The sequence below is a fragment of the Acetobacterium sp. KB-1 genome (assembly GCF_003260995.1).
Taxonomy (GTDB): Bacteria; Bacillota; Clostridia; order Eubacteriales; family Eubacteriaceae; genus Acetobacterium; species Acetobacterium carbinolicum.
The window spans coordinates 3,912,262-3,963,838 of sequence record NZ_CP030040.1 but is presented as its reverse complement, the minus strand read 5'-3'; the positions used below and the strand labels follow the sequence as shown (position 1 = coordinate 3,963,838).

At 41.4% G+C, this 51,577-nt stretch carries 43 protein-coding genes and 3 pseudogenes (1 of these 46 cut by a window edge); 6 read left to right on the top strand and 40 right to left on the bottom strand.

Features of this window, described 5'->3' with window-relative positions:
• Positions 1-29: 29 nt before the first annotated feature.
• A complete protein-coding gene (locus DOZ58_RS18325) occupies positions 30-398 on the bottom strand; it encodes a PIN domain-containing protein (RefSeq protein WP_111889623.1) in 369 nt (122 codons plus the stop codon).
• A 124-nt stretch (positions 399-522) separates the two neighbouring features.
• Here DOZ58_RS18325 and DOZ58_RS18320 point away from each other — a divergent pair, with 124 nt between their 5' ends.
• Positions 523-1,290 carry a hypothetical protein gene (locus DOZ58_RS18320; protein WP_111889622.1) on the top strand — a complete coding sequence of 256 codons (768 nt, stop codon included), beginning with the start codon at positions 523-525 and terminating at the stop codon, positions 1,288-1,290.
• A gap of 47 nt (positions 1,291-1,337) precedes the next feature.
• Complete coding sequence (locus DOZ58_RS18315) at positions 1,338-2,102, top strand: ATP-binding protein (RefSeq protein ID WP_111889621.1); 765 nt, start codon at positions 1,338-1,340, stop codon at positions 2,100-2,102.
• A 368-nt stretch (positions 2,103-2,470) separates the two neighbouring features.
• Here DOZ58_RS18315 and DOZ58_RS18610 read toward each other — a convergent pair whose 3' ends face one another.
• Together DOZ58_RS18610 and DOZ58_RS18305 are read right to left on the bottom strand one after the other, a co-directional pair.
• The gene (locus tag DOZ58_RS18610; RefSeq protein ID WP_162624577.1) at positions 2,471-2,785 is read right to left on the bottom strand and encodes a hypothetical protein; all 315 of its coding nucleotides are present in this window, start codon (positions 2,783-2,785) and stop codon (positions 2,471-2,473) included.
• A 369-nt stretch (positions 2,786-3,154) separates the two neighbouring features.
• Positions 3,155-3,982 carry an ATP-binding protein gene (locus tag DOZ58_RS18305; RefSeq protein WP_242988546.1) on the bottom strand — a complete coding sequence of 276 codons (828 nt, stop codon included), beginning with the start codon at positions 3,980-3,982 and terminating at the stop codon, positions 3,155-3,157.
• Positions 3,983-4,122: 140 nt separating this feature from the next.
• Here DOZ58_RS18305 and istA (DOZ58_RS18300) point away from each other — a divergent pair, with 140 nt between their 5' ends.
• Both istA (DOZ58_RS18300) and istB read left to right on the top strand, forming a co-directional pair.
• A complete protein-coding gene (gene istA / locus DOZ58_RS18300) occupies positions 4,123-5,367 on the top strand; it encodes an IS21 family transposase (protein WP_111889619.1) in 1,245 nt (414 codons plus the stop codon).
• A complete protein-coding gene (gene istB / locus DOZ58_RS18295) occupies positions 5,361-6,149 on the top strand; it encodes an IS21-like element helper ATPase IstB (RefSeq protein ID WP_111887536.1) in 789 nt (262 codons plus the stop codon). Before istA (DOZ58_RS18300) ends, istB begins: the two co-directional genes overlap by 7 nt.
• Before the next feature lie 3 nt (positions 6,150-6,152).
• Here the strand turns inward: istB and istA (DOZ58_RS18290) are convergent, their stop codons facing one another.
• The 4 genes from istA (DOZ58_RS18290) to DOZ58_RS18280 all read right to left on the bottom strand — a co-directional run bounded on the left by istA (DOZ58_RS18290) (position 6,153) and on the right by DOZ58_RS18280 (position 9,284).
• Positions 6,153-7,622 (bottom strand): IS21 family transposase, encoded by a 1,470-nt coding sequence (gene istA / locus DOZ58_RS18290; protein ID WP_111886994.1) that lies wholly within the window; start codon positions 7,620-7,622, stop codon positions 6,153-6,155.
• A gap of 165 nt (positions 7,623-7,787) precedes the next feature.
• Positions 7,788-8,495, bottom strand: a complete 708-nt coding sequence (locus DOZ58_RS18285) for a hypothetical protein (protein WP_111889618.1) — start codon at positions 8,493-8,495, stop codon at positions 7,788-7,790.
• Positions 8,496-8,578: 83 nt separating this feature from the next.
• The gene (locus tag DOZ58_RS19370) at positions 8,579-8,641 is read right to left on the bottom strand and encodes an IS3 family transposase (protein WP_371414220.1); all 63 of its coding nucleotides are present in this window, start codon (positions 8,639-8,641) and stop codon (positions 8,579-8,581) included.
• Between the two features lie 10 nt (positions 8,642-8,651).
• Complete coding sequence (locus DOZ58_RS18280) at positions 8,652-9,284, bottom strand: restriction endonuclease (RefSeq protein WP_256372229.1); 633 nt, start codon at positions 9,282-9,284, stop codon at positions 8,652-8,654.
• Between the two features lie 124 nt (positions 9,285-9,408).
• Here DOZ58_RS18280 and DOZ58_RS18275 point away from each other — a divergent pair.
• A protein-coding gene (locus tag DOZ58_RS18275; protein ID WP_111889616.1) for an IS3 family transposase occupies positions 9,409-10,535 on the top strand; the annotation gives its coding sequence in 2 pieces (ribosomal slippage) (positions 9,409-9,658 and positions 9,658-10,535; 1,128 coding nt in all).
• A 96-nt stretch (positions 10,536-10,631) separates the two neighbouring features.
• On the opposite strand, the gene DOZ58_RS18270 is transcribed toward DOZ58_RS18275, so the two are convergent.
• Both DOZ58_RS18270 and DOZ58_RS19040 read right to left on the bottom strand, forming a co-directional pair.
• Positions 10,632-11,261 carry a hypothetical protein gene (locus DOZ58_RS18270; protein WP_111889615.1) on the bottom strand — a complete coding sequence of 210 codons (630 nt, stop codon included), beginning with the start codon at positions 11,259-11,261 and terminating at the stop codon, positions 10,632-10,634.
• A 222-nt stretch (positions 11,262-11,483) separates the two neighbouring features.
• Positions 11,484-11,784, bottom strand: a pseudogene (locus DOZ58_RS19040) (hypothetical protein); the annotation flags it as partial.
• A 424-nt stretch (positions 11,785-12,208) separates the two neighbouring features.
• On the opposite strand from DOZ58_RS19040, the gene DOZ58_RS18260 reads away from it, so the two are divergent.
• Positions 12,209-12,574, top strand: coding sequence for a hypothetical protein (locus DOZ58_RS18260; protein WP_111889614.1), 366 nt, complete (start codon positions 12,209-12,211; stop codon positions 12,572-12,574).
• 181 nt (positions 12,575-12,755) lie between these two features.
• Here DOZ58_RS18260 and cptIN read toward each other — a convergent pair whose 3' ends face one another.
• The 31 genes and pseudogenes from cptIN to DOZ58_RS18110 form a co-directional block, all read right to left on the bottom strand.
• Positions 12,756-13,250, bottom strand: coding sequence for a type III toxin-antitoxin system CptIN family toxin (gene cptIN, locus DOZ58_RS18255; protein WP_111889613.1), 495 nt, complete (start codon positions 13,248-13,250; stop codon positions 12,756-12,758).
• A 284-nt stretch (positions 13,251-13,534) separates the two neighbouring features.
• Positions 13,535-14,896, bottom strand: coding sequence for a hypothetical protein (locus tag DOZ58_RS18250; RefSeq protein ID WP_111889612.1), 1,362 nt, complete (start codon positions 14,894-14,896; stop codon positions 13,535-13,537).
• A 79-nt stretch (positions 14,897-14,975) separates the two neighbouring features.
• A complete protein-coding gene (locus tag DOZ58_RS18245; protein WP_111889611.1) occupies positions 14,976-15,218 on the bottom strand; it encodes a hypothetical protein in 243 nt (80 codons plus the stop codon).
• Positions 15,219-15,230: 12 nt separating this feature from the next.
• Entirely contained in the window at positions 15,231-16,484 is a 1,254-nt protein-coding gene (gene dinB, locus DOZ58_RS18240; RefSeq protein ID WP_111889610.1) for a DNA polymerase IV, read from the bottom strand.
• A 315-nt stretch (positions 16,485-16,799) separates the two neighbouring features.
• Positions 16,800-17,573, bottom strand: a complete 774-nt coding sequence (locus DOZ58_RS18235) for a hypothetical protein (RefSeq protein WP_111889609.1) — start codon at positions 17,571-17,573, stop codon at positions 16,800-16,802.
• An 885-nt stretch (positions 17,574-18,458) separates the two neighbouring features.
• A pseudogene (locus DOZ58_RS19365) lies at positions 18,459-23,315 on the bottom strand (DEAD/DEAH box helicase family protein); the annotation flags it as partial.
• Positions 23,316-24,898: 1,583 nt separating this feature from the next.
• Positions 24,899-25,243, bottom strand: coding sequence for a TnpV protein (locus tag DOZ58_RS19360; protein WP_371414219.1), 345 nt, complete (start codon positions 25,241-25,243; stop codon positions 24,899-24,901).
• Between the two features lie 1,058 nt (positions 25,244-26,301).
• Positions 26,302-27,087 (bottom strand): Fic family protein, encoded by a 786-nt coding sequence (locus tag DOZ58_RS18215; RefSeq protein ID WP_242988543.1) that lies wholly within the window; start codon positions 27,085-27,087, stop codon positions 26,302-26,304.
• A gap of 260 nt (positions 27,088-27,347) precedes the next feature.
• The gene (locus DOZ58_RS18210) at positions 27,348-27,932 is read right to left on the bottom strand and encodes a hypothetical protein (protein ID WP_162624576.1); all 585 of its coding nucleotides are present in this window, start codon (positions 27,930-27,932) and stop codon (positions 27,348-27,350) included.
• A gap of 133 nt (positions 27,933-28,065) precedes the next feature.
• A complete protein-coding gene (locus tag DOZ58_RS18205) occupies positions 28,066-29,079 on the bottom strand; it encodes an ArdC-like ssDNA-binding domain-containing protein (protein ID WP_111889605.1) in 1,014 nt (337 codons plus the stop codon).
• On the bottom strand, positions 29,080-29,289 hold the full coding sequence (locus tag DOZ58_RS18200) for a hypothetical protein (protein WP_162624575.1): 210 nt from the start codon (positions 29,287-29,289) through the stop codon (positions 29,080-29,082).
• A 74-nt stretch (positions 29,290-29,363) separates the two neighbouring features.
• Positions 29,364-30,206 carry a leucine-rich repeat protein gene (locus DOZ58_RS18195; protein WP_162624574.1) on the bottom strand — a complete coding sequence of 281 codons (843 nt, stop codon included), beginning with the start codon at positions 30,204-30,206 and terminating at the stop codon, positions 29,364-29,366.
• A gap of 105 nt (positions 30,207-30,311) precedes the next feature.
• Positions 30,312-30,776, bottom strand: coding sequence for a DUF6710 family protein (locus DOZ58_RS18190; protein WP_111889602.1), 465 nt, complete (start codon positions 30,774-30,776; stop codon positions 30,312-30,314).
• Between the two features lie 4 nt (positions 30,777-30,780).
• Positions 30,781-31,104, bottom strand: a complete 324-nt coding sequence (locus DOZ58_RS18185) for a hypothetical protein (RefSeq protein WP_111889601.1) — start codon at positions 31,102-31,104, stop codon at positions 30,781-30,783.
• 108 nt (positions 31,105-31,212) lie between these two features.
• On the bottom strand, positions 31,213-31,665 hold the full coding sequence (locus tag DOZ58_RS18180; RefSeq protein WP_111889600.1) for a hypothetical protein: 453 nt from the start codon (positions 31,663-31,665) through the stop codon (positions 31,213-31,215).
• Positions 31,665-32,783 (bottom strand): hypothetical protein, encoded by a 1,119-nt coding sequence (locus DOZ58_RS18175; RefSeq protein WP_111889599.1) that lies wholly within the window; start codon positions 32,781-32,783, stop codon positions 31,665-31,667. The genes DOZ58_RS18180 and DOZ58_RS18175 overlap by 1 nt, the downstream gene beginning before the upstream one ends.
• A gap of 13 nt (positions 32,784-32,796) precedes the next feature.
• Positions 32,797-33,729, bottom strand: a complete 933-nt coding sequence (locus DOZ58_RS18170; RefSeq protein WP_111889598.1) for a hypothetical protein — start codon at positions 33,727-33,729, stop codon at positions 32,797-32,799.
• Between the two features lie 39 nt (positions 33,730-33,768).
• Positions 33,769-34,827 (bottom strand): peptidoglycan DD-metalloendopeptidase family protein, encoded by a 1,059-nt coding sequence (locus DOZ58_RS18165; protein ID WP_111889597.1) that lies wholly within the window; start codon positions 34,825-34,827, stop codon positions 33,769-33,771.
• Positions 34,828-34,829: 2 nt separating this feature from the next.
• On the bottom strand, positions 34,830-36,845 hold the full coding sequence (locus DOZ58_RS18160) for a VirB4 family type IV secretion system protein (protein ID WP_242988542.1): 2,016 nt from the start codon (positions 36,843-36,845) through the stop codon (positions 34,830-34,832).
• Entirely contained in the window at positions 36,838-37,587 is a 750-nt protein-coding gene (locus tag DOZ58_RS18155) for a hypothetical protein (RefSeq protein WP_111889596.1), read from the bottom strand. Before DOZ58_RS18155 ends, DOZ58_RS18160 begins: the two co-directional genes overlap by 8 nt.
• 111 nt (positions 37,588-37,698) lie before the next feature.
• A complete protein-coding gene (locus tag DOZ58_RS18150) occupies positions 37,699-39,435 on the bottom strand; it encodes a hypothetical protein (RefSeq protein ID WP_111889595.1) in 1,737 nt (578 codons plus the stop codon).
• A 2-nt stretch (positions 39,436-39,437) separates the two neighbouring features.
• Entirely contained in the window at positions 39,438-39,599 is a 162-nt protein-coding gene (locus tag DOZ58_RS18765) for a hypothetical protein (protein WP_204355438.1), read from the bottom strand.
• Between the two features lie 42 nt (positions 39,600-39,641).
• Positions 39,642-40,727, bottom strand: a complete 1,086-nt coding sequence (locus DOZ58_RS18145) for an IS3 family transposase (RefSeq protein WP_111887543.1) — start codon at positions 40,725-40,727, stop codon at positions 39,642-39,644.
• Positions 40,724-41,221, bottom strand: coding sequence for a transposase (locus DOZ58_RS18140; protein WP_111887542.1), 498 nt, complete (start codon positions 41,219-41,221; stop codon positions 40,724-40,726). Before DOZ58_RS18140 ends, DOZ58_RS18145 begins: the two co-directional genes overlap by 4 nt.
• A gap of 163 nt (positions 41,222-41,384) precedes the next feature.
• Entirely contained in the window at positions 41,385-41,693 is a 309-nt protein-coding gene (locus DOZ58_RS18135; RefSeq protein WP_111889594.1) for a hypothetical protein, read from the bottom strand.
• A gap of 39 nt (positions 41,694-41,732) precedes the next feature.
• Positions 41,733-42,113, bottom strand: a complete 381-nt coding sequence (locus tag DOZ58_RS18130) for an ASCH domain-containing protein (protein WP_204355437.1) — start codon at positions 42,111-42,113, stop codon at positions 41,733-41,735.
• A 10-nt stretch (positions 42,114-42,123) separates the two neighbouring features.
• Positions 42,124-43,101: a GBS Bsp-like repeat-containing protein gene (locus DOZ58_RS18125; protein ID WP_162624573.1), complete on the bottom strand. Its 978-nt coding sequence runs from the start codon at positions 43,099-43,101 to the stop codon at positions 42,124-42,126.
• 29 nt (positions 43,102-43,130) lie between these two features.
• Positions 43,131-45,257 (bottom strand): InlB B-repeat-containing protein, encoded by a 2,127-nt coding sequence (locus tag DOZ58_RS18120; protein ID WP_111889591.1) that lies wholly within the window; start codon positions 45,255-45,257, stop codon positions 43,131-43,133.
• A 171-nt stretch (positions 45,258-45,428) separates the two neighbouring features.
• Positions 45,429-45,638, bottom strand: a pseudogene (locus DOZ58_RS19355) (hypothetical protein); the annotation flags it as partial.
• Positions 45,639-45,667: 29 nt separating this feature from the next.
• Positions 45,668-47,737: a hypothetical protein gene (locus DOZ58_RS18115; RefSeq protein WP_162624572.1), complete on the bottom strand. Its 2,070-nt coding sequence runs from the start codon at positions 47,735-47,737 to the stop codon at positions 45,668-45,670.
• A 73-nt stretch (positions 47,738-47,810) separates the two neighbouring features.
• A protein-coding gene (locus DOZ58_RS18110) for an InlB B-repeat-containing protein (protein ID WP_111889589.1) crosses the window boundary here: on the bottom strand, positions 47,811-51,577 show its 3' portion. It continues 1,105 nt past the right edge of the window; only the last 3,767 of its 4,872 coding nucleotides appear in the window; its start codon lies beyond the right edge, outside the window; it ends in the stop codon at positions 47,811-47,813.

Genomic DNA, 51,577 nt, shown 5'->3' with positions numbered 1-51,577 from the left:
ATTGTATCCTGAACCTCCTGTAAGTTCTTTTAGGTTAGTCTACAATAATTCGACCTATTTTGCACTACGCCATCTTTTGAATCGCTTACGAATGTTTTTAACATCTCTTTATGATCAATATATTCGCTTTTTATTTCAAAGATATCAGGATGCATACATATGATATCTACTGCCCGAAGCGCCTTCTCTTGTTTATCTTGTTTTTTAGAATTAATATGTCTCATCAACTCAATCCATACAGCCTTGGGCACCACTATTTTTTTACTAAATTCCAAAAGTAAAAATTCAATTCTATTAACTAATTGATGTAATTGTTCAAAATCCATAACCGCTGATGTATCAATAATAATAATCTCATTCTCTAAAAGTAATTTTCTCGTATAGTCTGCGTTGTTCATGGTGCGGACTCCTTTCATAAATTATCACTTGTAATGTTTATTTAATATGATATCATAATAGCATAAATAATGACCGCATAATAGCTGATAAATTAGTTATATTGTCCGCATAAAGGAGTATTGTATGCCTAAGAATAAGATATATAAAAAAATAATCGATAAAAAAATATTTAGAGATGTACTTAAGTATAAGAAAAGTAGCATTAGAAAACTGGGGGAAGTTCACGAAATAGATTGTACTGAGCGTACAATTAGGCGCTCTCTCAACGAAGGAAAAATGACACCTAAATTTTTGGAACAGATAGCAAAATATTTGGATATTGATCCAAAGTTTTTGTCTGGTCAGCTTCACAGAGAACGAAGAGAAATGATAGAAACTCTGAAAAACAAAACTCTAGGAGAAAATTTTTTTTATAATCTTCATCCTGCTGAATACCCATACTTTCGAAAAGAGCAAGATGATTTGCTAAAGGAATCTATTACTGTCTTTTTGAAAAAGCTCTTCTCTCTCTTTGATATATCTTACGCACAATTCGAAGAAATGGATTTTAAAAAACAATATGAAGTACAGCATGATCTTTTCGAGGCTATCAAGACTGTCATTTCAAAACACTTTGAGCAAGATGGCTATGGTAATAAGTATATGTTTAATCTTGATAAAATTACAAGTGATCTTGAAAATTATTATGAAAATTACTATATACAAAAGAATGCAGATGAACAACTTCGCGAAAAATTTTTATCTAATCCGCCAAAAGGTTATACAAAGAACAAAATTCTAACTATGACTCCAGAAGAGCTAATCGATTTGGATATGTGGAAAGACTATAAACCAAGCGAAGACAAACTAATGTTTGATAAAAAATACGAGGAATATGAAATATTAAACTAATAACAAAATGGTAGTGTCAACAATTTTTCGCAAAAATAAAAACAGCCATGGGAAATAAAAATCACCCAACAAATGATACCTTGAAAAAGCTAAAAACCATGCGTTTGCCCTTTTTTGCCCAATCCTACCAGAATCAGCTTGAAGATGAAATGACCTATCTTTCGATGTCATTTCAGGAACGTCTGGCTCTGATGGTCGATGCGGAGTATGATTCCCGACACAACAACACTATCAAACGACTCATCAAGGAGGCTAAATTTAATAATTCAGCTGCTTTTCTGGGAAATATCGAATATCTGCCGGATCGACATTTGAATCGGGAACTGCTGGAAAGTCTGGCCAGCAACGAATACATTTGCCAGGGGCAAAACGTCATTCTAGTTGGCGCCACCGGTTGCGGTAAAACCTATATTTCCAATGCACTGGGGGTAAATGCCTGCCAATCCGGTTATAAAGCACGCTATATCCGCTTACCGGATCTCTTTTGTGCATTCGAAGCCGCGCGGATTCAAGGCAAATATCATCATCTGCTTAATCAATTCAGAAAATGTTCCCTGATGATCCTGGATGAGTTTCTGCTTGTTCCCACTACAGATACACAACAGCGTGATCTGCTGGAGCTGATGGAAATCCGTTGTGGCCAGACGTCCACAATTTTCTGTTCTCAATTTACTGCCGAAGGTTGGCATGAACGCCTGGGCAGCGGCGCCCTGGCGGATTCAATCCTGTTTTTTGCAAAAAGTTCTTGCAAAAAACAATCTAAAAGAGAACTGAGTTCCGAATATGAAAACTGGTATTGTTATTTCATATAAGTATGGAAACAAAATATCGAAAAGACGTTTTTAAAATCATCAAAGGATAAATCGGATTTTAGTTGTCGCTTGAAACCGCTTTTTGTAGCATCGTGTTTAAAAAACATAGTCTCAAAAGCATTTGAATAGAAAATGTATAATTTATCAGGTATTTGTGCATAGCTATCGAAGGTTAACAACATAATATTTAGCAATAATGGGTTTGATGCAAATGATTCGTTTTTTTCCTATAAATTTGATCTGAGTTGTTCAATAAAATTAGTCTTACAAGTGAGATCATAGTCTATTTTTTTTGAGACTACTAGACCATCATTTGGTGGAATTGAAATATCTAGTTTAATATCACTCATAAACTATTGTTAACCCTTCTATGTTAGCTTATGTCTAATATGTTCCTCAGTAAGTGGTTCGTCATAATTTACACATATCAGTCTGATACCTGCTTCGTCACATAGTCTCATCTTTCGGTCATCATGTTCTTGCTGCACTTTTAATTGCTTCATACCACCCCAATGATTAATAGCTTTAAAGTGCTGAATGCCCTGATATTCCAATCCTAGTTTTATGTCAGGCAAAAATATATCAAGTTCCAATCCCTCAAGCCAATCCGGTCTATGATGACGAATCACTTTCTCGTGAGGAAACAGCGATTTGACGATTTGATAAAGCATCGTTTCACTCACCCAGGCATCACCGATCTTTTTAAAACCTAACTGTTCTCTTACCGAATTTTCTATTGCCCTACTTAGATCGTCTCTCAGTGATCCAGCTTCATCACACGAACTTTCCCTCCTTATTGATTCCGAAATTCTCCTGACACTATCATATAGTTCAGGTGTGCATTCATCCGGCAAGATATTAAATTCGTAAAACTGACCTTCGTCTATACCCAGTTTAAAATACTCCTGAATGATATACCAGCCATAATGCTGTTGATTATTTCACGCTAAGAGTACCGCCAGTACACGCTAATGATACTGGCAGTACTTGAGATGATACCATTGGTTCACAAAATGATACCGGTAATACCGGCATTCCCTAAAATGGGTTCATTAAAGGTTTAATACAAAATCACGCATATTTATACTGCCTGAGCTGACAATGTGAGCACCATGTATAATGCGATCCATAATAGAATCAGCCAGAACACCACCACCGAGACGAGCATGCCACTCCTCGATCTTATACTGCGTGCAGAAAATGGTAGCACCGTTGTCATAACGGCGTTCGACCAGTTCAAAAAGAAAATGGAGTTCATCATCAGAAAGATCAGTAATTAGCCATTCATCAAGGATCAATAAGGGATAGTTCGTATATTTTTTGAGTTCCCTGCTTTGCCCATTCGGCTGGTTCTTTGCTTCGCCGTATTCCATCAGAAGGTCGGGCAAGCGAATATACCGGGTGCGAATGCCCTGTTTACAGGCTTCTTTTCCAATGGAACAAGCCAGATACGACTTTCCCGAGCCAGTGAACCCGCAAATGATGATATTCTGATTGTTGCTGATAAAAGTACCGGTAGCAATTTCCAGAATCAGATCTTTATCAAGATGTCGTTCAGCAAAGAAAACATCCTGAATGGCGGCATTCGGAATTCTGAATCGAGCCCGTTTTATAAGGCTTGCAACACGCTTGTTGTGCTTTTCCTGATAAACATAATCAACAATCATTTTCATGCGTTCGTCAAAAGAGAGGGTGGCATAAATCGTATCTTTGGCCTGTCTGTCAATCACCTGAATCATTTCCTCAAGCTGAATTTCGCGGAGTTTGCGTCGGGTTTCGTCATTAATCATTGTCGTAACCGCCGTAGTAAGATGCCCCACGGATAAAACCGGTGGTACTCGCTGTTTCAGCTTGATGAGCGGCATCCCGGTCTTTGGCATAAAGGATATCTTCGCCAGCGGCTAATATCGGTTCGAGATGTTTGTATTGTCAAAATCGGTGTTAAAATACCCATAATAAACGGTTGAAAATTCCCCAAAAACACGGTATGTTTCTTCTTAAAGATAAGGAGGACAACCGAATGATTACAATTGAGGAGTATTACATGATCAAATGTTTAAAGAACAAGGGAATGTCAATCATGCAGATTTCCAGAGAAATGGGTGTTGATCGAAAAACGGTCAGCAACTGGCTTAAGCACAACGAACCGCCAGCATATCGGAAACGTCAGTTTCGGCAAGGAAAGCTTGATCCGTTTAAAGATTATATCCTGGAACGAATGAATGAAGGCTGTGTCAATGCCGCTGTGATTTTTGATGAAATTGCAGCCGACGGGTACCAGGGGAAAATGACGATTCTTCGGGAATTCATGAAACCATATCGCGAAAAAGTGTTAGCCAAAGCATCAATCCGCTATGAAACGCCCCCTGGCAAACAGGCTCAGGTTGACTGGGGAGAATTCGTTGTCACGATGCCCGATGGAAAGCTCAAAAAATTGTATGCATTCATCATGGTTTTGGGCCATTCCAGAAATTATTATCTTGAGTTCACCGAGAATTCAAAATTTGACACATTAATCGGCTGCCATGAACGGGCATTTGCCTATTTGGGCGGTGTAACTGAAAGTATTCTGTATGACAACATGAAAACGGTCGTTGCCCACAGTCACAAAACCGGCAACGATAAATGGAATCAGCGGTTTTTGCGATTTGCCGAGCATCACCATTTTATTCCGGTTCGGCATCGGCCTTATCTGCCCCGTTCCAAGGGCAAGGTGGAACGCGGGGTCCGATATGTACGCGGCAACTTCTGGCCCAGAGTCAAAAGCTTTTCCGATCTAACTGACCTCAATGAACAGGCTCGACTCTGGCTGGATACGAAATGTAACGTCAGGCTTCATCAGACAATTCACAAAATTCCCCGTGATAGACTGAAGGAAGAACAGCTGAAACCCGTTAATACCGAACCGTTTCTTTCTGTGGATCTGGTCAGCAGGAAGGTCATGAATGATTGTATGATCAGTTATCAGTCCAATTATTTTTCCGTTCCCTTCCGCTTTGTTGGTCACCGTGTCGGTGTGCGGGATCTGAGAAATGGAACGATTGAAATCTATGATGAAACTGGTGCTTTGATTGAAGGTTACCGGAAACCGGCTCAAAAACATCAGGTTCAAAAAATGAAAAAGCACTTTGAAGGATTGAACAGTCAAAACCATAAAGCCAAAGCCCGCAAAGCACCGCTTATGATTCCAGATCAATCGCCCAAAGTGCATCAAAGACCGCTCGCAGTCTATGATTCTTTAGTCAGTGAGGTGACCATATGGTAACCCATCACCTGAAGGAAGCTTTTGATCGTCTGAATCTCACGCATATGGCCGCCGTTTATGACCACCATGCTGAAGAAGCTTCCAAGGATAGTATATCCTATTTGGAGTTTCTGGACAAGCTGCTTTGGGCAGAAATTGATGCAAAAAGAGAACGGACAACTACGACGAACTTGAAACTTGCAAAATTTCCCTATATCAAGGCCATCGATTCATTTGACTTTGATTTCCAGCCCAGTGCCAATCAGCGTAAGGTAAATGAACTGAAAACGCTCGCCTTTGTGGAACGTTCCGAAAATGTCGTGTTTTTGGGCCCGCCCGGCGTTGGCAAAACTCATCTGGCCGTAGGTCTGGCGGTTTGTGCGATCAAAAGTGGCTATACTGCTTATTTTCTCAGTGCACATGAACTGATTTCAATGATTCAGGAAAATATTGTTTCCGGGCGCATTCATCGCAAACTTAAAACACTGAATAAACCCAATATCCTGATTATTGATGAAGTTGGCTATGCGGCCATGGATGATGAAGTGGCTCATTACTTTTTTCAGATTGTTTCCAATCGCTATGAAAAAGGCTCAATCATTCTGACTTCCAACAAGTCCTACGGTAGTTGGGGTGATGTGTTCGGAAATAATGTCGTTGCAACGGCGATCCTGGATCGACTGCTGCATCATTCCACAACGATCAATATCAAAGGTGACAGCTATCGGATTAGGGAAAAGAAAAAGGCTGGCTTTTATGATGTCAGCCTATATGAAAACGAATCGAACGATGCTAATGGGTAATTTTTACCGTTTATTTTGGGAAGTTTTAAAACGGTATTGACAGTATCTCGGCGAACGAAGCGTTTTGAGGGCCATTTCGCAGGCATTTTCAAGCCGTACCGCCGAATATTTTTTAGCCAGTTTCAGTACCGACTTTGACGGATTAAAAGCTCTTTCCGGGAGCCGGGTATTTTCGAAAATCAGCTGAATCACCGCCAAAGTTGAAGCACCGATGCTCTGTGCTTCTTTCATAAAACGTTCCTGATTCCATTCCGCCTGTTTAAAACTTTCAGGCAAATCTTCATCATGAGTCGACCAACCATCAATGGTATAGTATGGGAAACGATGATGACTGGCAATCCGCTCATTGTGGCAATAAATCTCAATAAATGAATCACCGACACGTAAATCGGCTTTTTTACCCGCAAACTGATAAGGACAGGAATAATGATTCTTTTCAAAAACGATATGACAATCCGAATAGATTTTATTGTTGTAAAACCAGGTAACTGGCTCATAGGGATGCACCGGTAATGGTCTCAAACAGGTGCGCTCAATGGTGTCGTGGATTTCAGTACGACTGCCTTGCCGTTTCTGGAAAGGCCGGTCATTAAACACTTTGAGAGCCGCCAGGACATCGACTCTCAAGTCGGCAAGGGTGTAGTAGACATTATTTCGAAGTTTGGCAATCACCGCCGTGGCGAGTTTACCAACGCTGCCTTCAACCGAAGCCTTTGCTTTTGGTTTTCGCACCGGGGCGGGCATAATAGCCGTGCAATAGTGATCACCCAAAGCTTCATAAGCTTCAGTGAGAATGATGTCACCTTCCCTGGGATGCGTAACAACACCCGTCTTGAGATTATCACAAACCGTGCGAACCGTTGAACCACCAAAGTATTCATACATGTGCACATGACAATTGAGCCAGGTATTTTGTTTCATATCTAAACATGGTTCAACATAGGTATACTGGCTGTAAGGCAAGGTGCCAACAAAGAGATAAACTTTTATCTCATCACCGGTCACCTGGTCAATCAGCTTTTGGGTTTTGCCACTCCAGTCAACTTCGGCGATCACACCCGGCTTATGGGTCAGATGATTGGTTAGCTTTTTACGCGCCACTTCATCGCGATAACCATTACAGAATTTCGTATAACCAACGTTGAGATGTGACGTGGCAGTGCATTGATCCCGATACTCTTGCCAGAGAATTTTGAGGGTGACGCCCACTTTGGTCAACTCATTATGAACATAGTCATAATCCGGCAGCGCATAAACGGTTTCTTCAGCATGTTTATGCGGAAAGAACAGATGATAGACTTCGTCTGAAGACCGGTCTTTGATCTCATCATAAGAAAGATGCTGTTCTTCAGCAATACGGAAAACTTCATTAACAGAAGTTTTTGACATGTGTCGGCTGCGTGCGATTGATGATTGCGAAAGCCCATTAGCACGCAATTCCATAATGAGCTTCACGGCAATTTTTCTGGACATATTTATGTCCTCCTTTATAATGTATTAAGGAATATTGGATATTTATTCCCTGATATACATTATAAGGCAGCAGTATCATTCCATGAATAGCCAGTATTGATTTGTGAATCGTCCACGGTATCAATGTGTGTGCTACCGGTATCCAATTGAATATCGTTGGTATCATTACCGTGAAATATTCAGCTGTTGAAACTTTCCTCCATACATCGGATGACAATAAGTTTTTTTAGGGACTTTTTTATTGCATCGAAAACACAAGTTTTCCTTATATTTAATATGCGTGTGTATATCACCTTGCCATTTTTTAGAAACCTCAGCAACCATAGGTGGAAATGCATCAGCGCCAAGTGAATATGTCCATGGATCACTGGTGCTACGATTTTGAAGTGGTTTCTGAATTCTTAATTTAATGTAATTCTCAATTGCTTTTCTTTCACATTCACAAAAATAAAAATCTTCTCCGACATCATCAGAAAAGGCAAAAAAAGCACCACAATGAGATGGATATAAGACCACTGGCATAGGCAATTTTTCGATTGTCACATCCCCCATTGATACATCACTTCCGCTATTCACTAGAACACTATACTTACCAGCATGTTTTTTTAATTCAGTAATAAATTCACAAAAATCAAGATAACATTTATATTCTTTCCCATAAAGCAGCACAGATGAACCTTTCCAATTGCGAACAATTTCAATAATCTTGTTTATCTCATCTTGATTCATAAAATATTCATCTACTGTATCGATAAAAAAAGAATGGAGCTTGTTTTTTTCACAATAATGAGGAATTTCTTTAGCGAGCTGAACTGTTTTTTTATATTGTTTTGAACGTGATTGTCCAAATGTGACTTGAATAATTTTATCCATCAAAGCATTCCTAAATTTAAGCATTTTTCTCCGCTTTTCTTTTTAACTCAAACTATCGCACATTAAAAACACTAAATCGATGGTCAAATAACCAATTTTGAATGAATTCTTACATTGTTATACCAATTGACATAATTTTGCTTCATAGAATTTTTTTTATTCATTATCCATATACGCTTTCATTGTTGATATATAACGATCGGGTTTATTGGGTTTCACACTCAATTTTTCAAGTATTTCTAATGCATCAGAAAGTTTTTGATACAATTTATTTAAATATTCTTCAATATCAGAATAAATAGAATTAATTGGAGTTCCCTCAATATAAAAATTATCATTCATTAATTTAGACTTCGTTACAAAACATGATTGACTCGTAACTTTCCTCATATTATTACAAATATGTCGATAGATTATAGACTCTTGAATCGTTAACTTTTCACATTCATAATCGTAAACATCATCAAAACTCATAACACGCGCTGCCATTTTTTTGACCGTCCATAACCGATTGTCAATCCATCTATGCATAATAATATTCAGAAAGCTTTCCCAAGTTTCAAGTCGAATATTTGAATATTTTGCTGCATCAATAGCTCCAGATTGATACCCATTTTTAGATATCATAATGCCTAATTCCGCTCCAGAGTCATAAACAACAGTTCTAAAAGCATGTACCTTTTCTTTTGTCACAGGTGTGTTCCAATATTTGCATTCGCACAATATTTGTTTTACTAATTCATTTGGGGTTTCAATATAAACATCAACTTCAACAGTACCTCTTGCTATTTCTAGTATGTAAGGTGTCGTTGCTTGATATCCTGCTATTTTTAAATATTGGATAGGCTATACTTAACTGGACAGATTTACTAAGGTCATATAAACTAAATCCATAAAATGAAGGAGAACCAATATGACCAGAAGAGAACGCCGAATTTTTACAGATGAATTTAAAAATCAGGTCGTCCAATTATATTTAAACGGAAAACCCAGACATGAAATTATTAAGGAGTATGAATTGTCAGCTTCAGCCTTTGATCGTTGGGTGAAACAGCATCAAAACTCCGGATCATTTAAAGAAAAAGACAACCGCAGTGATGAAGAAAACGAGTTAATCAAATTGCGCAAAGAAGTCCAACAATTAAAAATGGAAAACGACATCCTAAAGCAAGCAGCGCTGATCATAGGACGAAAGTAGAAGTCATCCAAGCGAATCAAGACAGATACTCGGTATCAGCAATGTGTAAAGTCCTAAAAATAACACAAAGCACCTATTATTATGAGTCTAAAACCCGAAAATCAGAAGATGAAAAAAAACTGAAACAGGATATTACCGACATTTTCAAGGCTAGCAGGCGTAATTATGGCACGCGTAAAATCAAAAAAGAACTGGAAAAGAAAAAACAGATTGTATCACGCCGACGGATTGGCCGAATAATGAAAGAACTGGGCCTGGTATCGACCTATACAATCGCTCAATTCAAAGTTCATAAAACACCGGTAAACAATGATAAAATCCAAAACGAAGTTAATCGCCAGTTTGATGACAGAGAGCAGCTGGAAGTAGTTGTCAGTGATCTTACCTATGTTCGTGTTGCCGGAAAATGGAATTATGTATGTATTCTTCTGGATTTATACAATCGCGAAATTATTGGTTACAGCGCAGGCGCGCAAAAAGATGCCATGCTTGTTTATCAGGCTTTTGCAACGGTCAAATACAGACTGGATAAGATATCAATCTTCCATACGGATCGTGGAAATGAATTTAAAAACAATATTATTGATGGGATCATCGATACGTTTAATATCAGACGTTCATTGAGTCAAAAAGGTTGTCCGTATGACAATGCCGTTGCTGAAGCTACCTTTAAAGTTTTTAAAACTGAATTTGTGTATCCGAATACGTTTGACTCCCTGGAACAGCTAAAACTGGAATTGTTTGATTATATTCATTGGTATAATCACATCCGAATTCATTCGTCTCTTGATTATATGACGCCGATTGAATTCAAAACAGCAGACCTTAAAAAAGTTGTCTGAAAAAGTGTTGACAATCCATATTCCGCTGTCAGTTCTTGGAGTTCCTGCCATGTTTGAGGTGTTCGATGTGTAAATATCATACCCTATTCTCCAGTTCTAATTTTCATAATCTCCTACAATTCGGCACATCTCAATGACACTATCATAGACATCATTTCCTTCAAAATATTTATCATAGAATTCAAACCACTTTTTTATTTTCATTTCATTCTTAATATCATTTTTAATTTCAACCCAATTCGCACCCATACGAAATTGCATATCATCGCTCGAAATACGATACTTTCCATCTTTCAAAAACACCTCTAAATCTTCTCCATAATATTCACATTTAAAATCAGGTTTAATGATATCTGTAATTTCAAAATTTTTATTCTTGTGCTTAATGATATTGTCAATACATTTGGCACCATTTAAAAATTCTTTATCATTTTTAACAAAATCATTTTTTAAGGCATGCGTTTCACAAATTTGCACAAAACTCTGGACAATACTATACAAACTCATCAAAATTTCATTCGGTATTTCAGTAAATATCTCAACTTCTAAATAATCAGTATTTTTATCATAACCTAATTCTAAATTCCATTGTTCCTGTATGGTTTTATCTTCATATACTCCACAAACATTTACATTTTTATCGGAATAAACCTTATATATTTTCGCAAATTCTTTAACATTTTTTTTAAATTTTTCTCGTTCCATTTTCTTTATACAGTTTTTCATTATCTCCTCCAGTCAAAGATTTTTTTCTTACATAATTGTAACATATATCATTTTCAATATTTCCTGAATTCCAAAATGCAACGTTCGTACTAGTTAAGTCATAAATATATTAACATAGAAATCTTTCAAATAAATATCTTCCATATTAAAAGTTTATTTTTAAGCCTATTGGTACTCTTCATTCCATAAAATTCAACTTGTCATAAGGTGTCTCTCGACACCTTATGACATTATACTATTCCGGGACCTATTCAGATAAAGATTTTCCAATTGTCTATCTTGCCTTCTACACCGCAATCTTTCATGTGTCTTGGTATTATAAAACCTATACAAGCCTGTATCCTTACTAATCTGATTGTCAAATGGAATCACTGCACTACCACACTTGATAAGTCCCATCCCCAATGGACTGTTAGTTACAAATCGTAGTTGTGCCTCTGACACTCCGATAACCTCTGCCATATTTGAACTATCTGTATTAGCCTGTTTTTCTGTACATAAACTCAGAGTTTTCAGGCATTGTGCTACTATTATGCCATTTGATTAAAGTTGGCTCTATGTCGAGATTTAGTACCAATAAAAATGAGAAAATTAACACTGATTAACTCCTTGTATGTATATTTAAATATTAGAGATTTCTTTCAATTTCATATCTCAGTTTAAATAATATCGTAAACGTACAAACTCATGATTAATGATTCTTTATTTTTGATACGTGTTTTGATACTATTATATTCCAATGACTCCGATTAATTGAGAAGAAATAAAAACAGAATCAAAAACGGCCGTTTTTGATCCTTGTTTTATTAGAACTTTACTTCAACAATAATTAAGTCATTAGTACGATAGCATTGCAAAAAACACTTCTTTTGTACACATTAACATATATAACACTTTACTTCCTACAAAACATTTGATAGGATTAAACAAAAAGGAGGTGTATTAAATTGAATATTTCTTTTAAATACGCAGTTGAAGGCAGTCCAATTGACTGGTTTTATTCTACATTAAGCAAACCACAATTAATTGAAGCTAATCGTACCGAAAGTGCAGAGTTTGCTACAACCGATAATGAATTCCAAAAAACTGTTGAAAAAAACTATCGGTTTATTGAAGACACGGTTTTAAGGCTATCTGGCGAAAAACCTCATACCATCAAATACTTTTCCATACCTGACTATGAAACTTGTGATATGGAAATTTGTGCTCTTGCAAAAATATCGAATAATGGTACAACATACACATTTACCAATAATAAACAATTTGCAGATTTTTTAAGCGATTTTAATTTTTCAATAGAGACACTTAGATAAGTATGTTAAAAAAAAGCATAAGTTTTGCCTGTTTTTATATCATCATTTATATACAATAAGATACAATCTATGGGAGTGTTTCAAGTTTTGTGTATTTGCGAAAATTGATGTAGAATAAAGAATTGAATTAGTGATAAGAAATACAGAAATTATCACCCTAATTCAATTCTTTTTTTGATATCTAGATATTATTTTTCAATTCCTCTATTAAGATTCTTTCCATTTCAAGAACATCCGGAAAAACAAGCTTTTTACCTTGTCTTATCAAGCTTAGAACTCTTTTTACCTTTTTTTGAAGTTCTCGTTCTAACATACCATCAATTTTCACGGGATTCTCGGTTTCTCTTTCGATATATTGATTTTTTATATATTTAGGAATAACTGGACTCATGTTTTGAATCAAAAATGCTTTTTCGTGACCAAGTACATTCCCAAATACTATCGTATCGCATCTCCCATATTTTTCAATTTTATGGTCATAAAGATTTTTAAATTTTTCTAATTTTGAGGAAATTGGAACTAACCAAAATATTTTTGACTTCTCATCATAATATGCGTAAAAAGAAGGTCTGTCATGAAATATTCCACCAACCATTTCTCTATTATTCATTAAATTAGCATCGTTGAATTTGGTAAAATATTCATCAACTAAAAAATAGAACCGTCCATGTTCCATAGCTATCTCCTTAAAAAATAAAGCTCTACCCGATTCAGGATAGAGCTTTAAAACATTTGAACTCGACCTTTTATGAGTCGCATATCGAGTAGCGACAGCTATTTGAACTCGATCTCTTATGAGTCGCATGTCGAGTAGCGACAAATATTTGAGATAGATAATCTATCTACATATAAATTGTACTCCTGAATAAATGGATTGTCAATACTCTTTAAAACAATCTTGTCATACAAATATTATTAATCTTGTTTCCCGAGGAAACAAATTAAGAAAGAACCAGGTTTTTAAAATCCGGATCTTCGACTATTTGCTTCTCGCTGCTCTTTCATAAACAGATAATCTGCCCGGCTCGTGACATTACCTGGTTTCTTGCGACATTCGTCTAGAAACATATGAATCTTCTTTTTATTTTCAGTCCCTTTGAAATAGACCGTTTCTCTTGCGATAGCTTCCAGTCCTGGCAGCTCTACCTTTAAATATTCACGGCTTAAACCGTTATTTACCACAAAATAGACTTCATTATATTCATAATAAAGTTCCTCAATGGCATATGGGCTTTCCTTCAGGTACAGATCCTGCATGATATAAATCAGTGATTCCAATGATCGGTACTCAATGACCTTTCCGACACCCACCAGGTCCCGTTCTGAAGCAATGGTTTCTATATCATTTACTCTTAGAATCTCGGCCCCATACTTTTTACAGAAAATGCCATACGGCGCTGTCAGGATGATATTTGCCTGACGCTTGATCCGATAATCCACGCCTTGCTTGGGGCTGACATTAAGGATTGTGATTCTATTTGTCCTAAAAAAAGCATCATATTTTTCAAAGATCTTTTGAGCCACTTCATCGTCCCGGATCCGAAACAGCGTTCTGGGCGTGATATAACCATCCTGTTTCAGCCAGACAACTGCCTGTGGCTCCATCTGCCTATAAATCCGGCTTGGTGGATAGAGAACATCATCTTTATGACTTTTCACATATTTCAAAATTTCCTCTATTAGCTCATCTGATTCATTTAAGATTCGCCGGATCTCATCCTCTGATTCCTTATCACTATTGTTCTCTTGCTTCAGGAATGCACCGTAGATACTACTTAGTAAATCCCCTAACTCAAAATATTTCTTAGACAGGGTGTCATTAATAATAATCGGCTGTTCATCGATAAAATTTGACCACTGGTAGATTCGAAAATCGATCCCTGGAAAAATGTGTTCGATTTCTTCCCGGCGCTTCAAACGCTTGGCGTTCTTTAAAAGGTTATCTAGATGTTGCTTTTCTGCAATCGCAAAATGTCTGATGCATTCGGATCCAGTTCTCAGACAATTCTGATTGATTGAATTTTTGATATAAAATACGTTTTTAATGGGCCTTCCACACACTTCACAGGTGACTTTCTTATCGTCCGGGAGCAGATCCACACTACGGCTTGTATCAATTTGCCATTCATTCTTGGCCTGGGTCACGATATCGTTTCGCATCCGGTAGATATTCAGTTCTTCTTCGGTCGCTTTTTCTTTTTTCAATATCTGCTCATCAATGGTTGTATGTTTTTCCAGTCTTTTTTTGAGTAAAGGATAGTCGTTTATCACATCGCTGAACAATAACAAATTTCGTTCTTTTTTGATAATCAGCTTTTTCAAATGAACCTCCCCTTTGTGGTATTGTTTTCATTGTAAGATTAATGAACTGTTTTGTCAAATTATGAAATATATTCTGCAACTAATGCTCCTTACCTTCAACAAACCATTTTGGCTTTTCATAATAGACATAGACGTCTTTATTTTTAATTCGACAAAGATACCGGGTTCCCTGTCCGCCGACCTTCAAAGACGATCTAGGCCGGATATCAAAGATAAAGTCAATATCAAACTCTCGACCATCTTCCCACAATATCTTCATCGGAATGATCTTTCCATCTTTTTCAAATTTTGCAATCACCGGCACAAATTTCTTCTCCGCCATAAATAACTCCTTTTAAAAATATGAAATGGGATAGATAACATGATCTTTCTTAGCATCCAGGCACCCCATCGGATCGTCAATCGTAACAGCCCGTCGCACCGCCAGATTACCAAAGCGTTTTTTCAAGCCATCCACGGTATCATCCAGTCTTGCCTGTCGTACCCGTAATTCCTCATTGCCAAATACATCCAGTTGAATGGGTGTTGAATCCGGTACCAAGTCTGTAACCCTCACGCCCATGGAGCGGATGTCCGAGCTGAAATCATAGTTTCTTACAAACAGATCTATGGCTGCTCTGGCAATTTCATTGGTCAGATCCGATGGCTTCTGGAGCTTCATTTGCCTGGTAAAGCTGTGAAGCTCTTTATTTCGAACATGAATGGCCACAGTTTGACAATAACAGCCAGTTTCCCTTAAACGCATGGCCACGCTTTCGGTCAGCATATAAATGATGATCTTGACGTCCTTCAGATTGGTTAAGTCCCTGGGTGTCGTAATACTGTTGCCAATGCTTTTAATCAGCCGTTCATTGCCATTGTAATGCTCATCAAAGCTCTTAACCGGGCTATCATCAAGACCATTGGCAAACCGCCATAGAACCACCCCCATCTTTCCAAACACATGAACCAGAAAATCCAAATTGCTCTCGGCTAATTGGCCGATTGTATAAATCCCATATTTCAAGAGTTTATTCTTGGTGGATCGACCAACATAGAGTAAATCTTCTGCTGGCTTCTCCCAGACGATTTTCTTATAATTATCTCGATTAATTACTGTGATCGCATTGGGTTTTTTATAGTCAGAACCAAACTTGGCAAAAATCTTATTCCAGGACACTCCGATTGATACCGTCACTCCCAGCTCGTCTTGAATTTCACGACTGATTTTTCTGGCAATTTCTTCCCCGCTACCATGAACCTTAACGCTATTCGTGACGGAGATCCAACTTTCGTCCAAACCATAAGGCTCCACCTGATCCGAGTAGCGGTTATAAATCTGCCTGGATAACTTTGAATATCGGAGGTACCGTTCATAATTTGGTGCCACGATTACCAAACCAGGGCACTTTTCCCGGGCTTGCCACAAGGCTTCGCCGGTCTTGACCCCGGCTTTCTTGGCTTTTTCATTCTTGGCCAGGATGATCCCATGGCGTTTTTCCGGATTACCGCCCACGGCCACCGGCTTATCTCTGATCTCCGGATTATACAAACACTCCACTGCTGCATAAAACGAATTCATATCGCTATGCAGAATAACACGATCCAATTTTTACCACCCCCATTAAAACACCAACTAAAGAATAGAACGCTTGTTCTTTTTATGATATACCTTTTTATGAGCTATCGTCAAGATATTTTTCATGAATATTCTTTTTTGACAATCGGATTTTTATTGTACTCCTGTTTCCCAAGGAAACGAAATTCGATGAATAACTGCTTCAAATCTGTGGTTACTTGCTCACCAAAAAAAACGTGCTGTTTTTACCGCAGCACGCCTGACAATTTCTTTCTTTCTATTAAAACTAAAACATCTTGACTCAATTCACAAAATATTAACATAGAGAAGCATTCCTAAGATCATTTATTCAATATCACCTGCTTTTATTTTCTCTAGCTTCAAACTCGCATTCTTTGTTTTAAATTCATAAGAATCGCCCAATTCTACTTGATCAACCGATTTTAATGTGGGTGGAACAAAAAATCCTCCGGTTAGCTGTGCTAATTGGATCAATGGCTTAAGTCCAGTTTTAGCAATGATTTTTGTTGAAATTCCAGAACTGTATGATTCATTTGCATTGATCTTGCCATCCAGAAAATCGGCTTTGAGTTGAGGAATCGGTATATTTGCACCAAGCGGAACGGCAACTTCAAAAGCTATTTCAGATTCATTGTTATCTGCCAGAACAACTGTTGATCTTTCTACTTCCAAGTATTCGGTAATGATATAATAACTTTTATCCCATTCGTTATTATTATATAGCTCAATAATTTTGTTTTCTAATTCCAGATAATTATCGATTATAGAAGATTTGCACTCATTAAAAGAAAAGAATACATTTGAAGAATCGCCAAAAGCAATTTTTAGGTTTGCTTCAAACATGCCAGGTACAGTCACACTGGGAGCCAAAGATGCACTAAAATCTATATCTAGTTTAAAATCAATTTTATCAAATCCTTCTCCGGTCAATTTTTTTATTTTAAGACCATACTTTTTTATATTACCTTTTCTTTTGAATCGTCCATTTTCAAGTGATCCAAAATCCCCCAGCGATATTGGATAATCCGGTGGAAATACCGGATAATAGTCATACTCATTTTTAACAATATTCGCATACCTTTCAAATACTGAACTCATTTCTAATTCACCTCTCAAAAATTTTTTTCATCCTAAACCCGATTCGTGTCTATATCCAAATGTCGAAACATATTATTTTCATCACTTTTCTTACTGATATACCTCCTTTGTGGCTGTTATTCTTACTAATAACCCCTTTTTGACACGTCTAAACACAGCGATTCATTTTTCTTATCAATAACCTCCTTGATTGTTTTCTGTTTCCCGAGGAAACAGATTTACCATATGTACCCATGTTGAAAAGTTTGTGATTGCGATCAAAACACTTTTATTTTTTTTTCAATCACTAAAAAAGGGCGTAGAAATCCTGAATGCAAAAAAGCATAAAGCTTGTCATTTCTACGTCTTTAATAAAAAGTCTGCTGGATAGGTGGTTTTTTCATGACCACTGGATTCTCATTATCCTTCGTCCAAACTACAAAGGTGACTATCACCTTAACGAATCCAAAATCTCTCCCGAAGTTTCCCCCGAACCGTGATTATTTTACTTGGGTTTACGTTCTCATCCCCAATGACGACATTCTAATGCAGCAGCACATTAAAAGGCCGAATAGATTTATTATTTAGGCTCTACCACACCACGCTTCTGTTTTCGGTGGTCTAACGTTGTCCCCACCCTCATTATTTATCTGTCCGATCCTTCTTAAATCAAATTTTAAGCACAACAAAAAGGGTGTGCAGCAATCACACGACTACTACACACCCCTTTGTTATTGAAAAGAAATATTCAGCTTGCAAAGAATTTCAATGATTCTACTTCTACTATCGGATCCAACCAGCTTGCTCATGCAGGAGCTGGTTGACGGTTTTGCTACTTCTTGACTAGTCGATTTTCCCATCCGGTTTCTTCGATTCCTTTCTATTAAGATCATTGCTTGATTCAAATTATTGCTCTGGCTCCCATTCCCCTTCGTCGATGGCACACATTTCCATATACTCCAGATGATCCGCCATACTTGCATCATTGTCTGGGGTTCCCTGGGAATGGTCGGATTTTTCGACGCTGAGAATCGTATTTAACTCGTTTAAACGAAGCAGGTAGTCGTTTAGTTCCTGCTCCTGGGGAAAAGGCTTTTTAACCTCATCTCTGGCGTTTTCCAGCCGTTCCATGGTATCCTGGATATTCATTTCGCATTTTTTTATCTGATCCGGGATGCTTTCCAGGACATGATCGATGCGGGTGATATTTCCAAGGGGATCGGTACCCAAATGGACGGTATGGGTGGCCTGATTTTTTAGATAAAGATCAACCCCATCGAAACCGGCATACTTGGCTGCCATTTTAAATCCGGCATACTGGCCAATCAATCGTGGTTTATCGTCTTTCAGCTTTTTAATCACTTCCAGAATGGCGGTACCAGCTTCCTTCTTATCGGTGTGAAAAACATTACCGATGGTCATTTCAAAATGATCCTTGGATGACCGTTTTGACTCATAGAGCTTCACATCCTCAGTCAAAGCTTTTTTCTGCTCGCTTTGGATACTGATAGCTCTTGGATAGGCTTTTAAGATATTGTCCTCCAAACGGTACCGTTGGCTGACAAAATTGGCCTTGATCAGCTTCAGCTTGGTGACCTTCACATCCAGATCCATCTTCTCCTTAATGAGCGGATTGCCGGTGGCCAGGGCTTTGACTTCGGCATAGGATAATGCCTGCTCATCGACATCCTCACAGGATCTCCCTGGGAGTTTGCTGGTCATGATCTGACCGATAAATTTCTGTTTATTCTCGATCAACTGCCACGAGTAGCTGTCAAAAGTTTGCTCGGTGATATAACGAAAAATCTTCACTTCCGGATTTTCGTTTCCCTGTCTTAGGATGCGACCCTCCTGTTGCTCAATATCGCTTGGTCTCCACGGGACATCCAGATGATGAAGGGCAATTAACTTGTCCTGGACGTTAGTTCCAGCGCCCATTTTAGGCGTTGATCCAATCAGTACCCGCACGGATCCGCTTCTTACCTTTGAAAAAAGTGCCGTTTTCTTCACATCGGTGTCGGCATCATGAATAAAGGCAATCTCATCTTCCGGGATCCCTTTAGCAACGGCTTTATTTTTAATCTCCTGATAGACATTGAAACGGCCATCCTTATTGGGCGTGGATAAATCACAAAATACCAATTGAGCTGATCGCTGATCCATGCTGTCCTGCCAGACCGCAACAATATTTTCGACACTCTTATTCACCTTTGATTCCTCGGGATCGGGCAGCAGCGGGTTAATCAGTCGCTGATCCAGGGCCAGCTTGCGTCCGTCATTGGTGATTTTCAGCATATTATCCTCATAGGGTTCCACCAGGTTATTTCGGACCCGTTCGGCTCGTTCAACCAGCTCCATAAGCATCTCCTTCTGCTGATCGGACGGTTTAATCACCACATCTTCATAGATAGCTTTTGGTACCGGGAGTTTTAGCATATCCGGGGTTTGAATGTCAGCCACCTCCTTAAAAACGGCCATCAGCTCCGGCAGATTATAAAACCGGGCCAGACGGGTTTTGGATCGATACCCGGTTCCTTCCGGAGATAATTCAATGGCGGTAATGGCTTCGGCATAGGTCGACGCCCAGGCATCAAAGTGACCTAAATCCATGTCCATCAAGGTGTCGTACTGGAGATAGCGCATCATCGTATATAATTCGGTAATGCTGTTTGAAATTGGTGTGCCGGTGGCAAAGACCACCCCTTTGTTCTGGGTTAATTGATCCAAATACTGACATTTATTAAACATATCAGTTGCTTTTTGCGCTTCACTCTGCCCGATTCCGGCCACGTTTCGCATCTTAGTATACAAAAAAAGATTTTTGTAGCTATGCGCCTCATCCACAAACAGCCGGTCAATCCCCAATTCCTCAAAGGTAATAACACCATCTTTTCGGGTGTCATCATTGAGCCGGTTCAGACGCAATTCCAGCGACTTCCGGGTTCTTTCCAGTTGTTTGATGGTGAACTGTTCCTCATTATTGCGTTTGGCATCATCGATGGCCATTAGCACATCATCAATCTGACTGTCCAGGGCCTGTTCCTGAAATTCTTTGGATAGGGGGATTTTCTCAAATTGAGAGTGGCCAATAATAATGGCATCATAATCACCGGTGGCGATCCGGGAACAGAACTTCTTGCGGTTATCCGGTTCGAAATCTTTCTTCCGGGCCACCAGGACATTGGCCCCGGGATAGAGTGCCAGAAACTCGGCTCCCCATTGTCCGATTAAATGATTGGGAACCACGAACAGGGCTTTGTTGGACAAACCCAGGTACTTGCTTTCCATGGCAATGGCGGTCATCTCAAAGGTCTTGCCAGCCCCTGGACAATGACCAAGCAGGGTATTTCCGCCGTACAGCCCCCGGGCAATGGCATTAAGCTGATAATCCCGCAAACGGATCTCCGGCGAAATGCCATGAAGGACGACATGGCTTCCTTCGTATTCCCGGGGCCTGATGCTATTAAACAGGATATTATATTTCCTGGTTAAAACCTCCCGGCGCTGTGGCTCCTGAAAGACCCAGTCCCGGAACGCTTCTTTAATCAGCTCCTGCTTCTGATTGGCCAGAATGGTTTCATTTTTATTGAGGATCCGCACATCGTTTCCATCAGCATTTTGCGTCGTGTCGTAAATCCGGATATCCTTCAGGTTAAGGGAATCCTCCAGGATCCGGTAAGCATTTGCCCGTTTGGTGCCATAGGTGACATTAGCCAGGACATTATCGTAGGTATCGGCGTTCTTGCCCTGAACGTTCCAGACCCCGGTATAAGGGGAATAATGGATCTTGATGGATTCACTGTTAACCAGATAGGTTGCCGGTTTAAAGGTATCAACCATGAAATCCTGGATATAGCTGGGATCGATCCAGGTTGCTCCCAACCGTACTTCGATTTCCGATGCTTCCAGATCCCGGGGTTGGGCAGCTTCCAGTGCAGTGATGTTTGGTAAAAGGGTTTGAGCCTGATCGTTGGGTAGGTTTTCAAACAGCTGACGGACATGATCCAGCTTCCGGCGGACATTTCCGGACAGGTATTCATCGGCGGTGACAAAGGGAATGTCCGGGGCATCGAAAAAGTTTTGGGGGAGCTGCTCCGGATCCAGATTGCCAAAATCCCGGAAGATCAGCCCCTCCAGATCGTTAATGATAACTTCCCGGGGTTTTCCGGTTAAACTGCTCATATAGTCCAGATCGACCTTGGCTTTTTCGCTGATGGAAACCAGCAGCGCTTCATTGGAGGTGTCTACGGCTGTAACCACCTCATTGGTACGAATGGTGCGCTTATAGAAGATGTCTGATTTTTCTTTAAAGGTGCCGTCTTCATTTAAAACTTCCAGAGCGCATAGGAGCCAGTAGGATCCATCCTCATCAAAGGCCCGGCGGTTCCCGGTGGCGTTAATCAGGCCATGTTTCTTGGCAAAAGCATCGTATAAGATATGCAATTCTTCCTGTTTCTTTTCAATCTCCTCATTACTGCCATTTTCCAGTTGCAGGGCAATCAGTTCCCGGGTACAGTCCCGGAGGCCGATCAGCCCTATAATCCGACTCGTCGTGGCTGCGGGTTTATCCATCCTGTTCATCACAGAATTTTCCCGGTAGTAAAGTTCATCATCAACCAGGGTATAACTGTAATTGGCCACATCCGGATCGGCGGGGATGGTAGCCCGGTCATCTTCCATAAGGCTTTCAGCTTCAATTTCCACCTGGGGGAACTGATAAGACAGATTGCCCAGGGCTTTTTCCAGCTCAAGCTTCAGATCGTTCCCTGGGATCGGCAGACAGGCAGATTCATCGCCGAACCGTCCAGACACCATTTGCATTTCTCCCAAAATCATTTCCGGGTGATCAATGAAATACTGATTTATGGGGATCCCATTTTCATCCATTCCCAGATGTACCCAGGATTCATCCGTTGCCAAAACCTTCCGATCCCGTTTCTTCAGGAAAATGATGTCCGATGTTACCTCGGTGCCGGCATTCGCTTTAAAGGCATTATTCGGCAGGCGCACGGCGCCGATTAATTCCGCCCGTTCAGCCAGATACTGCCTGACCATGGGCGACTTCTTATCCATGGTTCCCTTACTGGTGATAAAGGCTAACACACCCCCATCCCGCACCTTATCGAGAGACTTGGCAAAGAAATAATCATGGATCATAAAACTGTGTTTGTCATAAGCTTTATCATAAACCTGATAATCACCAAAGGGGACATTCCCGATGGCCACATCAAAAAAGTTATTGGAGAACTGAGTTTTTTCAAACCCGCATACGGATATGTTCGCTTCCGGATATAGGGCTTTGGCGATCCGGCAAGTAATCTCATCCAGCTCCACGCCATAAAGCTTCGAATCCTTCATGGCGTCCGGCAATAAGCCAAAGAAATGGCCCACGCCCATCCCTGGTTCCAGGATATTCCCTTTGTAGTAACCCATCTGCTCCAGTGCGCCATACATGGCTTTGATAATAGCCGGCGCTGTATAATGGGCATTTAGTGTTGATCCCTTGGCCGAACTGTATTCTTCCTCGGTAAGTAAGCCTTTTAATTCCTTGGCTTCCAGCTGCCAATGGATATTATCCGGATCGAATGCCTGGGGTAATCCACCCCAACCCACATATTGGGATAAAATCGCCTGTTCTTCCGGCGTGGCCATCCGCTTTTCTTTTTCAATCTCTTGCAGGGTTTGAATTGCCAAAACATTGGCTTTAAACTTTTGTCGTGGTGAGCCTTCACCCAAAACATCAGCAGTGATTTTATAATTTTCCGGTTTAGGGGTATTGCTATCCGTTTTTTTTTGGTCGCTGTGATCCCCTTCATCCTGATCCGCTGCGGATACATCGATCAATTCCTGATCTTTAGCATCTTCCGGATCCCGATCAAAGGTTATAAATGATTTGGTTTCTCCATAGCTTTCAACATACGGTTCCGGATCCACTTCCTGGTATGCTCCCGGCACGACGTATTGGCCGGCTTCAATGAGTTGTCTGACTTCCCCGGCAATCTCTGACCAGGACAAGAAATAATCAATCGACGGATCGGCAGTCTTTTCAAAGCGAATTCCAGTCTGATCAAGATGCTGCCGGTAAATATCCGTGAGATTCCCGAGCACCGGGACTTCGCTGAATAAATAAGTGTTTTTAATCACTTCGCCAAACTCATCATTATTTTTGGTTTCGGATAATAAATCATAGATTACGGGCCGGGTGTAGTCGTCCGGGGTCACGTTTATTAGCAGATCACGAATGTCGTCCATCGGAATTGCCGGTTTTTCGGGTTTTAATTCAGGGGCTTCGATCCGTTTTGCTTCATCAATCACATAACGTCCCTGGGCCATCAGTTCATCAATACGCTTTGCCACTTTTGGCCAGGATAAAAGGATGCTTTTTTCTGCTTCCTCCCGGCGTAACAACATCCCTTTGGCACTGTAATCTAACCAGCTGTGATCCGCTCCGGAAAGCCCACGGGATTGACTTTTAGTTCCATATATATCTTTAAGAAAATCTGCTTTTTCCTGATGCGAGTGGTTTTCGCTGAAATAGTTAATGATCGGTTGTTTTTCACCGGATGCACTGCTACCACTACATAAAACAGCATCCACTTCATCCTCAGTAATAAACATCGCCGGTTCCTGGTAATCAAACCCGTTCGCCTGATACTCCCGGCGCTCCCGCTTTAAATCACGGAGTCGGCTTAATAACTCATCCGGCTTGTGGAAGTGAAAACGTAAAATGGATCGGTCAACCTTATATTTTTTGACAAACCCGTCCAGTCCGTTAATAATTTCATCCAATTTTTCCGGATCAGTGTAAAGTTCAGCAATCCGAGCTGAACTATCCGGATGACCCCCACGAAAAATGTCATCCTCCATAAAAAATTCCCCGGATCGATCCTGATGCAGATGCCAGAGTTTATCTGCCAGTTCTTTGCGTTCGTGGCCATCGACCTGATCAAGCTGTTCCTGGCCCATATAAAGACCATTTTCCAAGAGTTCCCCGATCCGCTTTTCAACCTGTTCCCAGGACAGGGTGGTTTTCATAAAATTACTTTGTACCGTGTTCCCCCTAGCGATCTGAATGCCGTTTTTATCAAACCAGACCGCCACTTCTTTTTCATCAATGTAAAACCCTTTGCCACCGGTGCGGTATTCTGCTTGCAGGAAAGCCACATTGTCTTCAGCCGGCAGCTGCTTTTTATATTGGGCGACAATGCGTAACTGACTATCCCGGTTATTGCCGGCACTGCGAAGAATGACATCAATATCATGTTGGGGCATAGAAAAAGCGGAGGGCTGTTGGCTCTCCGCTTTTTGGTTGGGTTTTATTGGCTCCTGTTCAGGCTTAAACAGGCTTAGTTGTAAATGAGTTCCGAAAGAACGATCTCGTTGGCCAAGTGTTGAAGGTTGTTCATATGACCCGCCCATTCCAGGGGCTGGGTTTTCTTGTCCGGGGCCGGATGATTTTTCATCATCCCCGCCATGATCAGCTCCAGTCGGCGCTTGGCTGCCTGATCCACTTCCACCAGGTGTTCGTTGATCTTGTCGTCGAAGATCAGTTCCATCAACAGATCCGGCTTGAATTCCTTCAGATACTGGTTCCTTAAGTTCCCGTACTTCCCGATTTCCTGACTGGGTGGAGTCAGGGGTTTGATGTCCGGGGTCAGAAACTCCCCTTCCTGGTGATAGGTCAATTCCATAGGTTTGAATGTTTCCTGGTTCTTGTTCATTTTTTAGTTCTCCTTCTATTTGATTTTTCAGTTGTTCCATTTCAATGGTTTGCACCAGTTTTCCCATTTCAATGAGAAAGGGTTTGGTGGTACTCGTTACATTATTACCCAAAAATATCAGCGATTTAAAGTTATTGATGTTTTTTATTTGTGCAAAATCTTCCGGCTTAAAATAATCCCTGGGGTTATAGCCACATCGGGATAAAATCTGATAAATCACACTGTTATCATACAGAGTGGCAAAGCCACTCACATCCAGATTCCTGAGATAAAGTCTGTTTGATTCCATGATCTCAGTCTTAAAATACTCAAACTGATCTTTATTTCGCACTTTCATTTCTGTCATAATGTAGTATGGCAGCGTATGCTTCAAGCGTGTTTCCTGGTAATGTTCAGTCGCTCGTTTAATTATCTCGACTTCATCCACATTTTCCAGACTCCACAATTTAAAATCCGGGCCATCCGGGTTTCGCTTATGAGTATCACTCACATCAAAAACGTTGGTAAAATCGTATTTGCCCCGATCATCAATGACCAGAATCCGCTTTGATCCAACGTTTATGGTGCGGTTTAATTTATGGTTCCATGCCTTAATTGAGGTCACTGCTGTGGCATCCGGTCGCTGAAACACGATCAGCATTTGATTGTAAAACGAATACTTATAATGCCAGGCTGAGCGTTCCAGAAAGGTCATCCAGTTTTCAGGTGTCTGAAAATTTTCTTGCGCTATTTGGGGAAAATGTTGAATTTCTCTTGAGTTCATTCTATTCACCTTTCGTCAATATGGATTTGTCATTGTGATTGAAAAGAAAAAAGAGATCCGCTTGGATCTCCTTTTAATGTATTTCCTGTATTTTGTTTCCTCGGGAAACAAGATTGCGATTTTTCATTTCCTGTTTCCTCGGAAAACAAGATCGTGATTTTTCATTTCCTGTTTCCTCGGGAAACAAGATCGTGGTTTTTCATTTCCTGTTTCCTCGGGAAACAAGATCGTATTTTTCTATTTCCTGTTTCCTCGGGAAACAAGATTATTGTTCAGGTTCCCATTCTTCATCAATTTCAAGGGCTTGAGAATTGGACAGAATGTTGATATATTCATTAATGCGTTCTAAAAGGTTGTTTCCGATCAGTTCCGCCATTGCTGAAACATCATCATTTCTAAAATACGTGTCGAATGCTTCATAATATTTTTTCCGATCTGAAAATTTCACATTAACGGGCAGATAATTATTCTGCATCAGATCAAGATTAAGGATTAACCGACCGGTACGACCATTTCCGTCAATAAAGGGGTGAATCCCTTCAAATTCTAAATGAAACCGTGCCACTCGCTCAATTGGATGAAGTGTTGACTTCCACTGTTCATTCTTTAGAATCAATTCTTCCATGGATGGCTGTATCTGAACCGGCTGCACCGGCTCGATAAAGGCTCCTGCAATTGAAACCGGTATTCGTCGATAAATCCCCTTATCTTTGGGTCGATTGATTAAAACTAAGGAGTGAATATTTTTAATAACTGCTTCGGATAAAATGGCTTTTTCACTCACCAGGTCTTTAATATATTCAAAGGCGTCCCGATGACCGATGGCTTCCAAATGATCTTTTAATGGTTTTTGATCAATGGTAAGTCCTTCTAAAACCATGGCAGTTTCTCCAAGCGTTAAGGTATTGCCTTCAATCGCATTGGAGTTATAGGTAAACTGAACCATAAATGATTCGTTGAGTCGTTCTAATTCTCCTTGCGTTAAAGGCCGGCAGGACTGAAGGACGTTATTTTTATTTTCAATTTCTTTTATTAGCTGTTCAATCTTCAATCGGTCATCCCTCACTTTCTTAGCGTACTTTCTTTGACAACGTAAAATGTTTAGCTAATGATAACACAATTCACGCTACCTTATCATCTATTTTAAAAAAACCTCCCTTCAACCTGTTCACCGTTCATCAGAATGAGCTTGTCATTGAGATTGAAAAAAAAGAGATCTGCTTGAATCTCCTTGTGATGTGTTTTCTGTATTTTGTTTCCTCGGGAAACAAGATTATATTTTTGACGTTCCTGTTTCCTCGGGAAACAGAATCACTGTTCCGGTTCCCAATTATTGCTCTGACTATTTTCTTTTTCTTTAATTATTTTTTTTAATTTTAAATTCTCATTCTCAAGTAACTCGCATTTTTCCTTCAGCATTAATAAAGCTTCTTTGCTTCTGTTAAGTTCAATTTCTTTTTCTTTGAGTTGATTCGTTAGTATCACATTTTCTTCAAATAGTTGATTAATATAATTGATTGTTCGATCTTTCTGATAGCCTTTATCTCCTGAAGACTCGTTTTTCAGGCGTTTTTGATAATTAAGTTCTTCAACTAAAATTCTTAAATCATCAGCATTCCCACCAGATATTTCTGAGATCTTTTTAATGCTTGGATTTATATTTTCAACTAAAACCGATACTGTCTTTTTGCTGTCTTCTTCGATCCGTTGCACTCTTTGTTTCATATCTCCAGTATCTTGTCTGACATCTTCACTTTTTTTAAAATCTTTAAACAACGTAAGAATACCAGTACATAATGCTCCAAAAACGCCGATTAGAGCAATGACTATTCCTAACGAACCTGCATCCATTTTACTTCCACCAATTACCCAAAAACTGATAACTAATGTCAGCATAATTAATATCATGCTTATCATGAAATTTTTAATAAAAACACCACCCTCATTTTTTTCACACCAAACTTTAAGGCATTTTCTTCTCGGATAAACTATTAAATTGATTATAATCCTGTTTCCTCGGGAAACAGAATCACATTTCCTGCTCCCATTCTTCTTCATAGTCTTCAGACTGTGCCCCGGCATTAAGTTGATTCAAATGTTCTTCCATCGCCCCGATATGTTCTTTATAGGTATTGTTGATCTTGTCCATGGACAGGTTCAAGCTAAATTTTTTCTGTTCTTCTGCCGGCAGCGCTTCGATCTGTTCCAGAAAACTCTGGTAATGGGATGCCAGATGATCTTTGGTTCCTTCAGTGACTTCCAGGCCAAAGCGACTCAAAAACATAATGGTCAAACCGTCGGCTTCAAATTCATGCTGGTGTTCACTTATTTCGGAACGAAATGCTTCAGCCCTATGGTCTAAAAAAGCATGGGACATTTCATGCAGAAATGTCCCGAGCTTTTGAGTATCCTGGAGTTTTTCGTTCAGTCTGATTTCATTGGTATCTGGCGTATAGGATCCCCGTAATTTGATCGAGCGCAAAGCTGTTTCCTCAACCGGGAATCCCTGGTTTTCACAATAACTCCGTAGCTGCTCATATAAGGTGGCATGATCCTGAGATACTTCCCCAAAACTCACTAACCGGGGGTATTCGGCTACCGGGCAGTCGGTTTGGGAAATATCAAAAACCGATCCCAGTTTAAACCGCATGACCGATTTTACCTCGATCTCTCCCCGCTTGATCCGCTCTCGTTCGCTTTTGGTCGCATTAATTAAAGGAGTGGACGTATTTTCCCCATCCCGATAAAAATAAGACGCTTTAACCGGTACCAGAATCTTCATGCTTTTTTGACCCTTCTGCACCTGATAACCTTTTTCCTTATAAAACTGATAACTGCCCACAAAGGATGCCCTTTCATTTTGCGAAAAAATAAGCTGCTGATTTCGGGGGCTGTAACGATAAAACTTTGAAGAAAACTCTAAATATTCAGCAATGACCGCCGGATCACGCTTGAACGACTCACCCAGATTAATTATTTTCTGGTTATAGAGATCCATTTCTTTTTTAATATCTTCAGGACTTCGCTTCTCATACTTGGCCATTTACCGATCTCCCATTTCTCTTAAAATACCCATCTGAACCTGTTTTGGCAATAGTTCCAGTGGTGCTAAATCTTCATCAGCAATCTGTTCGCCGGCAGTAATAAATTCCTCCGGAACTTCGACATAAAACCACTCACCATTCTCATTTTTGACAATCGCTTTGCCATTCATATAACCGATCACTTCATTTTCAATTGCTAAAGCTTGCATTTTTTTCCTTTCTGCCTGTTTCCTCGGGAAACAAGACGTTCGTATTTTTAATTTTGTTTCCTCGGGAAACAGAATTACATTTCCGGCTCCCATTCATCCTCACACGATTGCTCCGGTTGCTGTTTTGAAATATCACTAAACTGCTCATAAACCTGGCTTTCGTCCCACTGTAAGCCCTGTTCGTCCTGGCGAATATTGGTGGCTTGAATGAATTTCCGGCCGTTAAATAACAGGGCGTCGCTCCCATTTACATCCAATACCACCGTCTGATCGGAAGCATTGGTTTGAAAAACATCGCCTTTTCTTAATAGATTGCATTGCGGATGCTGATCAATTTTTATTCCGTCCTGATAATTTTTCATCTTTTCACTTAAATGGTTACAGCCATAGAAAATATTATTTCCCATACTGATATCCGCCGGCATTTTCACGTCATGGATGATCGAATTGGCAAAGGCATAATTCCCGATTTGGGTAATTGAATCCGGTAGAATCAGATCGGTTACACTGGTATTATTGTAAAATCCCCAATCCGCTACCGCCGTAACCGGGTAAGAAATCCCCTGATACTCGACCAGCTCAACCGGTGAAATTGGAATATTAATCGGTCGTACATCATCGTGGAAGTTTGAACCCTGCAACACTGCCCGGTTATTTTCTGGATCAATGGCAAAACATAAACCTTCTCTGATACAAAATGGATTGTTGTAATACTTCTTTATTTCTGCCAATGGTGGAACGATCCGATAATCATCAAAGTAACGGGCAGCTGCCCACATGAGTTTTTGGGTATCGTCATCAATTTCCGCATCGAATGCCCAGATAAATTGATCCCCATTAAATAACAGCAAGTCATTTTCATGCGCTTCCAACGTAACTAAATACTTTGCAAATGATCCGTTTTTAATTTTCTGCATTTTTTCTCCTTTTCGAATATCTTGTTTCCTCGGGAAACAGGATTGTTCTTTTCGACATTTTGTTTCCTCGGGAAACAGGATTATCTGTATTCCCATATTCAACGATTAATAGACATCGATCCATTTTGAACATATAAAAAAACGCCATGCATCTGGAATAGCACAGCGCCTTCCCGGCTTTATATAACCGGATTCAAGTTCGTGCTGTAATTCAAATTTCATTTTTTCCACTTCAAACATAACGGCGATACGAAAATCTAAAACCGGCTTGATTATTTCACCGGTTCGTTGATTGATCCAGTTCTGCCCATCTGTTTTTAATGGCGTGACTGACGGGATATAGCTATCTTTTAAGTCTGTGATATCTTTTTTATAAATCGATTCCGAAAGAATGGAATGTTTCAGGTCAGTCTGTAAAACCTTCAGGGCAAAATCCAGACAAGCAATTTTCCCAGTAATATCCTTTTCCATGGCAAGGCCATTCTGAATGGCAAATAATGCATCGTCAAAATTTTCTTTAGATCCACCGATGTAAATTTTCAGCTGTTTTGGTTTCTTTTTTCCAAACATCGGCTCACTCCTTTAGAAATTCTTCAAGCAGTTCAATGATGATTAACTTGATTCGGGTTTCCGTTGGTGGAAAGCGATAAATCAAACTGCCCAGTTCATTGCATACAATCAGGTAATTTTCATCAATTAATCCCCTTCGCATGATCATCAAATAGTGTAAATAGAACATGTAGTTATAACCGCTTTGATACGACTTCCTGCTTTTTGTCTTTTTGAGTTTTTTGAGAAATAGGCAAAGCGCTTCTCTGGCTTCAGTATTCAATTCTGGTGGGGAATCAAAATGATATTTCCTGAAAATGTCAAACAATTCTTTAGTAACTGTGTCCATTGCTGTCAATTACTCCTTTTTTTTCTGATTATCTTGTTTCCTCGGGAAACAAATGCGCTTTAATGATCGACACTCTGAATTTCTGTTTCCTCGGGAAACAGACTACCTTTATGCTTCCGGCTCCCAATCATCGTCAATCTCATAGTCTTCTTCCCGGGTCAGATCCGCATGAACCCGATCAAACCCGTCATTTAGCAGATTAAAACCCTCATTTTCAAACCGCTCATGGATTTGATTCAAAAGCTCCGTTCCCTCAAAACGATTTTCCACTACCAGCAGCGCCTTAATCATTTCCGCTTCATTGGTCTGCTTCATGCTGGCCAAATCCAGTTTGAGATCCTGGAAACCCAGGTTTTCATAGTTTTTGGGAATCTGATCAATCGACTGATAATAATTCCCGAAATCCCAGATCAATTTACCTTCAATCATCTGGATGCCATGGGCTTTGATAAACTGAGTCCCGGTAAAAAGCAGGGCATCACTGCCCTGCACATCCAAAACCACTGTCTGATCGGCTCCATCGGTTCGGATGAAGTCCCCTTTTTTAACGGCTGCTGTCATTACGAAACCCCCTGCTCATTTCTTTTCAATAACTGTCTGAACAATTCTTTATTAGCGTGCCATCCCATGATATTGGGAGCATACTGACTAAACTTTGCCGTTGGGAAGAAGGTTTTAAGTGTCGCTTCTTCTTCCGGAGCAATGAAATTTAATAACAGGTTGATTTCCTCCAGCTCATCCTTCTGGTAGTGTGCCAATGCCTGATTTAAAGCTGCCCGTTCAAAGCACTTGCCGGCACCACACAAAATTTTAATGTGCCCCTGACTAAAGGGTTCAATCACATCTTCATTCAAAACCCCCACATCAAAGATGATGTAATCATAGGTTTTCATGACCAGGCCATTCCGATAGAAATAATCGACCCCCTTGGTCTGATGCCATTCCCCATCCTCGATTTCTTCTTTTTTCATGCGGTAGGCTTCGATAATCGGCTTGAGATGATTATGATCATTGGCTTCCATATAGGCAACCATTTTTCCCTGATTGGCCAGATAGTTGGCCAACTGGATGGCCGTGGTGGTGGTACCGGTTCGACGCTGGGAGCCGGCCACGATAATAAACTGTTCCTCCGGTTCAGCTCGTGTTTCCGGTTCCATGGGATCCGCTATGACTGTCTCAATAAATGGCATTTCAATCAGCGGTTGGTCATCGACAACAACCGGCCTTTTAATGATTTCTGCAATCGACGGCTGCTCAATGGCCACGGCTTCATGAATCTCATCTTTTAGCAGCTGATCCTGATAGGTGATTCCGGTCCGACTGACTGCCTTTAGAATCTGGGCTTCAAATTCCCTGGGATCGCCGGTAATGATATTATAGACTTCCCGATTCAATAGCTCCTGTTTCAGCTCTGGGGTGATCTCCCGGACAAAGATGATCAGTCGCTGTTCAAACCAATCCTGAATGGCGTGTATTGCCTTAAATAAACCCTCTGGAATATCAAGCAAACACTCCAGATCCACCGCCAGATAGCGATAGGATGCAAATTTACTGAGATCATTCTCCACAAAGGCTGCCAGTTCATAATCCCCGATGAATTTTTTAATCGGCATCCCGTTTTCCTTTTTCAGAAAATCAAAAATCCCATTGTTCTGGTTACTGGTTACATATAAAAGCATGATTCGTTTCCTCCTATTTCGTGAATATCAGTACAATTAACATGATAAAATTGATGATGGAGAACCCACCACCAATCATAAAAAAGAGCTGTTTAAAACCTTCGGCAAATAGAAGCGTATTGACCCGATCCATTAAACCTTCCATTTTTCCCAGGGCTTCATCACTCTTTGTCTCGATTTTATCCAGGGCCTCGTTATACTTACCGGTGAGTGCATCCAGTTCTTTTTCCCGCTCCCCCACGATATCGGTCTTGGTCTGATTAACCTGTTCGACCAGATTTGTAAAAAGCTCATCGAGTTTCTTTTGGGAGACTTCTTTGGATTCGTCAAAATGTTGACTGAACGACTCAAAGGTTTTAATGATGGTATCGCACTGCTGCTTAAAGTCGATGGTGTTTTTTTCAATAATCGCCAGCTGAAGGTCATTGCTCTCGACGCCTTCCCGGAAAGTCACCATTTGATCCTTGATCTGATCCGCCATTTTTTTGATGGTTTCTTCTGATCCCTGGACACTCAGGTTTGCCTGTACGAACATCCGCTCAATGCTCTCGATCCGTTTAAATTCACTTTCTTCTTTTTCAGCTTCTTCCAGATTTTTTTCTACCTCACTGAGCTTGCCGATGACCTCATTAACCGCATTAAAGAGAATCGTATTGGATTCTTCCAGATCCTCAGCTTCTTCGTATTTTTCTCCGGACTCTCCAACCAGCTCCCGGATATCTTCCATCAGCGCCGAAATATGCCGGATATGGGAATTTTTCTGGGTATAGGACTCTCGGAAATAAATGAACTGCGATGCAAATTCCTCAACGGATTCCCTAAGAATTTCGGCTTCTTCCGGGGTTAAGTTTTCATCGTCCACACCATTGAGGGTCTGCATAAACTTGAGAATATCATCTCTGAAGCTTTTCGCTTCCTTTGTCTTGTTGGTTTCCACTTTTTTCATTCTTTTACCTACTTTCTCTCATTAATTAATTGATTAATTCTACCTGAAATCATAGCCCCCTAAATCAACAATCCTTTGCTTTTTAGTGGCACTATCCTCCTGTATAACATAGATCGGCACATATTGTCTGCCCCATGATAGACACTCCGCTTCGGTCGGCAGCCACATATCAATAACCTTCCGTTCTTCATCCACAGCACCCCCACGATCTTCGACCACATAGACCCCGCCGTTTGGCTGATCGGCTCGGACAGGAATGTAAATTCGGGTACCTGATTCCAGACTGGGATAACCGGCAACTGTCCGGTTGGCAGTAGTGGTCGTCCCGGAAGATGTGGTGCCATAATCACAATAAGCTGTGATCTGAGAATTCACCATTTCGGCGGTGCTTAAATCAATTTCGCCGGATAATGCAGCGTCACTATCGGAAATGTAAAGCATCGGATCCACATATTCACCGTCGGCTTTTATTTCAAAATGAATGTGTCCCCCCTGGGTGCTGCCGGTTGCACCGGTCAGGGCAATCTGCTGTCCCCGTTTGACCATATCGCCGGCATTAATTGACCAGGATCCGGACGTTAAGTGACAGTAGAAAGCGGTGATTTCCTTCCCGTCTTTGGCCTTTCCGACATTTAAAATAATGGTGTTCCCCCAACCGCCGTTCATCCCGGCATAAACAACGGTTCCGTCACCAATGGCATAGCAATTCGAGCCATCGGGTGCTTGAATATCAATCCCGGTATGCATCCGCACATCACCGTAAATCGGATGTACCCGTTCACCGAACAGGTTTGTTTCATCAGATCGATCCAGTTTGTATTCGGCATCCAGTGGCCAGGCAAACTGGCCATTGCCATTGGCTTTTCCCGGTAATAAATATTGATACTCGGTTTTTAATTGCAGCACAACTGCCAGGATATCCGGATTGGTAATGATACTGGTCAGCATGGTGATGGGGGTAGACAGAATGTATACAAGGGTTAAAACCAGTCCTAAGACCAGCCCCAATAACCCGGCCAGTATTCCCAGGACGATGTTTCTTAATTTCTTGTCCGTTGCAACTGCGGTCGCTGCTTTGGCAATGACTGGAATCGCCATGACTACCGACCACCCCGATCCCCAAAATACTTAAATTTGTAATCGGCCACATCAAAGGACATACTGATCCGATCCCGACCGATGATAAAGAGTCCCTTTCCTCTGAGCTTGGCAGTTAAGACTTCCTGCTCGGCTTCGGTTAAAAAATAGAGTTTTTTCAAGTCCTGAAGGTTCTGTCCGGTGGTTCCCAGCATAATCTTGTAACAGGGCTGATCCAGAAGTGCCTGGCCATACATTTTAATACTGGGGTTTAAGAAATCCTCAACCGCATGAGAAATAATCATAATGCCGGCCTCATATTTTCGGCAGCGCTTCATGGCATTTCTGAGAAATATCAGCGATTGCGGCACCCGTTCATCAATCATCAGATAGGATTCATCACAAACCAAAAGGATCCGCTCATGACGATCCCGACTCATTTCCTGCCAGGCCCAGGACAACAGATTAAAATATTGGGTCGATTTGATGGTGTCGGATGAGTTGTTTAGATCAAAGGTATCCAGACACACACACCGGGCATCCGATTTTAGTGATGTGTAACCCGACCACAGGAAGGAATCCCCTCCAATGGCCAGATCTTTAAAGATAATGGCCAGATCCCGATAATCCGTATACGCTTTTTCGCTAATACCCCGTTCCTGTTCGGCTTCTTCCAATTCGATCAATAAATCATACAGATCCCTGAAGGTCGGAAAATCAGTGTTTTTCATGGTGGTCACATCCGTATCCCAAAAGATATTGAAGCGATTATAAAGGGTAATGACTGCATCCTTCAGTAATGCTCGGGTAATATCAGTCAAATCTTTGAAATACAGCGAAAAAAAGACGTCCAGCGTTTTTAAATGAAGGGCCATGGCACCAAATTTTCGGACATCCCTTTCTTTTTCATTATCTTTTCCTGTTTCATCGTCCTTCTCAAGATATAAATCTTCTTCCAATGGTAAAATTTGAAGGGGATTGATCAGGTGCTTACCATCCCCGCCGGCATTGATCCAATCCCCGCCAAGATTTCGGCATAAGTCCTGGTATTCCCGCTCGGGATCGATAAAAATGATCCGGGTTCCCAGGGCGTACTCCATCAGAGCAATGTTTTTGATAACTGTTGATTTTCCAGATCCCACATCACCCAGCACCACCACACTGGAGTTGGTGCGATCTTTACCACGCTTCCAGAGATTCAGACAAACTCGACCTCCAGTGGAGTCCCTGCCATACAGAAACCCTTCCTGATCGTTATAGCCACAACTGGCAAAAGGGAAGCCCCCCAGAACAGATGAAATAGGCATGACCGTTTTAATGATCTGTTGAACGTTCTTTTCCTGGGTGCAGGCTGGAAAAAGATTGCGAAAGCCTTCCTTTTGCAGATAAGGAAAGGATCGAATCTTCGTTTTTTCCATCAAAAAGGTACTTTGCACCTTTCGGCACATCTTATTGAACACTTCCCGGTCGTTGGCCATGGGCATAACCGATATCCCCACACTGCCAACCACTTCCTGTTCAAACTCAATGTTTTTGAGCATTTTGATCGAGTCTTCCTCCCGCTTGATTGCATTCATCTCGGCCAGGGCATCTTTTCCACTGGCTTCCTGGGCTTTTTCCCGATGTTGATTAACGGACTTGTTAAGATTATTAATAAAATCGGCATTCTCAATTTTATCAAACTCAATGGAGAAGACTGTTCCGGGGATATTGGACAGTTTCCCCAACCACCCATAATCCCGGTGCGCCGGATATTGGATCACGCCATACACCCGGGCCAGGTATTCGCCAATCCACAATTCATTGGGCTTGATTTCCATGTTGATGGGCGAAATAATATTCATCAGGGATTTATTTTCAGTAATTGCTGCTTTTTTTGATCGCCCCAATTTGGATCCCCGCTTGGGCTGTTCCGGTTGACTTTCCTCACTATTCCCAAAAAGTGACCGCCGTTCTTTTTTAGGCGCTTTGTCCTTCACCGGTTTTTCGGCTTTAATCCGTGCTTTCCGACTTTCTTTGGGTTTCTCGTGCTTACGCATATGCGACCTCCTGTATTTGATCTGCTGCCACGAATTGACTTTCATGACTGTTTTTATATAAATCCATAATCGTTGTAATCTGGGTGCCATATTCCATATCTTCCAGATGACAATAGGCCGGGTTATTAATCAGATTACACAGTCTGACAATTTCCTGCTGCTTTAAGATCTCACCGGTGATTGTTCCACTTGCCAACCGGCTTTCAATATCGGTAATCCGCTTGAGAAAGTCCCGTTCAATACCGACTTCATAATCGTCCCAGACGATGAAATAAAACTGGCGCTGAACAATTTCCCCGGATTCGGCAAAGTGATGCATCTCCAGCATTTCCTTGCCCAGAATGTCCTTGACCACCGGCTCGGTGGTTTGAGTCCAGATCCGGGAGTATTCTTCCACCAGAGGAAAAATATCAACCGGCCTTTCCACGGAAAGAAAGCGCCAGGATGATTCCGGTGCCATCTGCACACACAATTGCTTACACAGTGAGCGTTTCTCGTTCTGTGACAGTAAATCCAGAGAAATGGCGTCCACCCGGTAATAGGCACAGATTTTATTATCTTTGGTATAAAGAAAATTTCCTTTGATGTCTTTGACATTAATAAAATCGTGGACGCTGTTATGCTCCGGCTCCTTCTTCTTTCCTTTGAATTGAACCGTCTTGTTTTTCTTATTCCAGATGTTCATCACAATCAGTGCGATCACGCCAACACAACAAATAATAAGGGGGATGATTTTATCCATTTTGTTTTCCTTTCAATTTTTGTTTCCCGGGGAAACAGGATTCGTTTTGCGATTTTTGTTTCCTCGGGAAACAGGATTACATCTATTTTTTTGTTTCCTCGGGAAACAGGATTACATTTCCGGCTCCCAGACTTCTTCCTGACGTTCCTCCAGTTCTCGCTTAAGGCTGCTTTCTTCCGGTGTTACCGGTTGATGACTTAAATACTGATCCAACTCCGCCACATGATCCTGAAATGTTTTATTCATGGATTTAAAGGTCGCATCCAGTCGTTTCTGGTGATCACTTGGGGAGCCTTGAAGTGTTTCCCGATACGCCTGATAGGTTTTTTTGAGTCTTTCGTTTAATTCTGCGGGTGCTTTGAGGTTATTATGGGCCAACAGCATCAGAGCCACCCCCTGGGCTTCAAGTTGACCTTCCACCCCGTTATAATTGGGTTTAATCGTGGCCTGGCAATATTCCAATATCCCCGCCGTCAAGCTTTGATTTTCGACCATGTCCTTACCGGTTTTTATCTCCGGATCGTCATTTTCCGGCAAATCGGTTTGAGCAATGTCATAAATCGATCCCATCACAAACCGGGGGCCTTCTTTTGCATCATTGGGAACAAAGATTTGAATCGGATTTTCACCCTCCTTAACCTGTATGCCGTTTTCTAATAAGTCATGAACATTGGCTACCTGGATGGCGTTGGCATTCTGTGCAAAGATCAATTGCTGATTTCTGGTGGTATATTGCTGAAACCGGGTCGAAAACTGGATGAAATCCGCCAGTTTTTGGGGATCGGCATCGAACCCATCGTGAAGATCCAAAAGCATCAGTCCATACTCATCAACGTGATAAATCCGGTCTGTTACCGAAGCATTGGCCATCACCTGATCCGCCTTTATTTCTCCGTCGTTTTCCTGGGTCTTGGCTGCTTCGGTGGTAATGATGGGATTGGCATCATTGCTGACCGTCCGGGTTTCTGTGGGCGTTTGATTTACCGCATGAATGGCCCGCATCAGATCCGACATGGTGTTTTCCATGGTAAGCAACAAATCCCTGATTTTATCGATTTCTGGCGAATTGGAGTCCCTTGACAGGGTATTCGATTGAATATTCGCCACAGTCTCACTTGGGGTTTCCCGAACCGGGTTGTTTTTCTCGGCCTGATTGATTTCATCAATCTGTTGATTGGCCACATTTTTGATCTGTTCAAACCGGCTGTTGATCCCATCGAACTGATTGACCATCCAGGTGGCAAAACCAATTCGTGCCCGGTTGGTCACGTTGGAAAAATAGTTTTCGATCCCTTGGGCCACCGCAACACGCCTATCATCAAGCTGGATCATCTTCTCACCCAGGGAACGGATCACCGTGCGCCGGGGAATCCGACTATCCTGTGCAGCTTCGGAAAACTGCTCCAGACTTTTACTGGTGCGCTCCACGGCCTGATCCAGTGCATTGATCTCTTTGGCCAACGTTTTTTCCTCCCGGGTAATGGGATTGGGATCGATGAGCTGTTCCATATTTTTTAAATCAATCACCGGTTCCCGGGTTTGATTAATCACTTGCCGGCTGACCAATAGAAACTCCTTAAATGCGCTATCCAGCTTGTTAAGGAGATCGGTATCGATAAGGTTGCTACTTTCAGCAACGGCCTGATTTTCAGACTTGACTGCACTCGCTTCATCCTTGCTTTCGTCCGCAGCTGGCTTTCCAGCTGTTTGTCCCACCCCGGCAGCCTGCTTCAGCATTTTTGCTTTTTCTGATTCCACGATGGCATAGAGTATCCGGGCCGTTACCTCACCCAGCTGTAAAATCTGATCCATTCCAACACTTAAACTTGCATTTTGTCCATTTGCCATTTTTATTCTCCTTTAAAATTATTCATAAAAAGAAGCGCATTCTTTTCATTCGAAAATAAATGCGCTTCTACGTCCATCAGATCCCGAGTCGTTTGAATGACCCGCTCATCAGTCTTTTCTTTTTCAATCACAACATAGGGTACACTCTGGTTATCACAATCCATATAGAACGGTAGTTGTCAAGATAGTTGGCGGTTTTTCTTGAATTAACCGACTGACTTATTGGTTTCATTGGTTTCATTTGTTTCATTTGATTCATCTTTTTCAGGATTTAACCATACTTCGTTTTCCAGAGCCCACTTGCGAATATTTTTAGTCCAGCGGTTTGGATTATTCTGCCGTGCGGCCTCATAAACAGCTGTGCGGTTTGAAAAAATCTCTTTATCCATTCCGGTATGCCGCTGATTTGGGGTCAGGAAATTAAGCCCACTGTGGCAGTGTTCAAAATTATAGTAATGCGTAAATTCCAGAACCCATTGTCTTGCTTCCGGGATTGATTTAAAGCCCTTGTAAGGGTAATCAGGGCGATATTTGCAGGTTTTGAAGATGGATTCGGCATAGGGATTGTCATTACTGACTCTCGGTCTGCTTTTGGATGAAACAATTCCCAGTTTCTGAAGGGTTTCCATCAACGAAGCTCCTTTCATCGGACTACCGTTATCGGAATGCAGAACCAGCGGCTGTTTAGCGGTTGAAATCGTTTCTGAAAGCGCTGCTTTTCGAACAAGTATGCTGGCATTTTGTGCGGATTCTTCCGGCCAGATTTCCCAGCCAACGATCTTTCGACTGTAAAGATCCAGAATCAGATAAAGATAATAGTGAAAACCCTTTACCGGACCCGGCAGCCACGTGATATCCCACATCCAGACCTGATTCGGCCCTGTTGCTTTGTGGCTTGTGATCGTGCGCTTCTGAGGTTTTGATGAACGACCCCGATGATTATTCATGCCGGCTTCTTTCATCACACGGTATATGGAAGATTCGGATGCAATATAGCGCCCCTCCTCATCTGCCAGACGGGGAACAATCTGACTGGGTGGCAGACTCTGATATTTTTTCGAATTCACGACTTTTATTATCTCTTTCCGTTCTGCTGGTGTCAGTTTATTGGAGGGAGTTGGCCGAATCGCAACGGGACGCTGATCTTCCAGCGGTGTTGCCGGATTTTTCCAGCGTGAAAAAGTACGTTCGCTGATATTCAGCTCACGGCATGCCATAAATTGGCGGGCTCCGTTTTGAATGGCTTCTTCGATTAAAGCAGCAGCGATTTTGCGATCTGAGGTTGGGATCATTCGTCCTCGGGCTCCCCCCAGATCGCTTGTGCCTTTTTTCTGAGCACCAGTAATGCTGCTGTTTCAGCCAATGCTGCTTCCTTTCGCTTCAGTTCGCGATTGAGTTGGGTCACCTGTTTTTTTGATTCGCTTAGATCTTTTTTAAGTCTCTTTGATTCATTGGCAACACTCCCATTGGCATTGATGCAGGCATCACGCCAGGCTTCGATTTGTTCAACATAAAGGCCTTTTTCACGGCTATATTCAGCCAGCTCAGCCTGATTCATACGGGCTGTTTCCAGGACGATCAGAAATTTATCCTCACTGGACCAGTCTTCTGAAGTTCCTGTTCCCGATGGTGCTGCCATTCCGGACGCTTTTGCCTGCTTCTTCCACTTGAAAAGTGTCTGCTCTGAAACACCGGTTTCATTATGCAGCTGACGAACTGATTTGCTGATCGGCGGCAACATCTGCTGTATAATATGTTCTTTGAATTCATCGCTATATTGTGTCATGTGATACTCCTATCCTTTTATATATTTACTATAATATAGTAAATTCAATCACCTGACAACTATCTTAACACATAGTGAGAACAACCACCGGTCTTTATCCCACACTTCCATTTTTAATGTCTCATTCACAAAAGGCAATGCGATAAAACGATGGGTTTCTTCGTTAATGCGCCCCATGGTGCAGCACCCTGATTGGATTTTTTAATTTCTTCATGCTCATATCCTGGTATTCTTTTATCGAAATAACCTCCAGCTGATTATAAAAGAAGCATTTTTTAGAATGCTGCAACTGCACTAAAACAAAGAAATCATAACAGTCCAGGATAATTCCCGGTTTTGACACCTTTTTGTTTTTGTCAAATTTATCACCTTCCATTCCTGTTCCCGTTGTTTTGACTGTCTGCCCGATCTTAAAGACCGGCTGACCGGGGCATATCCGCTCGCATCCGTTTTTTGCCGTACTTATCTTCATCCTCACCCTCCTAGATTATTTTTAATTGCTTTCCCCTTTTTAGATATACCGAAATGACTGGGGTGGTACAAAATGATTCCATACCATAAACGGATTAATCGGGGTGTGATAAGCCCTCACATCCTGTAATTCAATGGCGTAGGCTGTGGCGTGGCCCCTAAAGTATGCATCATAGGCATTCTTTTTAATCCCTGCATAGGCTTCTGTTTCCAACCAGATAGTCGCCGGGCTATCCACCATAATCCGTTTAATGGTAAATTCTCCGATAAAGAGTCCCACCGGTTTGGTCACGTACATAACAATGGTATTGACCGGTTTTTTAAAGATCCGTTTCCGGTATTCAAAGAGTTTATTTCCATCCATGATCTCATTTGCATACTCCGGTTTTATGGACAGGAGTACATTTTCTCGACTTCTCACCGGCACCCCCTTATTTTTTATTATTAACCTGCCAATCGTCATATACTGTTCCGTTGATGTTAACGCTGTTGGTGGTCGCTGTCCCCAGCATCCCCCCTGGCGTCCAGGCATCGAATACCTCTGAATAAACCGCGTACTCCGTGTTGTCCGGAAACCAGAGCGGGGTAAAATGCACCCGGGCACTGCTGGCCGAGAACGGATTTGTTTTTAATTCCAGCACTGAATTTGACAGATTGCTGTTATTTGTAATCCCCATGCAGTCGGACAGGCGATTAAACTGATTAAAACTGCCGTTAGTCGTGACCCCGGTTTTAAAATTAAACTCCGGAAAAACCGTACTGGCATTCTGTGCCCCGGCTAACCATCGATCCGCTACCACATCGGCGTTACTGGCTACGGTTGTGCTTAAATTCAGGGCATAACCATAACCGGATTTAAAACTGGCCCCGCTGTTGGCTTCCTGGGTTCCGTTTTTAATCTCTGGCGTTACTGTCAGGATCGCCCGATAGGTATCTTCATGAAAGTTTGAGCCATCATAGCTGTGGCGTTTCCATTCATTGGCATCGGATCGGATCACAAGATAGGTGGAATCCACCAGTCCGGTGACTCCGCCATTATCCACTCCATAAATTTCAATGTAATACATGCCCTTGTCATAATGCTTAACCTTGGCCACATCCTCAATACTATGATCCTTTTCCATGTCGACGGTATAGGTATAAGAACCATCGCCATTTTGTATCATTGCTTCGGTCTTCACATCATCCTGGCTCCCGGCTGCACTCCAGACCTTACAGGTCAGACCGGCAATACCGTTGGCAGCATTCAGATGGCCAACCGTGATGGTAAAGGTCTTTTCCGAGTCCTGGATCGCCGTAATCTGATTGGTTGTAATGGTATCGTGGGCAAAAACCGGGGTTGGCAGTATAAACCATCCCAATAAATAAAGCAGGGTAAAAACCCTGCTAAACCGCTTCGTTATATTCATTTTTTCCTCCTTGGTGATTGAAAAAGAAATCAATCCGCTTTCCATTTGGCATACAGTTTGGTATCTTCATAAACCGGATAGGCATCAAACCGCCAGGGATTGGTACAGCCGAAATCCTTATACCAGCCCACAAAGGCAAAACCGTCACGACTTGGTGGATCAGGCGGGGTGATCAGGGTTTTGTAGTTGGTACTAATTGTGTTCACCGCACTTCCTCCCATGGAATCAAAACTGATCTGATACTGATTGATTGACCATTTGGCGTAAAGCTTCACCGGCCCGGTAATCCGGTCACTGGCCACTTTCCATTCCTGGGTACACCCGCTGTCTTTAAACCACCCCGAAAATGAATATCCAGTCAAAACCGGTGGGGTAATTGCCGGTAAGGTACTGTCATAATTCACCCCGATAGCCGGGATCTCATTTCCGCCTTTGGTGTTAAAGGTAACTTTATAAACCACCGGTATCCATTTTGCTTTGAGAGTTGTATCCCCCGTAACCTTGTCAATGGTGAAATTCCAGGGGCTTGTATACCCGGCATCCCTAAACCATCCTCCAAACACGAAATTATTTCGGATCGGCTGAGTTGGCGGATTGATCGTCGAGTCATATTTGGTCGTGACTGAAGCGCATGCACTGCCTCCCTGGGAATCAAAGCTGACCTGATAATCATTGATCGTCCACTTGGCAAACAAGGTGGTTGTTCCCCGGATCCTGTCGCTATTGAAATCAAAGGCATTGATACATCGGGCTTCCTTGTACCATCCGGAAAAGGTATGGCCGTAACGGACCGGATCCGTTGGCTTTGTAATCAAGGTATTATACTCGGTGGTAATCGGTGCGATCTGACTCCCACTTTGCGGATCGAAGTTGACCCGATATTTGTTTTTAATCACCGGTTTTTCACTGATATAGCAAAAGGCCGAAGCTGATGCACTCTCTCCGCTGTTGGTGCTGTCCCAGGTGGTTGAAAATATCCGGTTGCTGCCGGATACAGAATAACTGTTGTCGGTCACCGCTCCCCCCGGGGTATTAAATACTACATACTCCGTATCCGGATTGGCTATGGCGGTGACGGTGATGGTATACCAGTAATAGGTATGGGTGGTTATTGTCACCTTCCCTTCAGCATCGGTGCTGGAGGTTGTCCAGGAGTAGGAGTGGGTTTTCACACTGTTGGAGGTACTCAATACCTGGGGATCGACGATCCACTCGGTAAAATCGACCGGCACCGCACTATCCAGATAGGTACCTCCTGACTGTTGTCCCTGACCGGTAATTTTAATATTCTCATTGCCGGCAGTCCCCGGATTATAGGTTTTACTCCAGGTTTTTTCAGCTTTGACATAATCAATTGATTCCGGAGTATTGACCACAAAGGTGGCACTGTTTGTTTTAAAGATCACTTGATCCGTTTCAAGCGGTGTAACCGCATAGACCTTAACCGGTGTATTGATCAGGTATTTATTCTGATTTGGTACTACGCCAGTACGAATGATCTCCGGGTTTTTAAATTCTTCGGCCTTGATCGACAATTCTTTTTGTTCGCCGGTGCGTAATCCGGTTGATGTCATTGACTGTGGTTTAAAGCTCATGTGATCCGTTCCCCGGATAGTCGGCGTATAACTAAATGACCAAATGTAGCGATTCGGATCATCTGGATCATTTTTACGATTAATCCGGGTACCTTGGAAATAGCAATCCTGCATCTGACATTTGCCATCCAGATGGCTTTGCAGCATTTCCAGATCTTTATTATCGATGACCCCATCATCATTTACATCAGCTGCTCCGCAATGGGGACACCGCTCTCTGGCAGTGTAATCTTTGCAGCCACCATCGACATGAGCTTTTAAAATATCGTAATCCTCAGAATTAACCTGAAGATCACCATTCATATCCATTACCTGGTTATTTCCTTTTAATTGCTCATCACTGTATTCGGTTTGTGGGGTTAGCAGAAACTCACCCGTCCCAGAGTTAATCAGGATCTGATCAACGTCTTTATTGGAGGTGATTGAAATTGTGATATTATCCTCTGATGTTCCAGATGTACCGATAAAAGCCTTGGCACCTTCAGCTTGGACGCTGGGAGAAATAATCGACAGAGTCAATAAAAGCACTAATGCTATAAGGACGGTTCGCTTTTTAATCATTAATGTCTCCTTCCTAAAAAAGAAGTGATCAAGTATTAACTTTATCTCGATCACTTCTTTTGGTTTATTATTTTGTCTTGTCTTGTCTTTCCTACTGCATCTTAAAACCCGCCGGCGAAAGGTTGATGGATCGGTTAAGGCGTTAATTTCGGCAGATTTAGAAGATACTATTTAATTAGGTGCATTTCCAAAACAGAAACCAAATGCAACACTACCCATAAAAGGAGCCGTCACATAAGAATTTGAACCAGTGTTAAGTACTATCGCAAATGAACTATATGCACCATACTCTGAGTTATAATAAGGTGATCTCAACCACCAAGAAGCACTACTTGAATTCAATTTCTTGATTCGTGAAGCATTATCTGTAAATATTGGATATTGATAACCCTCTTAGTCTTTTACACTTTTTAGTATTCTTCCTTTACGGTAATGTTGTTAAATTCACTTGTGTAACTTCCATAAGTTGCTTTTATGAAATATCCAAAGTTTTTATCAAATCCAACTAATATATTTGAACCATTAAAAGTATCGATACCATTTAAGTTTTCTTGTATTAATTGATCAATGCGTTGCTGTAAATAAGCTATTCTCGTTTCCATGCTTGTTTTATATTCTATTGGAATAAAATAGTGATTCATTTGAAGAAATAAAACATCATTAGCGACTTTTTCTTTATCGGATAGGCCTTTTAAACCTTTTTGCTTTGCATTATTATAGTTATTTATCGCTGTTTGAGTAGCTGTTATTGTTTCAAAAACAATATCTTCAGTCACATTTTCATCTGCTAAAACATTTTTTACTGTTTGCTCCGCTTCTTCCATAGTTGTTCTTATTTCTTGTGTTGTCCACATATCTTCTATTGATATGTCCAACCCATCTTTGGATACTGGCACATACATAATTTGATTTAACATTTCTTTTAGTATGAACTTAGAATCTAGTTTATCAACTTCAAAACCAACGGATTTTTTAGCATACCCTTCTTTGCTAAAGTTTAAGTTATACCGCCCTGGTTCAAAATTATCGAGCAACTCTTTGTTTCTTATAATATATGAATTGGCATTGTAATGATCTTTTACAAGTACAAGATCATTAATTGTGTCCTTCGGTTTGAATAATCCATTGTCTTTTATTAATTCAAAATCATTTATTGTTAAATCTGGAATACTCGCTTCATCTCTCCCATTTACTAATTCATAAATAGTAAAAACAAGACTCACTTCCGAGGAATTAGTAATTATAAATATTGTCTCTTTTTTTTCAGGCATAGAAGAACCATAGTCAGGATCAATTTGCGGTTCTTTAATATTCGGATCTACACTCATATTTTGAGGCTCTTTTACAAGGATGATATCATCCGCTTTAATTTCAGCATTGATAATGTTTCCCTCACCTGTAATTACAGCATTGGCATTTAAAACTGCTTGATTGATTTCAGCATTGTGACTTAAATACATTTTACAATCACTAGCGTTTTTATTAACTAGAATACTTTCCACAGTTGTATTATCTTTAATGTTTACTGTGGCTCTCGCTGCTTCGACCGTAATAAGTTTAAATGCACCTTCAAACGTAAAGGTTTTATCGTTGGCATCTTCAGAAATAAGTATTTCCAAATCATTAACAGCATTAGCTTCAATACCAATATTGTTTGCTGTTTTTTCAATCGTGAATTTATTATAACTACCACCGTTTAGATGAATACTATCATGGCCACCACCACGTATATGCGTTTCGCCTGAAACTGTAACATTATCAAGTGTAACATCCCCTTCGCCAACGGCTTTATCAATTATCAAATCGCCATCTATACTAACATTTTGCAAAATAACATCTTTTGATTTAACAATCGCATTGCCTTGAATTTTTTCATGTCCTGTTTTATGATCATAGACTCCCGGTTGATCAAATACTACACCATCATCATTTTTCTTAACAATTTTTATTTGAATTTCTTCTAATCTGAGGGATGAACCAGTTGTTCCAAGTTCAGCTCCATTTTTAACCCATCCCCATTGATTGGCATTTACAACTGGTATATTTCCACGATTTTGAACATGCCCCCGATAATAAACATCATAATCTGGTAAATTAACGAGATCAATTTTAATTGATTCGATCCTTTGCCCAAGTCCTTCGGTTCCAGCAAATTCGTTTGTTGTAACTGGGGTCATCCATCCTTCATTTTGTACGTGTACTTGATAAGTAATTCCCGCATTTTTAGGAACATCGCCTGTTAAATTAATCCAAAGACCTTCTATCCGCAATCCTTCTCCACGTGTTCCTAATGCTTCTGGTCCCGGGATGTAGCTTCCTTGTGGTTTTGGAAAGTCCCCTTTATTTTGAACATGACCTCGATATTCAACTCCTAATTGTTCAGCATAGTCATTTGTTTTAAAAGCTGTTGTTGTCAATACAATCAAAATTAATACGCCCGCTGCCATTATTAATCTGTTATTACGTTTTATATTTTTCATAAATCCTCCTATTGTACTCATTAGTGTATTCTTTATAAAAATTATCCCAAATTGAATATATGGAATAACTCAGTTAATCTTTAATGTACGATACATTTAGTTGATATCTATAATAAGGGCCATAAACCCTTGTATCAACCGCTGGTTTAGTTACTGTTCCACTATAGTATGCTGTATAATCAGTGCGGTACGTTCTTGTATCAACCGCTGGTTTAGTTACTGTACCACCGTAAATTACCTTTATGTATGTACCCATATCTGTTGTTGATTTCGAATATAAAGGGCCTTTATAGCCTCCGCTATCTGGCCCATATACGACAAGACCTGTTACGTGTGTTGCTCCGCTTTCAATGTCTGCCTTGGGAAAATGTGATTCAAAAGTTTGATACCTACTATCAGCTGGTGTATAACTACCACCGGTTTGTACTTCGGTACTTGTCGTATTGTACTTATTCAAAGTACCACTATAGCCACCAGAATTATAGGAAACACTTGATGGTGTTGTATCTGATCCTGTCGATGATTTTGTTGTTGATTCGGTTTTCGTTTGTGCTGGTGTATATGAACCGCTTACTACACCCGTTGTATCAGATATACCACCTGATAAAGTAACAGTAATGGTATTACCAATAACACTATTGACAGTAACTTCACCTTGATTGGAAGTAACGTTTTTAAATTCATATAAATCATTTATTGTAATAGAATGTGTTTGTGTTGGATATGATCGTGCTGATAAATTTATGATTTGTTCTGAAGTAGGATTAATACTCCATTTGGCATAATAGGTAATCCCATCAACCGGGTATTTTACTGGCAGCTCACTGACTTCGTCACCGGAAAAATCAGCTTCTTTAAACCACCCTTTTTGTGTGTACCCGTCACGAGTAAGCACTGGCATTGCTCGATTAGTGATCGCCTGATCGGTGACACCATTTAGATCCGGTGTTGCTGATCCCTGGTTTTCTTCAAAACTAATCACCGATGGGTTAGCTTCCCATTTGGCATAATAGGTAATCCCATCAACCGGGTATTTTTCTGGCAGCTCGCTGACTTCTTGACCGGAAAAATCAGCTTTTTTAAACCAGCCTTTTTGTGTGTACCCGTCACGAGTGAGCACTGGCATGGTTCGATCAGTGATCTTCTGATCGGTGACACCATTTAGATCCGGTGTTGCTGATCCCTGGTTTTCTTCAAAACTAATCATCGATGGCTTAGCTTCCCATTTGGCATAATAGGTAATCCCATCAACCGGGTATTTTTCTGGCAGCTCACTGACTTCTTCACCGGAAAAATCAGCTTCTTTAAACCAGCCTTTTTGTGTGTACCCGTCACGAGTAAGCACCGGCATGGTTCGATTAGTGATCGCCTGATCGGTGACACCATTTAGGTCTGGTGTTGCTGATCCCTGGTTTTCTTCAAAACTTATCACCGATGGGTTAGCTTCCCATTTGGCATAATAGGTAATCCCATCAACCGGGTATTTTTCTGGCAGCTCACTGACTTCTTCGCCGGAAAAATCAGCTTCTTTAAACCAGCCTTTTTGCGTGTACCCGTCACGAGTAATCACTGGCATGGTTCGATCAGTGATCTCCTGATCGGTGACACCATTTAGATCCGGTGTTGCTGATCCCTGGTTTTCTTCAAAACTAATCACCGATGGGTTAGCTTCCCATTTGGCATAATAGGTAATCCCATTAGCCGGGAATTTTTTTGGTAGCTCACTGACTTCTTCACCGGAAAAATCAGCTTCTTTAAACCATCTTAGCGTATAGCCAACTCTGTATTGCATCGGCATGGTTCGATCAGTTATTTCCTGATCGGTGACGCCATTTAAATCCGGTATTTCCGTTCCACCATTTTCTTCAAAACTAATCACCGATGGGTTGGCTTCCCATTTCGCATAGTAGGTTAAACCATCGACCGGATATTTATCAGGTAGTGCTGTCACGACATCCCCACTGAAATCAGCACTGGCAAACCAGCCATTAAAGGTATATCCATCACGGACCGTTATCGGCATACTGGTATCGAGGATTTCCCGATCCGTAGCACCGACCATTTTGGGTACGTCGGTTCCGTTATTGGTGACAAATTCAATCGCTGCTTCATCCGCTGTCCATAAGGCAAACAGGGTCGTATCCAGGGTGACTTTATCAACCGCAAAATCCCAGGGAGTAATGCAAGCATCTTCCTTAAACCAACCGCCGAAGGAATACCCGCTTCTTAGCGGATCGGCCGGTTTTGGTGTGACCGACTCATTCTGCGCCGTCTGTGCCGGCACGGCACTCCCGCCCAGGGAATCAAAGCTCACCGTATAAAGATTAACATCCCACTTGGCAAAAAGCGTTAAATCAGACTGTACCCGATCACTGGCAAATGTCCAGACGGTGTTACACGCTGCTTCCTGATACCAGCCTTTAAAGGTAAAGCCCGGCTTAAATGGGTCACTTGGCTTGGTGATCATCATATTGTAATCCGCACTGATTGAACCAACAAGACTTCCGCCCTGGGAATCAAATGTGACCGTCAAGGCAGTGGCATCCCACTTCCCGTAAAGCGTGGTGTCGCCGGCAATGGTATCTTCGGTAAAGTTCCATGGCGTATTGCATCCAATCTCCTTAAACCAGCCTAGAAATGTGTAATTGCTTCGGGTTGGACTTGGTGTTGGTTCCTCAATATTTGAGCCATATTCCACCGTAATCGGGCTAAAGGTATCCGTTCCTCCCTGGGGATCAAAATGGACGAAATAGGTGTTTATTTCCCACTTCGCATAGAGTGTGGTGACTCCCATGATCCGATCCGATTCAAAATTCCAGGGGTAAGCAAAACCAGGATCTTTAAACCACCCTTTAAACGCATATCCTTCCCGGGTCGGTTGACCAGGCTCCGGCAGCAGCGCATTGTATTCGGCACTCTGGGCACCCATTTCATTCCCGCCGTTGGTATTAAAATAAACCTCATAGGTTAGCGGTGTTTTAATCACTTCCTCATATAAGGTATAAATGGCCTGTACCGGATTGATGAATACATCATAGATAACCGGGAGATCCGGATCCACCACGACCTCCACATCAAACGCATACACTTCACTTTCGCCGGCAGCAGCATTGAGGGATTTAAACGCATAACGATTGACGCCCAGGTTGGCCGGAACAAACTCAATCGTCCAGACGATTTCATTTGAAAGCTCATTGACCGACCGGCTGATCAGCATCCCGTCACCCAGGGAATCAGAACCAAATTGTTTCCCGACGCCACTATCCGTATTGGTAAAGGTCAGATTTTTGGTGGCCCGATTGGTCACCACTTCAATTTTGATCGTTTCATTCTTATAGTACGGTGCTTCTGTGACGGCCTTGACCGATTTGATCACCGGCGCTACCGTTTCATCAGCCGTATCTTCCCCGGGTACACTGGTTGGCGGTACCAGATTGGCCGGCAGATCGGTTGGCATCGTATCTCCCACCTTCGGATCCGGTGGGGTGCTTTCTTCCAATGGCCGGATCGTCAGCGTCCGATGGGTGTACTCATTTCCACCACAATTGATGGTCCCTTCCGGATAGGGTGAGATCGACATTTCCAGATCATAGCTGGTTACTGTACTGACATCCGGAGTATGCCATTTGATATAGCTGTAGGACTCGGTTTTCATTGGAGCTACCAGCGTATCGGTACCGATCACTTCGCCGTTGATCTTGTAAGTCACCGTCAGCTCACTCCCGGGTGTCGCATTGATATTTGAGTAAACCGGTGTGCTTAAAATAACATCGGTATTGGGCCGAAAATCGTTATCCCGGGGCTTATTGTATTCGGCTGGTTTAATCCAGCGGGACATAC

What these genes read in the sequence shown, in the direction of transcription:
- DOZ58_RS18325 (WP_111889623.1), bottom strand. Translation starts at nt 398, where the DNA reads ATGAACAACGCAGACTATACGAGAAAATTACTTTTAGAGAATGAGATT.
- DOZ58_RS18320 (WP_111889622.1), top strand. Translation starts at nt 523, where the DNA reads ATGCCTAAGAATAAGATATATAAAAAAATAATCGATAAAAAAATATTT.
- DOZ58_RS18315 (WP_111889621.1), top strand. Translation starts at nt 1,338, where the DNA reads ATGGGAAATAAAAATCACCCAACAAATGATACCTTGAAAAAGCTAAAA.
- DOZ58_RS18305 (WP_242988546.1), bottom strand. Translation starts at nt 3,982, where the DNA reads ATGCCAAAGACCGGGATGCCGCTCATCAAGCTGAAACAGCGAGTACCA.
- istA (WP_111889619.1), top strand. Translation starts at nt 4,123, where the DNA reads ATGATTACAATTGAGGAGTATTACATGATCAAATGTTTAAAGAACAAG.
- istB (WP_111887536.1), top strand. Translation starts at nt 5,361, where the DNA reads ATGGTAACCCATCACCTGAAGGAAGCTTTTGATCGTCTGAATCTCACG.
- istA (WP_111886994.1), bottom strand. Translation starts at nt 7,622, where the DNA reads ATGTCCAGAAAAATTGCCGTGAAGCTCATTATGGAATTGCGTGCTAAT.
- DOZ58_RS18285 (WP_111889618.1), bottom strand. Translation starts at nt 8,495, where the DNA reads ATGGATAAAATTATTCAAGTCACATTTGGACAATCACGTTCAAAACAA.
- DOZ58_RS18270 (WP_111889615.1), bottom strand. Translation starts at nt 11,261, where the DNA reads ATGAAAAACTGTATAAAGAAAATGGAACGAGAAAAATTTAAAAAAAAT.
- cptIN (WP_111889613.1), bottom strand. Translation starts at nt 13,250, where the DNA reads ATGGAACATGGACGGTTCTATTTTTTAGTTGATGAATATTTTACCAAA.
- DOZ58_RS18245 (WP_111889611.1), bottom strand. Translation starts at nt 15,218, where the DNA reads ATGGCGGAGAAGAAATTTGTGCCGGTGATTGCAAAATTTGAAAAAGAT.
- DOZ58_RS18235 (WP_111889609.1), bottom strand. Translation starts at nt 17,573, where the DNA reads ATGAGTTCAGTATTTGAAAGGTATGCGAATATTGTTAAAAATGAGTAT.
- DOZ58_RS19360 (WP_371414219.1), bottom strand. Translation starts at nt 25,243, where the DNA reads ATGGAATTGACCTATCACCAGGAAGGGGAGTTTCTGACCCCGGACATC.
- DOZ58_RS18210 (WP_162624576.1), bottom strand. Translation starts at nt 27,932, where the DNA reads ATGCTGACATTAGTTATCAGTTTTTGGGTAATTGGTGGAAGTAAAATG.
- DOZ58_RS18205 (WP_111889605.1), bottom strand. Translation starts at nt 29,079, where the DNA reads ATGGCCAAGTATGAGAAGCGAAGTCCTGAAGATATTAAAAAAGAAATG.
- DOZ58_RS18200 (WP_162624575.1), bottom strand. Translation starts at nt 29,289, where the DNA reads ATGCAAGCTTTAGCAATTGAAAATGAAGTGATCGGTTATATGAATGGC.
- DOZ58_RS18195 (WP_162624574.1), bottom strand. Translation starts at nt 30,206, where the DNA reads ATGCAGAAAATTAAAAACGGATCATTTGCAAAGTATTTAGTTACGTTG.
- DOZ58_RS18190 (WP_111889602.1), bottom strand. Translation starts at nt 30,776, where the DNA reads ATGTTTGGAAAAAAGAAACCAAAACAGCTGAAAATTTACATCGGTGGA.
- DOZ58_RS18185 (WP_111889601.1), bottom strand. Translation starts at nt 31,104, where the DNA reads ATGGACACAGTTACTAAAGAATTGTTTGACATTTTCAGGAAATATCAT.
- DOZ58_RS18180 (WP_111889600.1), bottom strand. Translation starts at nt 31,665, where the DNA reads ATGACAGCAGCCGTTAAAAAAGGGGACTTCATCCGAACCGATGGAGCC.
- DOZ58_RS18175 (WP_111889599.1), bottom strand. Translation starts at nt 32,783, where the DNA reads ATGCTTTTATATGTAACCAGTAACCAGAACAATGGGATTTTTGATTTT.
- DOZ58_RS18170 (WP_111889598.1), bottom strand. Translation starts at nt 33,729, where the DNA reads ATGAAAAAAGTGGAAACCAACAAGACAAAGGAAGCGAAAAGCTTCAGA.
- DOZ58_RS18165 (WP_111889597.1), bottom strand. Translation starts at nt 34,827, where the DNA reads ATGGCGATTCCAGTCATTGCCAAAGCAGCGACCGCAGTTGCAACGGAC.
- DOZ58_RS18160 (WP_242988542.1), bottom strand. Translation starts at nt 36,845, where the DNA reads ATGCGTAAGCACGAGAAACCCAAAGAAAGTCGGAAAGCACGGATTAAA.
- DOZ58_RS18155 (WP_111889596.1), bottom strand. Translation starts at nt 37,587, where the DNA reads ATGGATAAAATCATCCCCCTTATTATTTGTTGTGTTGGCGTGATCGCA.
- DOZ58_RS18150 (WP_111889595.1), bottom strand. Translation starts at nt 39,435, where the DNA reads ATGGCAAATGGACAAAATGCAAGTTTAAGTGTTGGAATGGATCAGATT.
- DOZ58_RS18765 (WP_204355438.1), bottom strand. Translation starts at nt 39,599, where the DNA reads ATGGATTGTGATAACCAGAGTGTACCCTATGTTGTGATTGAAAAAGAA.
- DOZ58_RS18145 (WP_111887543.1), bottom strand. Translation starts at nt 40,727, where the DNA reads ATGATCCCAACCTCAGATCGCAAAATCGCTGCTGCTTTAATCGAAGAA.
- DOZ58_RS18140 (WP_111887542.1), bottom strand. Translation starts at nt 41,221, where the DNA reads ATGACACAATATAGCGATGAATTCAAAGAACATATTATACAGCAGATG.
- DOZ58_RS18135 (WP_111889594.1), bottom strand. Translation starts at nt 41,693, where the DNA reads ATGAAGATAAGTACGGCAAAAAACGGATGCGAGCGGATATGCCCCGGT.
- DOZ58_RS18125 (WP_162624573.1), bottom strand. Translation starts at nt 43,101, where the DNA reads ATGAATATAACGAAGCGGTTTAGCAGGGTTTTTACCCTGCTTTATTTA.
- DOZ58_RS18120 (WP_111889591.1), bottom strand. Translation starts at nt 45,257, where the DNA reads ATGATTAAAAAGCGAACCGTCCTTATAGCATTAGTGCTTTTATTGACT.
- DOZ58_RS18115 (WP_162624572.1), bottom strand. Translation starts at nt 47,737, where the DNA reads ATGAAAAATATAAAACGTAATAACAGATTAATAATGGCAGCGGGCGTA.